We start from the raw sequence: 57,671 nt of genomic DNA on the forward strand, positions 1-57,671 counted from the left end.
TTTCGAAAACACCCGTTAGCCAATAATACGGGCGTTTGTAAGGATCTGTCCGCTCATCAAATTCTTCCATCCATTTGGCATTGGCCTGGCGGCAAATCTTAACACCTTTTAGGTTGTCGCCTTTCGGGAAATTCACATTTAAGAGCGTACCTTCAGGTAAACCATTCGCTAAAACCTGCTCACAGATATTTTTAATGTATTTTTTGGTATAACTGAAATCGGCATCGGCAGCAAAATCATCGAGAGAGAAACCTATAGATGGAATTCTTTCTATTGCACCCTCTACCGCGGCAGACATGGTACCCGAATAAAGTACATTAATCGAATTATTTAATCCATGGTTAATTCCTGACACACATAAATCAGGTTTTTTACCTTTAAAAATCTTATTTACGGCAATTTTAACGCAATCAACCGGGGTACCGCTGCATTTATACATTTCTACGCCTGCATAAAGATCAACCTTATCAAAACGGATCGGTTTACCTATCGTAATGGCATGGCCCATTCCACTTTGAGGGCTGTCTGGTGCCACCACCACCACATTGCCCAGCTCCTGCATTACTTCCATTAAATTTTTTATCCCTGTAGCTGTAATCCCATCATCATTTACAACTAAAATATTTGGTTTTGTGCCCTGCTTTGTCATGTCTGTAAAAATACAGATTATAAATTCAAGGCACAATAAACCACGGTTTATATACTAAAACCATTTATCCCTGGCTTTTTAGTTTAGAAATCAAAATTATTTCTTTCCCTGCCACAAAGCATTTATATTTGAACAAATAACTTATTAAAAATGAATACTGTATTTGAGATCATACTTAAACCACAGGCACATATTCATGATCATAAACCAAAAACAATTCAATGAAATTTAAACTATTTACTTTGGCTTGTTTTCTTATTACAGGTTCTTTAGCGAAGGCGCAAACAACCTACCAATGGAAAACAGGAACTTCTGGTGGCTTTACCTACAAGTACGTGACCAACGATCCAACCAAAACACGGTTTTATACGTTAAAAAACGGCTTAACTGTAATTTTATCTCAAAACAACAAGGAGCCAAATATTACTTACAAAATGGCGGTAAGAGCGGGCAGTAATACCGATCCGCGCACCAATACCGGTTTGGCACATTACTTAGAGCACCTTTTATTTAAAGGAACAGATAAATTCGGAACACTAAATTATGCCAAAGAGAAACCACTTTTAGATAAGATCGAAGCACTTTACGAAACATACATCAAAACTACCGATCCGGCCAAACGTAAGGAGATTTATAAAGAAATAGACAAAACATCGGGCGAAGCTTCTAATTATTCTATCGCAAACGAATACGATAAAATGATGAAGTCGATCGGAAGTAACTCTACCAACGCGCATACCGCTGTAGAAGAAACCGTTTACGAAGAAGACCTTCCATCAAATGCTATTGATAAATTCCTGGCTGTGCAGGCTGAGCGTTTCCGTGCTCCTGTTTTCCGCATCTTCCATACCGAATTAGAAGCTGTTTACGAAGAGAAAAACATCGGCATGGATAACGATGGTCGTAAAATGTATGAAAAAATGTTATATGCATTGTTTCCAACACATAACTACGGCCAACAGACCACCATTGGTACTGTTGAACATTTAAAAAACCCATCGTTAGTCGAAATCAGAAAATATTACAACAAATATTATGTGCCTAATAATATGGCCTTAATTATGAGTGGTGATATTAATTATGATGATTTAATTAAAAAAATCGATAAAGATTTTGCTTACATGGTTCCTAAACCATTTGCACTTTACAACCCTGCGCCAGAAAAACCATTAACCCAGGTGCAAACAGTTGATATTTACGGTCCGAGTGCCGAAAACTTATATATTGCTTACCGGGGCTTTGCCCAAAATACCCACCAAAGTTTACTTTTAGATTTAATCGGAAGCATTTTATCTAATGGCAAAGCGGGTTTAATGGATATCAACATCAACCAGCAACAAAAAATGTTGCGTGCAGGTGCTGGTTATAACTCCATGAAAGATTACGGAATCTTCATTTTATCTGGTTCTCCTAAAGCCGGACAAAGTTTACAAGATGCCCAGAAATTATTATTAGAGCAGGTAGAATTGCTTAAAAAAGGCGAGTTCGACGAAAGCCTGATCAAAGCAACCGTTGCCAACATTAAATTGGCCGAACTACAAAGTTTTGACAATAACGACGTTCGCGCAGATTTTGCAATGACTGCCTTTATCCAAAACCGTGGCACAGAATGGGATAAAACCTTAGCATCAACCGATGCCATGGCCAAAGTAACCAAAAAGGAAATTGTAGATTTTGCCAACAAGTTTTTCATTAATAACTATGCTGTTATCTTAAAACATAAAGGCGAAGACAAAGGCATCCTTAAAGTAGAAAAACCTACAATTACAGCAGTAAAAACCAATGCTAACGAAGTTTCGCCATTTACCAAAAACATTATTGATGCTCCGGTAAAACCGATCGCACCTAAGTTTTTAGATTATACCAAAGACCTTAATTTTGGTAAAGCAGGTATTGCCGATGTAATTGCCATACAAAATACCGAAAATGGTATTTTCCGTATGGGATACCGTTTTGACCTAGGTTCTTACAACTACAAATTGCTGCCTTATGCTGCGCAATACCTATCTTTTTTAAGTACTGATAAATATTCTGCAGAAGATATTAGCAAAGCATTCTATAATATTGCCTGTAGCTACAGCATTAATGTAGGTACTGATGTAACTATCGTTTCCATCACCGGTTTACAAGAGAATTTTGATAAAGCGGTGGCGTTACTTGAAGATGTTTTAGCACATTGCAAACCAAATGAAAAAGCTTTAGAAGATTTAAAAGGCCGTTTGTTAAAATCAAGAGATAACAACAAATTAAATAAATCGTCAATTCTAAGTGGTTTAATGAGTTATGCACAGTATGGTGCAGATAATCCTTTTAATTACGGATTAACCAATGATGAGATCAAAAACATGAAATCGGAAGATTTGATTTACATCTTACACAACCTTACCAATTACAAACACACCATTACCTATTACGGCCCTAAAACATTGCCTGCATTTTCTGCTGATATTGTAAAGGCACATCCTTTGGCAAAAGAATTTACTGATGCTGCACCGCTTAAGAAATTTGTGTATACCAAAACCGATTCGAACAAAGTATACTTTGCCGATTATGATATGGTACAGGCTGAAATCCGTTGGGTACGCAATGGCGGCTTGTACGATCCGGCCAACGCTGCAAAAATTGCTTTATTTAACAATTATTTCGGTGGGGGCATGGGTTCAGTAGTATTCCAAACCATCCGCGAATCTAAAGCCTTAGCTTATTCTACTTTTGCGGTATATTCTTCACCTAAGAGTAAGGATAAAGAAAATACAATTATTGCTTATGTAGGTACGCAAGCCGATAAAATGAATGAGGCGGTAGCAGGCATGAATGAGTTATTGACCACTTTACCAGAGTCTGACAAATCATTCGCACTTTCTAAGTCCAACTCATTAAATGGCTTAGAAACCAGTCGTATTACTAAAGACGATATCATTTACAGTTATCTTGCGGATAAAAAATTAGGTTTCGATCACGATTCAAGGATTGATGAATATGCAAACCTGAAACCGCTTACTTTTGCTGATATAAAATCATTCCATCAAAACAACCTTTCGGGCAAGCCATACAGCTATTGTGTTGTTGCGTCAGAGAAAAAAATCAACATGGCCGATTTAGCCAAATTTGGTCCGGTGACTAAATTGAGCTTAGAGCAGATTTTTGGATACTAACAAGATTGAAGGTTTGAAGGCGGAAGGTTTAAGGTAAAACCCCAGTTGCCATAAAACTAAAATTACAAGCGATTCCCGGAAACGGGGATCGCTTTTTTTATTTAGGTAAAATAGTTTGTTTAGAGGTTAATCGTTCAAATAAATTGAAATGTCAAATACCAATGCTAGCTCAAAGATGTTTCGCCATGAATTTAGAGATGAATATTTATTATCAATAAAGGTTGGGGAAAGCAGTGTTCCGTAGGTTTATTAGCATTTCTTCCAGCTTTCCGATCCGATCTTTTTTGCCCAATACCTAAACGGCCAGGCCGCAAAAAAGGATCTCCCCTTCAATCTGGTTTAAAAACGAGGTTTGTGTGACTATTTAGGGCTGTAAATCATACAAAAACCATCCCATTCGTAATTAACAGCTAAGCATATTTCAAGTTACTCAAAATCTCTTTCACCGAAAATTTAGCCCCGCAAACAAACTCATCAGCGGCTCCGTAGTAAATGATTAGTTCATCACCATTAACAATGTGGCCGTTGGTAAACACCACCTCGCCAAAAAAACCGTGTAGTTCATAATCTTCTTTTGGTACCATAATCGGCTCTTCGGTTCTGGCTAACACTTTTGATGGATCATTTAAATCCATTAAAAAAGCACCCAGGCAATATTGATGTTTATCGTTTGCACCGTGGTAGATTTCGAGCCATCCTTCTGCGGTTTTTATGGGTGCTGCACCGGCGCCCACACGGGCACTATCCCAGTGGTTAGGCCTGGTTTTAATAATACATTTGTGTTTGCCCCAATGGATTCCATCGGGAGATTCGGCCAGCCAGATATAATTACCGCCCAGCGCCACACTACTAGGGCGGTGTAAAGCATAAAATTTACCGTTAATACATTCTTCAAATATGGCGCAGTCTTTATTATGCGGTGGGATAATCATGCCGTGTTTCTCAAAACGCTTCCAATCTTTTGTGGTTCTTAACCCAACGCCTACCCCATGCGCAGATACTGAAGTAAAGGTTAAATAGTAGGTGTTATTGATTAAGGATACACGGCAATCTTCAATGCCAAACGTTTCGTCTTCTCCCTCACCCTGTAATAAAGGATAACCAGCTGGTTGGTAAAAATGCACACCATCATCACTGCAAACGAGCATTAAATGGGATAGTGTGGTTAAATAATCAGCTCCCTGATAATTGATCACCCGTGGATCTCCAGCATCCAGATCGGGATGATTTTCTGCTATGGCTATAATTTCAATTCCACTATCTTTTAATACAGGGAAAGAAATAATACCTGTGCTTTGCTCAGGTCTTTCGGCAACCCGTATGAGCAGCCATGTTTTATCCTCGAATGTAAAAACCCCCGGATTTAAAAGACAAACGATCTCCAGCCCTGCCCTACTGGAATTTAGATCTTTTGGACATAAAATTGGGTTTTCGGGAAATCTTCTTGCAATATCGGGCATATAAAATGTTTTTAAAGCAAAACAGGCGACCAAATTGACCGCCTGTTTATGATTAATAAAATTGATGTTATAATGAATTGATCCATTTTACAAGTTCATCTCTTCCCTTGCCGGTTTTTTGTTGCAACTTGCCTAACAATTCATCGTCTTGACCTTCTTCATGTTTTAAATCATCATCGGTTAAATCGCCATACGCTTGTTTAACCTTACCTTTTATTTCGTTCCACTTTCCTTTTAATTCTAACTTATCCATGCTCGTATTTTTTATGATAAAATATTCTAATTTCTAAATCTATAACAGTTATCGCCGCTTTTTTGTTTTGCTTTGAGCTGATAAAACCAAATAACGTCCAGATTTTGCTTTACTCTACAAGGTTTTAAAGATATTTTTAAGTACCTTAAAAAATCATTTCAACAAACTATACATATTATAAACTAAACTCCTTAATTTGATGAAAAAACTACTCTTTAGTATGCTTTTGTCTCTCGGTATAATTTCGTTTGCTTTCGCACAAGGCAAGGTAATTACCGGGAAAGTTACGTCAGCCTCTGGACCAATTCCGGGTGTTAGTGTATTTGTAAAAGGCTTACCAGCTAATGGCACGCAGAGTGATGCCTCAGGAGCCTTTAAGTTAATGGTTGCAGACGATGCAAAAACGCTCGTTTTCAGCTTTATCGGTTACAAAACCAAAGAGGTACCCATTACCGGGCAGACCGTTAATGTAAACCTCGATGAGGAAAACAATACGCTATCAGACGTGGTGGTGGTGGGATATGGCACGCAGAATAAGCGGGATGTGACGGGATCAATAGCAAGAGTTACCGCAGCCGATTTGAAAGACAAACCCCTAACAACTATAGAAAGTGCTTTACAAGGTAAAGCGCCAGGGGTATTTATCAACTCTGGTAGTGGTAAACTGGGCCAGGCGCTTCAAATCCGGGTAAGGGGTATCTCCTCTATTTCGGCAAGTAACCAACCTTTATTTGTTATTGATGGCGTGCCCATAGTAAGTGAAGCATTGGGAACCTATACTGAAGCGGATAACCCGCTTGCGGCCATTAGCCCTGATGATATAGAATCGATGGAAGTTTTAAAAGACGCAGCATCTGCAGCAATTTATGGGGCAAGAGGATCGAACGGGGTTGTGCTGATTACAACTAAAAAAGGCAAGGAAGGAAGAACCAATATCGATTTTGGCTATTATGCAGGGTTTAGCGATCCAACCAAAAAGGGCGAATTTTTAAATGCTGACCAATACCGTCAATTATTAGATGCTTCATTTAAGTACAACAACTATGACAATGGAGACTATGCCAATGCTGCAGAAATGTGGAAAGATTATACAGGCACAGATGACTGGACGAGCAACAATAATACCAGTTGGGTAAACGAAGCTTTTAGAAAAGGACATACGCAACAATACAACTTAAATATTAATGGCGGAGATGCAAAAACCAGGTTTATGCTCTCCGGGAACTATAATAATAATGATGGAATTATAGTGAGCAACCGTTATGTACGTACTGGTGGTCGCTTAAGTGTAGACCATACTGTTTCGAAAATTTTAGATGTTGGAGGATCAGTTAATATCTCTAAAGTAGATAACTACCGTATTCCTACTGATAATGCCTTCTCTAATCCATTACAATTAAATGCCTTGCCACCAATTCAGCCTGTACGTGATGCATCAGGTCAATTAAATGGTTCTACTGTTTATTATAACAGCTTAATTGATTATGATAATGGTAAAAATTTATCAACCACGTACAGAACTTTTGCCAATGCTTATGCAAGTTTAAAAATCACACCCGATTTAGTTTTTAGAAGTGAGTATGGTTTTGATTTTAACAATTTAGAAGAAGAACAGTTTTTAGGATCAAAAACACAGGACGGAGGTAGCACAGGAGGCTATTCTTCTGATTATATGGCCAAATCTATAAACTTCAATACAAACAACACCCTTAATTACACCAAAACATTTAACGAAAAACATAACCTGAATGTATTGGCTGGTTTCGCCTTTCAAGATACGAAGTTCAGGTACTCATCTGTAACGGGAACTACTCTACCGTCAGACAGTTTTACTAAGATTGCAAGTGCAGCAGTAATTTCTGCGGGTGAATCTTCAGAAACAAGGCACACTTTTGTTTCGTATCTGGCTAGGGTAAATTATAAATATGAAGAGAAATACCTGCTAAGTGCATCAATAAGAACGGATGGTTCATCAAGGTTTGGTGTAAACAACAGGTATGGAACTTTCCCGGCAGTTTCGGCTGGCTGGATTATTAACCAGGAAGAGTTTTTAAAATCGAGTAGCTGGTTAAGTGTATTAAAACTTAGGGGAAGTTATGGTTTAACGGGTAATGCAGAAATTGGCGATTTTGCTTCCAGAAATTTATATCGTGGGGTTAACTACGCTGGTGTAGGTGGTACACGTCCGAGCCAGTTAGGCGATCCGAATTTAAGCTGGGAAAATACAACCAATTATAATATAGGTTTAGATTTTGGTTTATTCTCAGACCGGATTTCGGGTACAGTTGAATATTACAAAAAGAAAACGACCGATTTACTGCTAAATGCACCAATTGCCGCAACAAATGGTTTTTCAACCATTACGAGGAACATTGGCGATATGCAAAACAAGGGTTTTGAATTCTCCTTAAATACCAGAAATTTTGTCGGGGAGTTTAAATGGTCTACCTCTTTTAATATCTCACTCAACAGAAATAAGGTTTTACGTTTGGTTGATGACCAACCTATTTATCCCGGAGGAAGATTTTTAGGTAGAATTGCTGTTGGAGAGCCACTGGGTTACTTTTATGGCAAAGCTTATGCAGGCGTAGATCCGGCCAATGGTGATGCCCTTTATTTTGTTGATGCATCAAGAACGGCAACAACCAATGACTATGCCCTTGCACAAAACCAAAAGTTGGGCGATCCAAACCCTAAATTCTATGGTGGCTTTGGCAATCATTTCTCTTTTAAAAATTTCGATCTGGATATTCAGTCGCAATTTGTTTCTGGTAATGATATTTATAATATGGCAGGTCCTTTCCAATCAGCAAACGGCGATTATTTTGATAACCAAACCATTGATCAGTTAAACTATTGGACACCTACCAACACCATCACCACCATCCCACAACCAAGGTTTGGTAAAGGAAATGGAACAGGCTCGTCATCCAGATGGATACAAGATGGGTCTTATATGAGGATAAAGAGTGTAACCTTGGGCTATAATATTCCCAAAGCCTTTATAAGTAAGTATAAATTACAAAATGTAAGGATATACGCATCTGCACTTAACCTATTTACCATAACTGGTTATAAAGGTTACGATCCGGAGGTAAATACCCCGAGTGGTGGCTCGCTCCAGTCTGATAACATTCAACTTGGTCACGATTTTTATACCCCACCACAAGCAAGGACCATTACTTTCGGTGTAAACATTGGCTTATAAAAACATTAGAATATGAAAAATTACAAAAATATATTAGCTGCATTTCTTATTGTTCTAAGCGCATCAGGCTGTAAAAAACAATTAGAAATAGATCCTAAACAAAATATAGATGCTGGTGTGGCACTAAACACAACAGCAGATGTTCAAAATGCCTTAACAGGTGCCTATACCTTTTTGGCTACTGGCGACCTATACGGAACAAATCTTGTCTTTTTACCAGACCTTTATGCAAGCGATGATTATCTAACCTGGCGGGGGACTTTTTCTACTTACGAAGACATTGCCGACAAAAAAATTGTATCAAATAATGCCGATGTCACCCGAACTTGGGTAACCGCTTACAGCGCAATTAACACCGCCAACATCGTGCTTTCGGCACTAAATGTGGTAAGTGATGCAGATACAAAAAGTGTAATAGAAGGGAAAGCTTTATTTATTAGGGGGATTATGCATTTTGAACTGGTAAGATTGTACGCTTTGCCTTATGATGCATCTGGTGCTAATACAAACTTAGGCGTTCCGATTATTACAAAGGCAGTTAAAACAATAGATGATGTAAATAATTTAGTTGCGAGGAATACGGTTGCCGAGGTCTATGTTGCAGTAGAAAATGATTTAAAATCAGCCATAACGAAATTGGCCTCAGTTGATGATCAATATGCAGCCAAAGCTTTTCTGGCCAGGGTTTACCTACAGGAAGGCAAGTATGCTTTAGCAAGGGATGTGGCCGATGATATTATTACCAATAGTCCATATCACTTAATTACCAATTCGCTTGAAGCACCTTTTAGAACAAAAAATTCAAGTGAAGGAATTTTCGAAATCAGACAAAATGAGCAAAGTAATGCCGGAACATCAAATGATGGATTAGCCACTTTTTATGCCAGTTATCAAAACAGTACAGGTGGGGATGTAGGAAGAGCTGAAGCCTTAGTTAATGAAGATTTTTATAACACCTTCGAAACAGGTGATAAAAGGCAAACTGAAATGATTTATGATGGTACTGGTGCCAAAAATGGGCTTTTTACTAAAAAATGGTACAGCTTTTATGATAATATACCTGTTTGCAGGGTTACAGAGCAATACCTCATCAGGGCAGAGTGTAATTTCAGGTTAGGTACTGATATTGGAGCTACACCAGCTGACGATATTAATACCTTAAGAACCAGGGCCGGATTAGGAGATGTTGTTCCAACTCTCGATATTATCTTAAATGAACGCGAAAAAGAACTTGATTATGAAGGTTTCAGGCTTCACGATTATAAACGTACCAAACGTTCAATCGGAACCTTTGCCTATGATAACCCTAAATTGGTATTCCCGATTCCAGACCGTGAAATAAATGTGAATAAAGCATTAAAGCAAAATCCAGGCTACTAGCCCCAACCCTTATAAATGAGAAAGCCTCCCGATTTACATCTGGAGGCTTTCTCGTTAAATATGATAAGTTATTAAAGCTTCTTAGCAGCTTCAATAATTTCTTCTACCACGCCTGGATCAAGCAGCGTAGAAGTATCGCCTAAATTAGCTGTATCTCCTTCAGCAATTTTACGCAGAATCCTGCGCATAATTTTGCCCGAACGTGTTTTGGGTAAACCAGAAACAAACAATATTTTATCAGGCTTGGCTATCGCACCAATTACGCGGGTAACCGTTTGTAATATATCTTTTTTCGATAATTCTGCTTCGCCATGCATTTCAGGGTAAATGACAAAAGCATAAATGCCCTGCCCTTTTACATCGTGCGGATAACCCACAACAGCGCTTTCTACCACACCCGCATGCATGTTAATGGCATTTTCTACCTCTGCAGTACCAATACGATGCCCCGAAACATTTAATACATCATCTACACGACCAGTAATCCGATAATAACCATCTTCATCACGTAAACAGCCATCGCCGGTAAAATATAAATTTTCGTAAGTAGAAAAATAAGTTTGTTTACAACGCTCATGGTCGCCATAAGTGGTACGCAACATGCCTGGCCAGGGGAATTTAATACAAAGATTTCCCATTACACCATTCCCTTCAATTTCATTTCCGTTTTCATCCACCAAAATTGGTTGGATACCTGGCAAAGGCAATGTGGCAAAGCTAGGTTTGGTTGGTGTTACGGTAGCAATAGGCGAAATCATAATGCCTCCGGTTTCCGTTTGCCACCAGGTATCAACAATAGGCGCTTTACCGTGCCCGATTTTCTCATCGAACCAATGCCATGCCTCTTCATTAATCGGCTCTCCTACCGAGCCTAAAACGCGGATTGAGCTTAAATCTTTACCATTTAATGGCTCCTCGCCAAAACTCATTAAAGAACGGATGGCTGTAGGTGCAGTGTATAAGGTATTTACTTTGTGTTTTTCTACAATATCCCAAAAACGGGAAGGGCTTGGGTAAGTCGGGATCCCTTCGAAAAGTACAGAGGTTGCACCTTGCGAAAGCGGCCCGTAAACAATATAAGAGTGACCGGTGATCCAACCAATATCGGCTGTACAAAAATAAACCTCACCAGGCTGGTAATTAAACACATTAGAGAAGGTATAACCCGCATAAACCATATAACCTCCACAGGTATGCACCACACCTTTAGGTTTGCCTGTAGAACCAGAAGTATACAGAATGAAGAGCATATCTTCTGCATCCATTTCTTCTGCTTCGCAGATATCATTTACGTGTTTAACTTCATCTTCCCACCATACATCTCTTCCTTTCAGCATGGAAACAGGTGTGCGAACATGGGTTAATACAATACATTTTTCTACCGTTGGACAGCCAATTAAGGCATCGTCAATTACATCTTTTAAGGGAATTTGCTTGTTGCCACGATAAGCACCATCAGCCGTAATCACTACTTTACACTGCGAATCGTTAATCCTGTCGGCGATTGATTTAGCAGAAAATCCACCAAAAATTACTGAGTGAACAGCACCAATCCGGGCACAGGCCAAAACAGCAATAGCGAGTTCAGGCACCATAGGCATGTAAATACAAATACGGTCGCCCTTTTTAGCACCATTACGTTTTAAAACGTTGGCAAAACGGCAAACACGCTCATGCAACATTTTATAAGTATAAGTAACACTTTCTTCTTCCGGGTTATTGGGTTCCCAAACAATGGCTGGTTTATCTCCATTGGTAGCCAGGTGCCGGTCTAAACAATTTTCGGTAATGTTAAGTTTAGCACCTTCAAACCACTTGATATTTGGTTCGTTAAAGTTCCAGGATAATACCTTAAACCAGGGCTTGCGCCACTGAAAGTTCTGCGCCACTTCGCCCCAAAACTGCTCAGGGTTTTCTACGCTTTTTTTATAATCTTCTTCGTATTGCTTGAAAGATGTAATTTGCATTGCTCGTTCTTATGTATTGGATTAGTGGGGCTAATTTAAATAAATAATAATAAGGAGAAATAGCCTAATCGTATCAAAATGAATATCAAACGTTTGATTTGGAATATTTATTTTTAATTCAGGTAAGATCTGAAGATTTTAATATCGGTCATTAACAACCATTACACAAACCTTCTCCACTTATTCAATAATAATTATAAAAATAATTAGCTAGGCTATTGCTGTTTACAATTATTATTCAGATATTTGCACACTCTTAAAAAAATTAAGCGGACGATATTAACAACTATATTTACAAGTCATGTCAAGAGTTTGTGATTTAACAGGAAAAAAAGCAATGGTAGGTAACAACGTTTCTCACTCAAACGTTAAAACCAAACGCAAATTTTACCCAAACCTACAACTTCAGAAATTTTATATTCCTGAAGAAAACCGTTGGATTACGTTGAAAGTTTCTACTTCAGCGATTAAAACCATCAATAAAGTGGGCATTAGCGAAGCAATTAACCGTTTCGTAAAAAAAGGATTTTTGTAAAAAACATTAACTGTTGAGATTAACAGTTTTCAATTTATATTAAAATGGCAAAAAAAGGTAACAGAGTTCAGGTTATTTTAGAATGTACTGAACATAAAGAAAGTGGCATGCCAGGTATGTCTAGATATATTTCTACCAAAAACCGTAAAAACACTACTGAGAGATTAGAATTGAAAAAATTCAATCCAGTATTGAGAAAAGTAACCGTACATAAAGAGATAAAATAATTGAATGATAGATTGATTGGATGATTGAGTTAAAAAATTCTCTCATTCTAACATTCTCTAATTCGATCATTAAAATTATAAGAACATGGCAAAGAAAGTAGTTGCAACCCTTAAAACAGGTACAGGTAAAGAATATTCGAAAGTAATTACAATGGTAAAATCACCAAAAACTGGTGCTTACTCATTCAAAGAACTTATCGTACACAACGACCACGTAAAAGATGCTATTGCATCTAAATAAGGTTAATATTTTTTAATATTAAAAATATTAAAGGCCGTTCCGTTTTAACCGGAAGGGCTTTTTTTGTTATATAAAAATTTAGATATGGGTTTATTCGATTTTTTCAAAAAGAAAGAAACTGCTCCTGAAGCTCAGGAAGCACTGGATAAAGGTTTAGAGAAAACTAAAGACGGTTTCTTTAACAAAATTACCAAAGCTGTAGCAGGAAAATCTTCTGTTGATGATGAAGTACTCGATAATCTGGAAGAGGTTTTGGTTACTTCTGATGTAGGCGTAAGCACCACCTTAAAAATTATCAAACGGATCGAAGAACGTGTTGCCAAAGATAAATACCTCAATACCTCGGAGCTAAATTTTATCCTGCGTGATGAGATCCAACTGCTGTTATCAGAAAACAACAGTAACGATTTCCGCCAGTTCGAATATGGCGACCATAAACCCTATGTAATTATGGTGGTTGGTGTAAATGGTGTTGGTAAAACCACTACCATTGGGAAGCTGTCGCATAAACTTAAAGAATCGGGGCTTAAGGTTGTTCTTGGTGCGGCCGATACCTTTAGGGCTGCAGCCGTTGACCAGATTAAACTTTGGGGCGAACGCGTTGGCGTAAGGGTGGTAGCGCAGCCTATGGGATCTGATCCTGCCTCAGTTGCTTTTGACACCTTACAATCTGCCGTAGCCAATGGCGAAGATGTAGTGATTATCGATACCGCTGGCCGTTTACACAACAAAATCGGCTTGATGAACGAGCTGGGCAAAATTAAACAGGTAATGCAGAAGGTAGTACCAGGCGCACCACATGAAATTTTACTGGTATTGGATGCCTCGACCGGACAAAATGCTTTCGAACAGTGTAAACAGTTTACTGAAGCTACAGATGTGAATGCATTGGCCATTACCAAATTAGATGGAACAGCAAAAGGTGGTGTGGTAATCGGAATTTCCGATCAATTCAGAATTCCTGTTAAATATATAGGTGTAGGAGAAAAAATAGGCGATTTACAGCTTTTTGACAAGAAAGAGTTTGTGAATAGTTTGTTTAAATAACACTTCGTGGTTGATTCCACTAAAGATTTAGCTGCAGGTTCACTTCGTGGGTGATTACACAGATTAGTGGATCACACAGATTTTTATTAATTTCAGTAATGAAAGAGTATGAAAATCATGAGCTTACAGGGATTATAATTGGTTGTTGCTATGATGTATATAATCAGTTAGGACCAGGCTTTCTGGAGAGGATATATGTCAATGCTCTCAAAATTAAACTTCGGCAGGCCAAGCTAAATTTTGAGACAGAAAAAGAGTTTATTATAATATTTGAAGACCAGATTATTGGCAAATTTAGATGTGACCTTGTAGTAGAACAACAAGTAATTGTTGAGTTAAAGTCTATAACTGGTTATCAGCCCAAATTATTCCAAAATCAGCTTATCTCTTATTTGAAAGCCAGCAAAATTAAAACAGGATTATTGATTAACTTTGGCAACACAAGTTGCGAGGTCAGGAGAATATCCGTTTGATCCATTAAAATTTCCACATTTAATCTGTGGAATCGCCAAATCTGTGGAATCAAACCGCAAGGAAGGCGTAAATCAATATAATATGAATACCAAAATAGTTAGAAGTAAAAGCGCAGTTAAACAGCCTAAAATCAATGTGATTACATTAGGATGTTCAAAAAACATATACGATTCGGAAGTGTTGATGGGGCAGTTGCGTGGCAACAATTTAAACGTTGTACACGAATCAGACAAGATGGGTAAAGATGATATCGTTGTAATTAATACCTGCGGTTTTATCGACAATGCTAAACAGGAATCAATTGATACCATCCTTCAGTTCAGCGAACTTAAAGAGGCTGGCAAAATTGGTAAGGTTGTAGTTACAGGCTGCCTTTCTGAGCGTTATAAACCAGAACTGGAATCGGAAATTACCAACGTGGATGCCTTTTTTGGCACCAATGATTTACAAAATATTCTGCACGAACTAGGTGCTAACTACAAACACGAGCTGATTGGCGAACGTTTATTAACCACTCCTTCTCATTTCGCTTATTTCAAAATTGCTGAAGGCTGTAACCGTCCCTGCTCTTTCTGCGCCATTCCTTTAATGCGTGGCAAGCACATGAGCAAGCCGATGGAAGAACTGGTTAACGAAGCTAAAATACTGGCCAAAAACGGCACCAAAGAACTGATTTTAATTGCTCAGGATCTTACTTATTACGGATTAGACCTTTACGGCGTACGTAAATTAGATGAGCTGATGCGTCGCCTGTCGGATGTTCCGGGAATCGAATGGATCCGTTTGCAATACGCCTACCCTTCTGGTTTCCCAATGGAAATTTTAGATGCCATGAATGAGCGCGACAACATCTGCAACTATCTGGATATGCCACTACAGCACATTACCGATAACATGCTAAAATCTATGCGTCGCGGTACCACTAAACAGAAAACCATCGATCTGGTTAACCAGATTAGAGATAAAGTTCCGAATATCGCTATGCGTACGACTTTAATCTGCGGTTATCCTGGGGAAACTGAACACGATTTCGAAGAAATGAAGGAATGGGTTGCCGAAACCAAATTCGATCGTTTGGGTTGCTTTACCTACTCGCACGAGGAAAAAACACATGCACATACATTGGTTGATGATATCCCCGATGAAGTTAAACAACAACGTGTTGATGATATCATGGAAATACAGCAAGGCATTTCATTTGATATTAACCAGGAAAAAGTAGGCAAAACCTTCAAAGTGCTGATTGATAAAAAAGAAGGTGCCTTCTTTGTAGGCAGAACCGAATTTGATTCACCAGAGGTAGATAATGAAGTGTTAATCGATGCTGCAACAGGTTATGCGGCTAATGGAAGTTTTGTTAATGTAAAGGTTGACAGAGCAGAAGATTTCGATTTATACGGAACTATAGTTTAAAAAAAACTACAAGAATACGAAACCCCAAAAGCGCTGCTTTTGGGGTTTTTGCATTTATACACATTTAAATATTTGCTTTCAGCTGTAGCGAATACCGCCACACCGTCGTTTAATGAATAGAACCAGATATGGAAGCAATAAACCTGATTGACTAAATCATTACCGTTAATTGCAAAAGATATGCCTTTAAATTTTAAAAGTATCACTCAATATTTAAGCTAAATGAAAAAAATTCTATTTGTTCTCCTGTTAATTTTCATCACCAATTTAGGTTGCAAAAAAATAACCAACGGCGGCGGACTATGTGCCTGCTCACCTATAACTTATGACACAAGCTTAGGCCTGGTAATTAAAAACAGTACCGATGCAGATCTTCTTAACCCTAAAACCACTGGTTTTTTAGATAAAACCCAGATACAGCTTTATGCTAAAGATGCCAACGATGTAATCAAAAAAATCAGTTTTGACATTCGCCAGCCCTTTACCTATACAAATAACTTGAAAATGGATTATTATCAGCTTGTTTCTTCTGAAATAAGCCGTGAAGCGAAAAGCATTGATAATACCTTTTATCTTAAGCTTGGCGAAAAGCTTTATGAACTTAACTTAAAGGTGAATAACCAAATGGTCGAAAAATTATTGATTAATAAAACAGATGCTCCTAAAGAACTCCCAAATGTTAACAATGAGTATATCAACAGTATCTATACCTTAAAATTTAAAGAGTGAGGTATCACTTGCAAAAAAAATCCCGGTGATTAAGTTCACCGGGATTTTTATGCTATTTTTTAGGTTCAGGCCTGTTTTTAATCTGACTAGGTTTTAACCAGATTTTGGCTCCTTTTGAGTTTACATAGTATTTCTCATTTTTTGCATTGATATAAACATCAGAACCGTCTGGTGCCATTTTGCCCTTCCAGGTTTTATCAGCAACTTTCGAACTGCCTTTTACCGCTACCTCAGCAGTTTTATTCCCTACCGATTTAGCACCTTTACCAATTGCTTTCCCGGTATGATCTATTGCTTTACCTACCTCAGTTTTTTTCTTTTCCTGTGCGCTCACGCTAAGGGTTACACCGCCAATTAAGGCCATTGATAATAAACCCATTACTAATTTCTTTTTCATGACAGCTATATTTTTATTTAACTGATAATGATAACAGTTCGCCACCTCTTTTGTTTGATAGCAAAGTATTTATTAATAAATGTTATTAGATTTTTTTTTGAGATTGAGAAACGTAATTTTCAGGATGCTTTTTTAGCGTGCAGGGTATCAGTTTTGTTCCTTATACTAGCTCTTGTTAATAAACCTTATTGTAGCGGCTATCCTTTTTGGTGCACAATCAAAAACATTTCCGCTAACGCTCGCAAAAAGATAATAGCGGAAAGAAGGACTGCCCAAACCGAAAAGCAATGAGCCTGCTTTTCAAACTGAGTTCGATTAATGTTTAAAAATTAATGTACTTTATTAGGACGAATTGGCTAGCCGTTTCGTCATGCTGAATTTATTTCAGCATCTTTCCTGTTAAACCGCCTTGCTATAAAGACCCTGAAACAAGTTCAGGGTGACGACCGTTCATACAAGGCACCAAACCCAAATTAAATCACATTATTAATCGAACTCAGGTTTACAATAAAAAATAAAGATTTGTTTTTGGAGCGCAAGGACAGTAATAATCCATTCAAGTCTGTTCCCGTGCTACGCTATATCCCTCCGCTGCGCTTCAGGGATGCCGCTGCGCCCGGGGCTATAAACGTTGTTCCTGCAAAGAACAAAACACAAAATGTCTATAATAGGCAAAGCGTTAATTGTTCCTTACACTGTCCTCTGTTAAATAAACCTTATTGCAGTGGTTATCCTTTTTGGCGCACAAACAAGAATGTTTCCACTAAGCTCTCACAAAAAGATAATAGCGGAAAGAAGGACTGTCCTAACCGAAAAGCTAAAAACCTGCTTTACAAAAAAACTTATTCCTTTTTTTTGAAGCACAGAGCCAGAGCTACTATTAAAGTTTGTTCCCGTACTACGCTATATCCCTCCGCTGCGCTTCAGGGATGCCGCTGCGCCCGGGGCTAAAAACACTTTTACTGCAAAGAAGAAATTAGAAAACGACTGATAATTTACAGAAAAGAAGGGACTGCCCTAACCGACGGGTACAAAACCTGCTTTATAAAAACAATTATTGGATCAAATCACTATAATTATTAACCTGCACCAGTTTTAGTTTAATTTCTCCGCCAATAGCTTCATTTCTATCTGTGGCGATCGTTTCTCATAAATGATGCTGTGAACAGCCTTACAGATGGGCATGTCGACATTATACTCCTGGTTTTTGATGTGCATGCATTTTGCGGCATAATAACCTTCGGCTACCATATTCATTTCTAACTGTGCCGATTTTACGGTATACCCCTTGCCTATCATATTACCAAAAGTACGATTGCGGCTGAACTGCGAATATGCAGTTACGAGCAAATCGCCCAGATAGGCAGATTCTTTAATGTCGCGATTAATGGGATGAACCAAATCCACAAAACGTTTGATTTCTCGTATGGCGTTGCTAATGAGCACGGCCTGAAAGTTATCGCCATAACCTATGCCATGGCAAATGCCACTTGCTACAGCGTAAATATTTTTTAAAACAGCAGCGTATTCTGTACCGAAAATATCGTCAGATACATTGGTTTTAATGTAGCGTGTATTTAAAATCGAGGCAAATGCGGATGCTTTCTCTACATCAGTACAGGCAATAGTCAGGTAAGAAAGTTTCTCAAAGGCTACTTCTTCGGCATGGCAGGGGCCGCTTACCACAAGAATATCGTGATAAGGGATGTTGTATTTTTCGTTCAAAAATTCGCCGATAATCAGGTTATCTTCAGGCACAATTCCCTTAATGGCAGATACTATTTTCTTACCTTTTAAATCTTCAGAAGTTATGGAAGAAAGTGTTTCCTTTAAAAAAGCTGCAGGAACATTTAAAATAACGAAATCAGCTGATTTTATAATTGAACTGATATCAGACGAGATATTGTCCTGATTGAGCTTTAACTCAACAGAACTGAGGTAATGAGGATTGTGTTTAAATTTTTTAATATGTTCAATGGCTGTTTCGTTACGCATCCACCAAAAAATCTCTTTCTCAGACAAATTATCTGCAAGCATTTTTACGATGGCAGTAGCCCAGCTCCCGCCCCCTATCATTGCTATTTTAGGTACCATGATTATATAAAAGGTTTAAGGTAAAAGGTGTAAAACTCTTTTTCAAAAGGTATAAGGCAAAAGGTGTAAGGCCTAAGGTTAGGCTTAACGCCCTATACCTTAAATCTTACACCCTAAACCTTAGGAATACACCTTAAACAACGCAAGTTACTATTTCTTGCTATTATTTATAAACTACTTCTTTCCGTCTTTGCTAAACAATTGGTCTTTAGCTGTTTTTTCTACAACCATACCATCTTTCAATTTGTTCTGAATGGCAGAATAAGGACCAGTTACAACTTCATCTCCGGCTTTAACACCCGATTTTACAATAATAAACTGATCGTTCTGGATACCTGTAGTCACCTCTGTTTTTTTAACTTTTTTGCTTTTAGCATCGTAAGTGTAAACATATTGCTTCACCTTTTTGTCGGTAAGTTTCGATTTCTGTTTATCGGTATTTTCCTGGTTGCCCTGGTTATTGTTGCCACCATCCGATTTTGCATTATCAGTAAACACCGCCTGGATTGGAATAGCCAATCCGGTTAACGATTCGCTTTCGATATCAACCGTTGCCGACATGCCCGGACGGAAAATAGATTGTTGTTTGCCTTCCATTTCTTCTGTAATCCTGATTTTTACAGAAAAGTTCGTCACCTGATCAACAGAAGTAGATGTGGTAGTTCCAACTGCCGTTGATGAACTTGCAATTTCGGTAACCACACCTCTGAATTTCTTATCAGAAAATGCGTCAACCTCAATCGAAGCTTTATCGCCAACCTTAACGCGGGTAATGTCGTTCTCGTTCACATCAACATTAACCTCCATAGAGGAAAGATTAGAAATACGCATAATCTCGGTACCTGCCATTTGCGAAGTTCCCAAAATACGGTCTCCAAGTTCAATTGATAATTTAGAAACCACACCATCAACCGGTGCGTAAATAGTGGTTTTAGCTAAGTTAGCACCGGCTTCTTTAACATTTGCACCAGTTTGCTCTAAAGTAAATTTGGCGCCGGTTACATTTTCTTTTGCGCTGGCTAAATTTGCTTTAGCGGTTAAAAATGCCGCTTTTGCTGCATCAAACTCTGAAGCTGAAATTACTTTTTTATTAAAAAGCTCAACATTACGTTTGTAGGTAGCTTCAGCATTCACAAAATTAGCCTGGTTTTGGGCAAGCTGTTGTTGTGCTGCAGCTACGCTTGCTTTTTGTGCATTAAAACTTGCCACGGTTCTTTCATAACCCGATTGTAACACATCCGGACGTACTTTACAAAGCAATTGGCCTGCTTTAACAATATCTCCTTCTTTTACTTTTAGCTCTACAACCTCTCCAGATACCTCAGAACTTAATTTAACCTCGGTTTCTGGCTGGATTTTTCCACTCGCAGTAACTGTTTCCACAACAGTTTTATCTGATGCTTTTTCTGTAGTTACTTTTTCGGTTTTATTTCCACCTATCACTCCGGCCAGTTTGAGCACAACCAGAAGGACTACGATAGCAACTACGGTAATAATAATATGCTTCAGTTTCATAATTTGTATTGTATTTCGTTTATTTTAAGTTGTAATGTTTTAAGGCTAAAAAGGTTGAAAGGTTTTGATGTTAAAATTCAATTTGCCCCCAGCTTTAGTTTTTAGTCTTAAAAAACAATCTGTTTGCCTAAATAATAATCAATTACCTTGGCACGGAACAGTAAGTCGTATTTTGCTAAGATAAAATCTATTTCGGCTTTATTTTTATTGGTTTGTGCAGTACTGTAATCCAAAGAGTTTACTAAACCAACAGCATAACGTTGCTCGATAACATAAAAGGCATCTTTTTGTGCCTGAAAAGCATTTTGGGTAGAAGAATACCTGCTTTGCGCGGCGTTTAAGTCGGCGACAGCCTGATTGATTACTTTAATCAGGTTGTTTTTAGAGATTTGCTCATCTGTTTTGCGCTGCTCGAATACTATTTTAGCCTTTCTTACGGTCGACCTGGTGGTAAAACCATTAAAAATAGGAATTGAAATACCCATATTAATTGATTTACCGAAGTTGTCAGACAGTTGACTAAAAAATGGACTATTTCCAGGTAAAGTAAACTGGTATTGATAGAAAGACCCTAAACCTCCTCCAAAAGTAACTTTAGGGTAATAACTACCTTTGGCTACATCAATTGCTTTTTCTGCTGCTTTTGTATTTAAACTTGCTAATTTGATATCGGGAAAGGTATTTAAAGCCTGGCTATAAATATCACTTGGCACATAATTGTTCTGAATGTTATTCAATTCGTTAACCAATGGCGGCTGCACCTTAAATGTCATTGGTGGCTGAATTTCCATTAATTGTCCTAAAGTTAAATAGGATATCGTTAACTGATTCTGCGCATTGGTTAGATTAAGCTCAGCGGTTGCAGCCTGCGATTTGGCCTGTGAAATATCGGCTAAAGTTTTATTACCAACATCCAAAAGGGCCTGTTCTCTTTTTAAAGTAGAATTAGCAACGTCTAATTGTTGCTGCGTAGCTTTAACCTGATCCTGGTTATTTAAAACCTGCAAATAAGCGGTTACAACCTGCAGAATAAGATCATTTTTTACTTTATCTACATTGGTTTGATCTACGGCCAGCAATAACTTATTCTGCCTGATCTGATTCAATTGAGCACCACCTCCAAATACCTGCACATTCGCAGATAGATTAGGGTTTAAGGTATAATTTTGTGTATTTAGAAACAACCCCGATGTTACCTGGCTCCTTCCCCATTGCATAGATTGGTTAACAGAACCATTTACTGTGGGCAATAAAGCATTTTTAGACTGGCGCACATTTTCTTCGCTAAGCGCGGCATTAAATGCGGCTTGTTTGATGTTTAGATTGTTTTTTAATGTGTTTTCGACCGCTTGTTGAATGCTGATCACTTCTTGAGCCTTAATTTGCTGATTAAAACTTAATGCCACTAATAACGCAGATCCGGTAATTAACTTATTCTTGGTAAACATCTTCATAATTTGTTTCAAATCTATATAAACAACTTTAATAATTTCAATCTGTTCAGGCATTTACTAACTTTGAACTTAAATGTACCTGATCAAATCACCGCTTCTGCTAAAATGGTATTATCCATCACTGTTATGGAATAAATCCCGCACCGAAAAAGTTATTTATCTGACCTTTGACGATGGACCTATACCCAATGTTACAGATTTTGTATTAAAAACTTTGAAAGCTTTCAATGCTAAAGCTACATTTTTTTGCATCGGTGATAATATTGTTAAACACCCCGAAGTTTTTGAACGCGTCAAAACCGACGGACATGCCATTGGCAACCATACTTTCAATCATTTAAAAGGCTGGAAAACCGATGATGAAACCTACCTTCAAAATACAATAAAATGCCAGGAACTTACGAAAACTGAGCTTTTCCGCCCACCTTACGGGAGAATCAAAAAGTCCCAAGTCCGAAGTCTGAAGTCTAAAGTCCCTAATCCAAAGTCTGACTCAGGACTAAAGACTACCGACTCAGGACTAAGCATCGTAATGTGGGATGTGCTTAGCGGCGATTTCGACACTAAACTCTCACCCGAAAAATGTTATCAAAACGTAATTAAACATACTGAAAATGGTTCCATAATTGTATTTCACGATAGTTTAAAAGCATTCGACCGTTTATCTTACGCACTTCCCAAAATATTGGCTTATTTTACTGAAAAAGGTTTTACATTTTCAACGCTTTAGCCTTAAGCTAATGTTATGCCAAGGCTCTAAATAGATTTCAAAATACTGTATATCAATTTATTAAAATAATACAAAACAAATAACTGTTCAAAATCGTACAAATATGTCCGATAACGAACGGTTAACCCCGCTATTGAGGTCGTATCATTTATAATTAATTTACCTAACTTACAGGAACCTTATTTTCCAGCACAAATTTTAGCCTGTTTATGGCGCGATTGCCATGTTGAACTTGATTCAGCATCTTTCTGCCAGATAGGAGTCTATATTATACACTGTGATTCCATTCGAACTTGTCACGTTGAGCTTGTCGAAACGCTTTGTGAAGTATTCAAATAGGCCCTTCGACAGGCTACCATTGACAGACTCCCAAAAAAGGTCGTCATTGCGAGGCACGAAGCAATCTTAAAGCGCACGCTGTTAGCGATCGTTGTAAGATTGCTTCGTCGGCTGAAAAGCCTTCTCGCAATGACGATTCCTCGCCGGAAAATAGCAATAGAACGCTCTGTCATTCATATTGATTTTTAATAATAAATTATCCCTCAGGATGACAATTCTTTATTTATTGTATAGCCCGAGGATTATAATCAACAGGTAAGGATGAACGATTTTAAGTTATATCAAGCACTCAAAAAACACTTATTAATCACATAAACCTGACCATAATTTATACGGTTTTTAGGACTGCGGATTTACACCATTTTCAGTTGTTTAGAATAATTCCAAATTACTGAATCGCCTACCTAAATTATATTTAAGGGTTGTTTTTTGCTATTTTTGTTTTAACCAAAAAATTGTGCCCCATTGGCTCAATAAACGCAAATTAATATAAAAAAGCAGTATTCTTTTTTTGTAAAAAGCGGGTGTACATTTCGTTGCACAATCTTATCACAAAAAGAATAAACTATCCAAGATGAGTATTTATAACGATTATATCCAGGAGATTGAAGACAGAAAAGCTCAAGGTCTTCATCCCAAACCTATTGATGGCGCTGAATTATTAAGTGAAATCATCGATCAAATCAAAAATGTAAATAATTTTAACAGGGCAGATGCTGTTAATTTTTTCATATACAACACCTTGCCGGGCACTACAGGAGCAGCTGGTGTAAAAGCAGAGTTTTTAAAAGAAATTATTTTAGGCGGAGCTATCGTTGCAGAAATCACACCTGATTTTGCTTTCGAATTGTTATCGCACATGAAGGGTGGATCTTCTATCAAAGTGTTATTAGACATTGCCTTAGCCGATAATGGTGATAAAGCCCATAAAGCTGCAGATGTTCTTAAAACACAGGTTTACTTGTACGATGCAGATACAGATCGTTTAAAAGAAGCTTATAACAATGGCAATGCCATCGCTAAAGAAATATTAGAAAGTTATGCTAAGGCTGAATTTTTCACCAAACTTCCTGAAGTAGCAGAAGAAATTAAAGTGGTAACCTTTATTGCCGGGATAGGCGATATTTCTACAGATTTATTATCTCCAGGTAACCAGGCACACTCCCGTTCTGATCGTGAACTGCATGGTAAATGTATGATTACGCCAGAGGCTCAGGAAGAAATCAAAGCATTGCAGACGCAACACCCAGATAAGAGTGTAATGCTGGTAGCTGAAAAAGGCACCATGGGTGTAGGTTCCTCGCGCATGTCAGGCGTAAATAATGTGGCACTTTGGACGGGCAAAAGATCTAGCCCTTTTATCCCATTTGTAAACATAGCGCCAATTGTAGGTGGTACCAATGGTATTTCTCCAATTTTTTTAACCACAGTTGATGTAACTGGTGGTATTGGTATCGACCTTAAAAACTGGGTAAAGAAAACCGATGAGAATGGCAATGTTATCCGTAACGAAAATGACGAGCCAATTTTAGAGCAAGTTTACTCCATTGAAACGGGTACGGTACTTACCATTAATACCAGAACCAAAAAATTATACAATGGAGACCAGGAGCTAATTGATATTTCAAAAGCATTGACTCCTCAAAAAATGGAATTTATCAAAGCAGGCGGTTCTTATGCCATCGTTTTCGGTAAAAAAATCCAAACTTTTGCAGCTAAAACATTAGGTATCGAAGCTTCTGCAGTATTTGCTCCTGCGAAAGAAGTATCTGTAGAAGGGCAAGGTTTAACCGCTGTTGAAAAAATCTTCAATAGAAATGCAGTAGGTTTAACACAAGGCAAAGTTTTACATGCCGGCTCTGATGTTCGTGTTGAAGTAAATATTGTAGGTTCGCAAGATACTACCGGTTTAATGACAGCTCAGGAATTAGAGGCAATGGCCGCTACAGTGATTTCTCCAATTGTTGATGGCGCTTACCAGTCAGGTTGCCATACGGCATCTGTTTGGGATAAAAAAGCACAGGCAAATATCCCTAAACTGATGAAGTTTATGAATGATTTTGGGGTAATTACTGCCCGCGACCCTAAAGGGGAATATCATTCGATGACTGATGTTATTCATAAAGTATTAAATGATATTACCATTGATGAGTGGGCCATTATCATCGGTGGCGACTCGCATACCCGTATGTCTAAAGGTGTGGCATTTGGTGCAGATTCTGGTACGGTGGCATTGGCATTGGCAACCGGCGAGGCTTCTATGCCAATTCCGGAGTCAGTAAAAGTAACCTTCAAAGGTGAAATGAAACAACACATGGATTTCCGTGATGTAGTTCATGCCACGCAATTACAAATGTTGCAACAATTTGATGGCGAAAACGTATTCCAGGGCCGTATCATTGAGGTACATATCGGCACTTTATTAGCTGATCAGGCCTTTACCTTTACCGATTGGACTGCTGAAATGAAAGCAAAAGCATCTATTTGTATTTCGCAGGACGATACTTTAATCCAATCATTGGAAATTGCTAAAAACCGTATTCAAATCATGATAGACAAAGGTATGGATAACCATAACCAGGTTCTACAAGGCTTGATCAATAAAGCAAACAAACGTATTGAGGAAATTAAAACAGGTATCAAACCAGCTTTAATGCCAGATGATAATGCTAAATATTATGCTGAAGTAGTAATTGATCTTGATCTAATTGAAGAACCAATGATTGCAGATCCGGATGTAAATAACGCTGATGTTTCTAAACGTTATACACACGATACCATCAGAGACTTAACTTATTACGGTGGCGATAAAAAAGTAGATCTTGGTTTCGTTGGCTCATGCATGGTACATAAAGATGACTTGAAAATCGTTTCTCAAATGTTAAAAAACATAGAGACGCAGACTGGTAAAGTAGAATTCAAAGCGCCATTGGTAGTTGCAGCCCCTACTTACAACATCATTGATGAATTGAAAGCAGAAGGTGATTGGGAATACTTGCAAAGATATTCTGGATTTGAGTTCAGCGATGCATTACCTAAAGCTGCAGCACGTACCGAGTATGAAAACATCATGTATTTAGAACGCCCAGGTTGTAACCTTTGCATGGGTAACCAGGAGAAAGCAGCTAAAGGTGATACGGTAATGGCTACTTCTACACGTTTATTCCAGGGGCGTGTGGTAGAAGATAAAGATGGTAAAAAAGGAGAGTCTTTACTGGCTTCAACCCCGGTAGTCGTTCTTTCAGCGATCTTGGGTCGTATTCCGAGCATTGAAGAATATAAAATGGCAGTAGAAGGCATTAACTTAACCAAGTTTACCCCTATTTCTACAAAACAATAAGAAACAAAAAAACATATTATTTGTTAAACCTTATAAAAGGCTATCCGAGAGATCTGATAGCCTTTTATTTTGCAGAATAGTTGCATAGAATGGTTTTAAATAAGATATTATGACAAATCTCAAAAATAAATCTGTTTAAAATTGTTTAATTTAGATAGTATCTTATTGACAATAATTATAAAAATTAAAGTATGGCTTTTGATATAGACATGATCAAAAAGGTTTATGCAAACTTTGGTAGCCGCGTAGAGGCTGCGCGTAAAGTTGTTGGCAGACCTTTAACATTATCTGAAAAAATATTGTATGCACACCTTTGGGATGGAGATCCTAAAAAGGCGTTTAAGCGTGGTTCTGATTACGTAGACTTTGCACCAGATCGGGTAGCGATGCAGGATGCTACTGCGCAAATGGCTTTATTGCAGTTTATGCAGGCGGGCCGTCCACAAGTTGCCGTTCCTTCGACAGTTCACTGCGATCACTTGATTACGGCTAAAGAAGGTGCTGCCATAGATTTACCCCATGCCAAAACCGAAAGTGCCGAAGTTTTTGATTTCTTATCTTCTGTATCCAATAAATACGGTATCGGCTTCTGGAAACCAGGTGCTGGTATTATCCACCAGGTAGTTTTAGAGAACTATGCTTTCCCGGGTGGAATGATGATCGGAACCGATTCGCACACTGTAAATGCAGGTGGTTTGGGTATGGTTGCGATTGGTGTTGGTGGTGCTGATGCCTGTGATGTAATGGCAGGTTTGCCTTGGGAGCTTAAATTCCCTAAGTTAATCGGTGTAAAACTAACCGGTAAATTAAATGGCTGGACCGCAGCCAAAGATGTCATCCTTAAAGTAGCTGGTATCCTGACTGTAAAAGGTGGTACCGGTGCTATTGTAGAATATTTTGGCGATGGTGCTACTTCAATGAGCTGTACCGGAAAAGGTACCATTTGTAACATGGGTGCTGAAATTGGTGCAACCACTTCTACTTTCGGTTACGATGAAAGCATGGAACGTTACTTACGTGCTACCGGCAGAAATGAAGTTGCAGATGAAGCAAACAAAATTGCGGCTTACTTAACTGGTGATGCTGAAGTATATGCTGATCCGGAAAATTATTTCGATCAGGTTATTGAGATCGATTTAGATACTTTAGAACCTTACTTAAACGGTCCTTTTACACCAGATTTAGCTACTCCGGTTTCTCAAATGAAAGTTGAGGCAGAGAAAAATGGATGGCCATTAAAAGTTGAGTGGGGCTTAATTGGTTCTTGTACCAACTCTTCATACGAAGATTTATCAAGGGCAGCGTCTATTGCCAACCAGGCTATCGAAAAAGGTTTGGTAACCAACTCTGCTTTCGGTATCAACCCGGGATCTGAGCAGGTACGTTACACGGCAGACCGCGATGGTTTCTTAAAAACTTTCGAAGATTTAGATGCAACAATCTTTACCAATGCCTGCGGACCGTGTATCGGTATGTGGGATCGTACAGGTGCAGAGAAAGCCGAAAAAAACACCATTGTACACTCGTTTAACAGAAACTTTGCTAAACGTGCTGATGGCAACCCTAATACTTTCGCTTTCGTAGCTTCGCCAGAAATGGTTGCTGCAATTGCTATTTCAGGGAACTTAGGATTTAACCCATTAACGGATACCTTAACTAACGATAAAGGCGAACAGGTTAAATTAGATCCACCTACTGGTTTTGAATTGCCTACAAAAGGTTTCGCTGTCGAAGATGCAGGTTACCAGGCACCAGCAGCTGATGGTTCATCCGTTCAGGTTCTGGTTTCTCCAACTTCACACCGTTTACAATTGTTAGATCCGTTTACCCCTTGGGAAGGCACCGACTTAAAAGGTTTAAAACTTTTAATCAAAGCAAAAGGTAAATGTACAACAGATCATATCTCAATGGCTGGTCCATGGTTAAAATTCCGTGGCCACCTGGATAACATCTCTAACAACATGTTGATTGGTGCAGTTAACTACTTTAATGATAAAACAGATAACGTTAAAAACGAATTAACTGGCGAATATGGCCCTGTTCCGGCTACACAACGCGATTATAAAGCTGCTGGTTTAGGTTCGATTGTAGTAGGCGACGAAAACTACGGCGAAGGTTCATCTCGTGAGCATGCAGCCATGGAACCACGCCACCTGGGCGTTCGCGCGGTATTGGTAAAATCTTTTGCCCGTATCCACGAAACCAACCTGAAGAAACAAGGTATGTTAGGTTTAACCTTTGCAGATAAAGATGATTATGACAAAATTTTAGAAGATGATACCATCGATATCTTAGGCTTAACAGAATTTGCGCCTGATAAACCATTAACATTGGTATTACACCATGCAGATGGCTCGACCGAACAGTTTGCGGTTAACCACAGTTATAACGCTCAACAAATTGAGTGGTTTAAAGCTGGTGGTGCACTAAATATCATCAGGGCTGAAGCAGCGGCTAAGGCAGCGCTTTAATAGTCCGAAGTCTAGAGTCGGAAGTCCGAGGTCTGGATGAAAACAATATCAATCCCGTTTTGTTAATTCAGAACGGGATTTTTTGTTCTTCTCCATTTTGTCACATTGAGCTTGTCGAAATGCCTTGAAATCATTACAAAAAGTCCTTCGACAGGCTACCATTGACGTTATTTTATAAATCATTACTAATCAGTATTTTAATTACTTTAGTATTTCTGCCCAGCTAGGCCATAGCACGATATCCCCGTTCTACTTAAATCCGGCCTAACAAATTTTTCGGGCTGCACTGTCCAAGCCAACCTAGTAGCTTCGAAAGAAAAATTTTCAGCCGGCAGTTTTTGTTTCTTTTTGCTGCCAAAAAGAAAGAGCCCTTCGGCGGCGACGAGCCGAGGCAAGACCGTGCCCTGGGACAAGAGAAGAAAATTATACGTCACCATATTGATTTTAAACAATTAATTAACCCTCAGGATGACAAATCTATCAATTAGGATTAACCTCATTATTTTTCTTAAAAGCAGTTGCAGTAGTTCTTAGGTTGTGCTTAGTCCCGCTAATGCTGCTGCTGGTTGAAGAAACCAGCATTCGCGTATATCGGGTTTAGATGGCAGAAACAGGGGTGCTTTTCACATAAATATTCCCTGGATCGCCATGAGGGGAAATTTTAACTTGCTTGCAGTAAAGAACCTTCTAGCCCCGGGCGGAGCGGCATCCCTGAAGCGCAGCGTAAGGATACAGCGAAGAACGGGAACAAACCTTAATAGCTGCCTCTGACCTTGCGCTTCAAATGAAATAATAAATAATTGCCATATTTTTTGGAAAGCATCCTTAGAACATTGTCCTGCAAACATTCATTTTAAATATGGTATAAAGCGATATTTTGTTGTATAAATATGCATTGGAAAACATTTATAATCAATCATAAGTGAGGTTAAAAAGAAATGATCTCCGGTTTTCAATCGAATCTTAACATAGTGGTAATTTGTCCAAAGAGTTGATCGGCGGTTTGCAAAATCAAGATTATTTTCATGGTAAATTCCGATATGTTGTTCAATAACTTCAATATCCTTTTGCTTAAATTCAAACCGGTTGTTTTTATATGAATAAAGATACAAATCAGAATTACCGAATATTATAAAGCTAGCTTTTCGATTTTTGATATAGTAAGTAATGTGTAAATAAAAAACGGGAAGCAAAAAGATGAATAAAACCGATAACATGTACCCAAAGAACCGGAAATCAACCAAAGGCCACCAACCCAGCATATAAATAGCTAGTGGGGTTATGATTAATAAAATCCCTAATAGCCTACAATATTTTAAGGATCTAAATTGATGTTTAAGATCAATTTTGAACGTTACATCCTCTTCAAAACTCATGACCACAATCGTAACAATGGTGGCAATTATTGGCTTTAACTGGAGTGGTAAGCGTTAAGAAAGCAAGTATAATTGCCCAGATACTATATTTTTTATTCGTAGCCATCCCATAGCCAACATTGGTAGATCCACATTTCTCACAAACTGTTTTACCTTCTTCTGATTCTTCTTCATCAGTAATTTCATCTGATGATCCAAAAGTCAAACTATTGTCTTCAGCCAGTAAAGCGTTGATGGCCTCTATATCTCTTTCAAAAACAATAAGTTTAACACCGCCAATAGCTTGATTGTAAAGTGGATTTAATGTTGCAAAATTTTCATCCGCCAGGTAACAGGCAAACCCGCTATCTTCCAATTTAGCTTTAATAATATTGGCCTCCATTGGATTATAATAGGTGCTGTACACTACTGTTTTATCATTCATATTCCAAACATAAGAATTTGTTTAATTATGAAAGTGAAAACAGTAAACGATTAACTAACTTTTCAGAAATTCTTGCCACCAATAGCCTGAATCTTTAATGGTACGTTCCTGAGTTTTAAAATCGTTATAGACCAGTCCAAACCTTGCTGTAAAACCCTCGGCCCATTCAAAATTATCCATGAGTGTCCAGGCCATATAACCGGTAACATTTATCCCTTCATTTTTGAGTTTTAGTAAAGCACTGAGGTAAAGTTTAAAATATTCGATCCGTTCCGGATCTTCTACCTTTTTATTTGTCAATTTATCATGATAGGCTGCACCATTTTCAGTAATCATGATATTTTTGATATCGGGATAAGCTGCAAACTGTTTTACAATATTATAAAAGCTATCGGCATTAATCTCCCAGCCCATCGCAGTGTGTGGCTTTTTCCGGCTTTTGGCCTTTACTTCCCAGGCCTGGATTACTGGGATAAAGGCGTTGTATTTTACAACCAGGGGAAAGTAATTTTGAAGTCCGATAAAATCAAAATCAAATTTCATCCTTTCCTGCAGTCGCCAGGTACCATATTCGATCTGAAATTTCTCCAACACATCCCAATCTGCTGTAGGAAAGCCCATGCCTAGTGTAGGTTCTACAAACAAACGGTTCATCAGGCAGTCTACGCGTTTAGCGGTAAGGATATCGCTATCACTTTGTGTATTAGGGATAATTTCTGAACAGGAAAAAGTAGTGCCAATACTGGCTCTGTTAATTTCTGCACGTAAAATTTTACCTCCTTCTGCCTGTGCCAAAGCCGTATGTAATACTGCAGGGAAAAAATTGCTCAAACCTGTTTTACCAGGAGCATGAATACCAAGCATATACCCTAATGATGTATAACCAAAAGGCTCGTTCAACACAATCCAATTTTTTACTTTATCTCCGTATTCTAATGCACAGATGCTCACAAAGGCATTAAAGGCAGCATTGATGCTAAAGCTTGTCCAGCCGCCCTCATCTTCCAGTGCCTGCGGTAAATCCCAGTGATAAAGCGTAACGTATGGGGTAATTCCATGTGTTAAACATTCGTCAATAAGATTGTGGTAAAAACGGATACCTTCCTGATTTATTTCTCCCCTTCCGCCGGGCAAAATCCTAGACCAGGCAATAGAAAACCTAAAAACCTTAAAGCCAAGTAATTTTACTAAAGCTACATCTTCGGTATATCGGTGATAAAAATCGCAGGCGGGATCTAATTTGTGGCTCTTCTTTATTTTGCCGTTTTTCGCCGTAAAAGTATCCCAAATGGAAGGGCCTTTACCGTACTGGGTTGCTGTGCCTTCTATCTGCGCAGCAGCAGTAGCTACCCCCCACAAAAAATCCTGACCAAAATCGCTTGCCTTAACCATTGTTATCCATTATTTGCCATAAGTTGCGAGTTTAATATTAACAAATCATTAACAATTAAAATGATTCGAAATAAAAACAATTTTTGATATTTTTACCTATGCGCTACTTATTAATTCTTTTTCTATTGGCAACACTAAATCTCTCTGCCTTTGGAAAATTTACCCCACCCATTAATGACGAACTCATAAATGCCATAAATATTACCAATACCAGCGCATATTGTAGTGGCGATGCCGAATTTAATAATTTAGAAGCTACCACAAGCAATTATAATAAAGCTTTAAACTGGCCGGCTGTTGGAAAAGATGTTTGGTATAAGTTTACTGCATCTAAGTTTGACGTAAACATTTCTGTTAGCGGAAAAATTGATGCCAATAGTACAAATACTTTAATCAATCCATTGATTGCCTTATATTCATTTGATCCGGCTACTAATTCTATTGCCGAGCATCCTGGCTCGCAAGCCACATCAAATAATGTTATTTCTTTATACAAAGGCGCTTTAACAGTAGGCCAGGTTTACTATGTTAGGGTAAGCGCAGCAAATGATGCTACCGGTACCTTTAAACTTTGTATCGATAATTATTTCCCACCAATACAACCAGGACAAGATTGTGGGACATTTTCAGTATTGTGCACAAAAGAAACATTTACACAGTTAAATGTAACTGGCTCGGGAGCAAACAATCACGAATCGGCTGGAACCTGCCTGGGTACAGAATCTAACTCTGCCTGGTATATGTTTAAGGCTTCCAAGCCCGGCGATTTTACTTTTGTAATCACGCCTACGGTAACCACAAACGACATTGACTGGGTTTTTTACGATTTAGGCCTGAACGGGGATTGTAGTAAAATAAGTGCGGCAAATGCTATCCGGTGTGCATCAGGAAGTGGCGTAACCTGTAGCCCTTCCTATTATAAAACCGGCCTAAGTATGACGGAAACTGATTTGAATGAAGCGCTCGGTTGCCCTGCCGGCCAAAATGGGTTTGTAAAATATGTAGAACTGCAACAGGACCATGTTTATGCTATATTAATTGATAATTTTTCGGGAGGGAATAATGGTTTTACATTAGAATTCGGTGGGACGGCAGATTTTGCGGGTCCAACTGCCGAAATTGATGTTAAGAAACTAAATGCATGTACCGATAACCAGGCCTATACTTTCGAAAGCAAGGCATCGAACTTCGCCTCCTTAAAATGGTCTTTTGGTGAAGGGGCAAGTTTGGCTTCGGCCACAACAGCCGGGCCATTTACCATAACATATAACACTCCAGGTGAGAAAATTGTGGTTTTAGAAGCCAAAGGCACAAACGGTTGCAATGTAGTTACTACGCAAACTTTTATTGTAGCAAACACACCCGAAAAACCTATCATAAGCGCTTCGAAGGTTAATTTGTGCCAGGGAGACGTATTAAAATTAAGCACTCCTTTTTTAAATTTAGCCAGCTACCACTGGTCAGGGCCAAATGGTTTTGTCTCAACAAACCAGAGCCCTGAAATCCAGGCAAGCGGACCAGAAATCGTTGGAACATATAAGCTTTATGTCCAGGTAGGAGATTGTGTGAGTGAGCTAAATTCGGTAGACATTTTATCGGTCGATTTAAAGCCTGAAGCACTGTTTTCGATTGAGGTTAATCATAAATGCGAATCAGACCAATCTTTTTCGTTTATCAATGCTTCTAAAAACTATACGAAACTCAGCTGGGATTTTGGCCCGGGAGTAGAAAGCGAGGTTGCCATTAATAACGACAGTAAAATATTAACCTTTACTAAGGCAGGGCTTAAAACAATTACCTTGAAAGTTGAAAGCGATAATGGCTGTGTTTCTACCTTTACAAAAGATGTTTTGGTAGAACTGAAGCCGGAAAAACCAGAAATAAGTATTAATCAACCCTTCTTTTGTTTAAAAGACATCATAAAATTAGCTGTACCGGCACAGGAAGGGATCACTTATGCATGGAGCGGGCCAAACAATTATTCGGCCACCACAAACGCCATTGAAATTCCGGTAACAGATTTTAATCTGGCTGGACAATATCAGGTTGTATTAACATCAGGCTCTTGTAACTCAGAACCCGCAACGATCATTGTTCCCGCAATTGCAAGAATTCCAGTAGCTAAATTTTATACCGAACCTACCTTTGACGTTAAGTTTTCTGCTCCGGTACCTATAACATTTACGAATACGTCGCTTTATGGGGATTTTTATGAATGGGGTTTCGGCGATGGTCTTACCTCTTCAGAACAAAACCCCACCCATATTTATCAAACCGATGGATTATTCCGAATTACTTTAACCGCATTTTCTAAAAACGGCTGCTCAAATTCAATCACTCAAGGCGACCTCATTATCAAAAAAAATGCATCTACATTTGTTCCAAATGCATTCTCCCCAAATGGCGATGGGATTAATGATGAACTGGTTGTTAGTGTAACTAACCTCAAAAAATATAACATTCATATTTACAATCGCCTTGGTACCCAAATTTTCTTTACCAATAATATATTTGAAAATTGGAATGGCACTTTTAAGGGTAACGAACTCCCGGTTGGCGTGTATTATTACATCATTTCTGGCACTAACTTATCTAATAACAATGTTAAATATTCGGGCTCTATAACCTTAATCAGGTAACTTATTAATATTCGTTGATAAACATTTAAGGTGTTTTAATCAGAGTAGTATCTTGTGCCAGTGGCACTTTATAATTTAAGGTATCTAAACTTACTTTGGCATTTTTTTATGATTACTAATCTGCTTTAGTTAACAACCAAATATTAATTCACCAATTACGGATTAATGAAATTGAATGAAAAATCGACTTTTCTTTTTATAGTGTCAGATGGTAACATCTGACACCACTTATATATCACTAAGTATTAATCCAAAGTCAAACCAATCTCTTTCAGCAAAATAGCTGCATTAAAAGTCTTGCACGGCCCGTATTTTAGCAAATAATCAAATTTCATTTCTCCCTCCGTAATCTGGATATCGAAATGGAAATTACGGACGGTTTCGGGGTAATCAACAATCAGATCCGCTAATTGTAAATCGTGAGTAGCAAAAAGTGCAGGAGTTTTTTCAGCAACCAGCTTTTGTATAAAAACTTTTGATCCTAAATATTTATCCCGGCTGTTGGTACCCCGCAGCATTTCGTCAATCAATACAAAAGTGTCTTTGTCCTTTACAACATTATCCAGAATCATCTTCAAACGGTTGAGTTCTGCCTTAAAGGTAGAGGTACTTTCGTTCAGCGAATCTTTAATCCGCATATAAGTATTGATTGAAAAAACAGATAATTGCATCGTTTTGGCACAAACCGGTGCACCGGCATAAGCCAATACCATATTGATACCCAAAGTACGTAAAAAAGTGCTTTTACCCGCCATGTTAGAGCCCGTTACAATATCAACGGTTGGTTTTGCCTCTACACAAAAATCATTGCTTACCCTTACCTCCCTGTTAATAAGCGGATGGCCAACATGAGTGGTGCCTAATGCAAACTGGTCGTTAATTATTGGAAAAACCCAATCAGGTTGGTTATAGGCAGTAGTGGCCAGCGAAATCAGCTCTTCAAAATCACCCAGGTGGTCAAGGGCCGAAATCACATCCTTTGATGAAGATTTATACCAACGATCTAAACTGATGCAGCATTTTAGATCCCAAAGTAAAAGGGCATTTAATATACCTCCAACAAGGATATTCAGCCTGGCATCAAAGTTCTGGATAATTTTAGATAACCCTTTAATTTCTTTGCTTACCGGGATTTTTGAGTCTAGTAAACTCAAAATATACGAACTTTTCCAGTTTTGATTCTCCGTCCATAAAATAGCACTGGCGTAACCATTTAACAGGTTCGAACTTCCGCCAAACGTATAAAAAACCTTATTGATTTTTGAGCCTAATAAAACGTTCCATCCTGTATGGATTACAAATAAAAGCGCTAATACTTTCCAAAAAGCACTGCTAATAAGAATCACCGCTAAAATTAACCCAACCGAAATATATGGTACCAGCTTGACGTACAACCTTAAAAAACTGCCCTTAACAAATCCCAGTTGAGCACCCAATTGGTGTTTAAGCTGTATTTTAATCTGCTCTATTTTATCCGGGTCGTAACCATGCAGATTCGCCCTAAAGCTATACGTTTCGGTTATCTTATCTTTTATTTCTTTTATAGCTTCCTGGCGGTATAATATCTTATCTCTCGTCGATTTCTCTGCGAAATTTTTAGCCAGAATGTTATTCCCGCTTTTGGTACTACAGCGGTTAATCAGGGCAAACAGTGATGCGGCACCAAAAATATCAAGATCGGAAGTGTAAGGATGTAGCTCCGATTCGAATGCCTTACCATGGTCGTATCCGTTAGTAGCACCATTTAGTATGTTCCATTCATTCTGGTAAACCCATAAAAGTTGTTTTTTATAATCAATATCGCGGTCGAGCTGGCTTTGTCTGCGAACAATAAAGACGAAGGCAATTACCGGCAGTAACAAACAAATTTGGATTAATGTACGCAGGCTATCGTCTGCCGAGCGAACCAGCAAAATGAAAAATAAAATTTCGGCCAAAAACAAACCTATACGGAGGAAAGAAAGTTGATCGATCAGTTTTTTTGTTTGATCTATGTCTGCAGTAACCTCTTTTATTTTGTCCTGGTAACCGGCAATTATTTCTTGTTGTTGTTTTAGCATAATTTTTATTCAGTATATGTTTTTGAAGTTATCAGATGGATAGATTGTATTTTTTGTTACAATTTTCTCTAAGTTTGAATCTCGAAATTCTAAAGATAGGCAAAATATTAAATGAAGATTACCCTGATCGCCATTGGCAAAACAGAAGACAAATACCTAATTGAAGGAATTGATAAATACATCAACCGCCTGAAACATTATATTAATTTTAGTTTTTTGGCCATACCTGATGTAAAAAACGTTAAAAACCTGAGTGAGGCGCAACAAAAAGCAAAGGAGGCAGAACTCCTGCACAAACAAATTAATAATGGGGATGTTGTTATTTTGTTGGATGAGAAAGGGAAAAAATATTCATCTGTAGAATTTTCAAACTACCTGAATAAACAGATGGTGGGCAGTATACAACATTTAATTTTTATCATCGGTGGTCCATACGGATTTGATGAAACCATTTATAAAAGAGCAAATGGTTTAATTTCCTTATCTGATATGACTTTTTCTCATCAGATGATCAGATTGTTTTTTGTAGAACAGCTTTACCGGGGATTTAGTATTTTAAAAGGAGAACCCTATCATCACGCTTAGCGTAAAAATTGTTTGACGTAAGGTGGACTAAATAAATGAGATATGGAAAAGATGAATAAAAATCATCATTAAACAAAAAAGATTATGCTATTAGATAAATATAAACGGGAATACAGATATAAAAGTGATCAAAACCGCAACAATAAATACTTATGGATCAGTATTATTGCCTCTTTAGTAATTGTAGCTTTGCTTTGGTATTTCTTAGATTAAACCCATAAAAAAACACCAGACACATAGCCTGGTGTTCTCTATAATAATTAAATAAAGCTTAAACGCCTTTTTTACTGGTCATGCTTGCTTTTTTAGCTGGAGCTGAAGTTTTAGTAGTCGCTTTAGCACTTGCCGAAGCTTTAGATCCTGTAGCTTTTAGTTTTTTATCTGAAGCTGCTTTTTCTTCTGATAATTTAACTTCTGCTGGTGTACCCGGAGTTTCCGGAGTTTCTTCAGTAAACAAAGGCAAATCTTTTAATAAGTTATACCAGGTAATGATTTTCTTCATATCTGAAGCATAAACTTTCTCCTGATCATGACCTGGAGCTACTTCAAGAAAATATGCGCGTAAATCGCCTTTTAAATCAGGAGTAGATCCTTTAGCAGAGATTTTAGCAAAAATATCAGCCAGTTTAATTTCTTCGTCTTCACCATACACGGTAATATCTTCTAATGAAGCTAATTTTGTGTTGGTGATGTTGGCTACAACTTTAGTTTTTTGGGCATCTAAGCCCTCTAAAATGTAACCTACTTTATTTTGTCCAACCAGTTTAAATAAACCTGGTCTGCCGGATACGGCAACAATTCCTCTTAAATTCATATTTTCTTTTTGAGATATGAGATTTGAGATATCAGATATGAGAGATCACTCAAATCAAATAACTAAAACTCTTGTTCAATTATTAAATGAGATAGGAGCACCAATCAGAGAAAATCAAGTCTCAAATCTAATGTCTCAAATCTAGTATCTATTTTTAATCTTCTAAAACTTCAATATTTACAATCTTATCGCCCTGACGGATATCATCAACAAGATCTAGATTTTCGATAACTTTACCAAAACAGGTATGGTTACGGTCTAAATGAGCGGTATTTGTTCTGCTATGGCAGATAAAAAATTGTGAACCACCAGTATTGCGACCAGCATGGGCCATAGATAAAACGCCACGATCGTGGTATTGATTTTCTCCGTCCAATTCGCAATCAATTTTATAACCTGGGCCACCAGTACCTGCCAAATGTGCTTTAGCCGGATCTTTTGAATTTGGACATCCGCCCTGAACCATAAAGTTAGGAATTACACGGTGAAAAGTTACACCATCATAAAAGCCTTCTTTAGCTAGTTTTTTAAAGTTTGCAACGGCTTTTGGCGCATCATTTTCGTAGAATTCTACGGTCATATCGCCTTTGTCTGTTTTTATTATTGCTTTACTCATATCAATATCGGTACTAATTTTAAATTTTCTTCCCCTAAAAAACTTTCATATTTTTTTAGTAGAGGGCAAAAATAACAAAATTGTATAACTTATAACACCATTAAATTTTTCTATACAGTTTAAATGCGGTATTTTAGTGTTTTAAGCATACTGATTTGATAAAGAAATATTATATCCTGCTCATCTGCCTGCTTTGCTCCCTGGGACTAAGGGCTTCCTCTCTGTTAATTTATATGGATGAAGACCAAAAAAACCATCTTAAAGCATACGGGATAGCCTATTGGACCATCAGCAAACAATTAGAGGTTGACTGGCTCTTAAACTATCGTGGCGGAAGCTTTTTAATTAAATACAATAAAACAGTTGAAGATGAGCTTAAAATCCGCGGGGTATCATACGAAGTTATGGCCGATGGAAAAGTAATCAGCCTTTTAAACGAAATCAGCGATCCTGCTGTGAATATGGAAATGGTTAAACTGGAAAAAACACCAAAAATTGCAGTTTACTCTCCAAAAAGCAAATTACCATGGGATGATGCGGTTACACTCGTTTTAACCTACGCCGAAATTCCATATGATGTAATTTATGATGACGATATCCTTCAGGACAAATTGAGCAAATACGATTGGCTGCACTTACACCACGAAGATTTTACCGGGCAGTACGGGCGTTTCTGGGCCAATTTCAGGTATGCAACCTGGTACCAGGAAGATGTGAAAAACCAGGAAACTTTAGCTAAACGTATGGGTTATAAAAAGGTTTCCGAAATGAAATTGGCGGTAGCCAAACACATTAAAGAATATTGTGCCGGTGGAGGTTTTTTGTTTGCCATGTGCTCTGGTACTGATAGTTTCGACATAGCCCTTGCCGCCGACGGGGTAGATATTTGTGCCCAGATGTTTGACGGCGATGCCGCAGACCCGAATGCACAAAGTAAACTGGATTTTAACAAAACACTGGCCTTTCAGAATTTTAAGTTAGACAACAACCCGATGAACTATGAGTTTTCGGATATAGATGTTACTCAAACCCGTACACTGAACCAGACCAACGATTATTTTACATTATTCGATTTTTCTGCCAAGTGGGATCTTGTTCCAACCATGCTTACCCAGGATCATGATAAGGTAATTAAAGGTTTTATGGGACAAACCACAGCATTTAAAAAAAGTTTAGTAAAAACGAGTGTAACTGTTTTAGGTGAAAATAAAGGCGCGGCAGAGGTAAGATATCTACATGGCGAAATTGGCAAAGGCCAGTTTACTTTTTATGGCGGGCACGATCCGGAAGATTATCAGCACGCTGTGGGCGATCCACCAACAGATTTAAATCTTCATCCTAATTCTCCAGGTTACCGTTTAATTTTAAACAATGTACTTTTCCCGGCGGCAAAAAAGAAACCTCAAAAAACATAAACAATCAGAATTTAATTCCTTGCATTATTCCTTTTGAGTTTAAAAAATTGTTAATTCTCCGCTATATTCCTGTTATGTATACACTAAATGGCTCCTTATACCATTTTTGAGCCAGATCATAACCACACTTAATCTTTACGAGAATCATACTGGTAACCAATATTTTAGCTAACAAACTGTAACACGTTTGATACTTTGGCACAGCTTTTGGATTAGCAGGAACAATTAACAAGCAGGATAAAACCTGAAAATTTTAAACAAGATTTTTATAAAAGAAAAATATCATGAAAAAGTTACTATTAAGCGCATCGATTATTTTATTGGCAACAGGTGCTTTTGCACAAAACACCATGACGGGTAGTGATGCGAGATTTGGAATTAAAGCCGGAGTAAACTTGGCAAGATTTCACTCAAGCGGTACTGATGGCAGTACGTCATTCAACGACAATGCAAAGGACAATGTTGGTTTTAATGTTACCGCATTTGCTGATTTCGGTGTAGGAAACAATTTCTTCATTCAACCTGGTGTATCTTTGCAGAATAAAGGTAGCAAATTTGAGCAAACAACAACAGTTGGTGGCATTACCAATACAACCACTAACAAAGTAAATTTGATGGCTATTGAAGTACCTATAAATGCAGTTTTCAGAATTCCTACAGGTGATGCCGGTGCTGTACAAATTTCAGCAGGCCCTTATGTTGGATTTAACATATCAGGAAAAAACAAATTCGAAACAGTTACAACTGGTGGCGCTGCTACAGGAACAATATCTGATGAAAATGATTTAAAATTTGGTTCAACTACCGATAAAAACTATTCGTCTACAGAGTTTGGTGCCAACTTCGGTTTAGCATATCGTACCAACTCTGGATTTTTAGTGGGTGCTAATTATGGTTTAGGTTTATCAAACCTGGTACCTAAAGATTCTAGATCTGGAGATGGTAAATTAACTAACCGCGTATTAGGTTTCTCAGTTGGTTATTCGTTCTAAGCGAAAGGCCTTAAAAACAAAAGCCTCCCAGATTTTTTAAATCGGGAGGCTTTTTTTATGCTTTATTATCTAGTCGTAAAAATTCCAGCTTACCCCAAATTTTAATAAGGCATCTTGCATAGGATACCTGTTTACGGTGTAATAACCTGGTTGAAATAAACCCTGATTTATAAAATCATATTTCACAAAAATATTAGCTCTTTTTAAATTTGCCTTAAAAAAGATATCAATTACTGGTCTTGAGACCAGATTCACTGGATTTTGCTCATCAATATAAAATTGAGCCGTTGCCGGTGAATATAAGTAATTTGCATATTCTGAATTATACCTCACATCAATTCCCACATTGGCTTTTAATACTTTGAAAAAAGTATTATTAAAATAAATACTGTTATAGGTATAAAGTTCCGGTGTTCTTAATACTGCATTTTTATCTGTTTTTTGATAAGCAATATAGTTTTCCATCACAAACTTACCAAACCTGGTTTTCTTTGATAGATCCAGCCTGATTAAGCTAATATCAGCCGTAGCTTGTTTTGGTAAAATAGCAGTTGTATTATTGGTTTGATCAGCAGCAAAATAAACATAGTTACTGGTTAAGTAATAATTGGCTCCTGCAGCAAAACCATACTTATCATTAATATAGTTGAATGATAAATTGGCAATTTTAGTATTCTTAAAATCGTTGTTTGTCCATTGGTAATGATTGCCATGATAGTAATTAAAAATAGCCGCCGGTGTTCGGTTTTGCGCGTATGCCCCCAATTCAATTCTTCCGATGGTTTTACCTAAAAGGATTTTACTTTTTGCCTCATATAAATAATCGCCGGCATTTTCACCTTGCAAAATTTGTTGCACATCTAAATTGAAATCGATATTGTTAGAGAACCGATAGCCTGCTGCACCTAAAATGGTAATGTTCTGATAAGCAAATCTACTTTGTTCGTAACTGGTTCCATCCTGTTTTATGCCAAGATATTCATGTTTGTAATAATCGTGCCTTATACCTGCATCAACCTTTAATTCATTTTTAATCACCGAACTATTTTTGGGTCTTAAGAAGAAACTATAGATAAATTCATTTTTAATATGTTTTACATGGGTCGAATCATTGGTAAATACTGTGCTCGCAATACCGGGAGGCAGCACATTATTAACATCAGTTCCATTTTTGTAAAAATCAAAACTGTCGTTATTATACTCAAATATATACGAAACCTTATTGGTTGGTAACACCGCATTGTTCACATTTGCAGAGGTATCTATCCTGCCTACGTAATAGGTTTGCTTTAAGAAAATAGTGTTCTTACGGTATAAATTTCTTGAGTCTGATAAATTTATGGGCTCTGCCTCCCTGTCAATTTTAGAATAGCCTGGATCGAATAAACCTGTAGCTACTGTAGAACCATTCTCGTAGGCGCGCATGGTATTAAAAATTGCCGATGCCCACATATTATAACGTTTGCTTGGCGATTGGTACCACGAAAATACGGCAACATTCAGATTATCACCACGCTGCCTCGCATAAAAACCCTTAGAATCGCCACGGTTAAAATTAACACCGACGTTCCAGTTTTTTTTAATATTCTGCGTGTGGATAGCCCTAAAAAGCTGTTCTTTTTGACCTGCACTTACAAAATACAAGCTGGTAAAGGGAGTTCTGGCCTGATAGTAAATGATATCTTCAGGCGTTAAGGCATAATAATCAAGAGCGTGAAATCCTGCATCAAATCCAATCCTCTTACTCGGCTCGTACAATAAAGGCCTCGCGGCCAAACCCATGTTACCATTGCTAATGGTTGGGTGCATGGGTTGTAAAAGCGGACTATAATTCTGAATATTTGTCGTGGAGGTATCTAAGGGCAGCAGTACAATGCTATCTTTGCTTAGCGATAACTTTGTAAACCGGATATATTTTGCGGTAAAAACAACGGAGTCCTTTCCTGAATCTAATTTTTTCCGAACAGAGTCGAGTTCCTTATTGGTACCGACACTCGTCTTTAAATCTTGTGCAAATGCTTTGTTGATGCCTAGCAGCAGGAACAGAAAAAAACAGATTTTAACAGCTTTATGCATCTTATAGTTCAGAAATTAAGCGGGTTAAAATCTCAGTCATTTTAGGCTCGGCCTTAGCCGCTGCTTCTAAAATTTCATCTAAATTAAAAGGTTGCAGGTCTTCCGGAAAACCTTCATCCGTTAATACGGAGATGGCAAAAACAGGTAAACCAGCATGGTTGGCCACAATAACCTCGGGCACGGTACTCATGCCCACTGCATCAGCGCCAATTAAACGCAGGTATTTGTACTCGGCTTTGGTTTCTAAATTCGGACCAGAAACCGCAACGTATACCCCTTTATGGCACTTAATATCAACATCTTTAGCTATCTCCAACGCTTTGGTTATGATATCGCGTTTATAAGGCTGACTCATATCCGGGAAACGTGGCCCTAATTCGCTCTCAATTAAACCCCGCAATGGGTTATCTGGCTGCAAATTAATATGATCGTCGATAATCATTAAATCGCCCTTTTTAAACTCAGGATTTAATGAACCCGCAGCATTAGATACAATTAAGTTTTCGATCCCCAAACCTTTCATCACCCTAACCGGAAATGTGATTTGCTGCATGCTATAACCTTCGTAATAGTGTAAGCGCCCCTGCATGGCAATAATCTTCTTCCCGTTCAATGTTCCAAAAATCAGTTTCCCACTATGGAACTCTAAAGTAGAAATTGGAAAATTTGGGATATTAGAATACATCAGTTGATGCGTTATTTCGATTTCTTTTACCAGGCCACCCAAACCTGTACCTAAAATAATGCCTATCTCAGGTTTAAAGTTCTCTGTTTTACGTTTTATATATTCAACGGTTTCTTCTATTGCTCTTAACATAGTTTAAAATGAGTTCGTCAAAGGTAATCTTATCTTCTTCAAATAATTCAACCTCAATGGGTAAATAATATACAGGTAAATCTAGCAGTAAATCTTCAAATCCGGTAGCTCTTAAACGCTTGCTATCCTTTTCTGTTGTGATAATGATTTTATCTTTTTTAGTACTGGCCATAAAAACCGATTTAAACTTCTTAATATCATCATTTTTAAAAGCATAATGATCAGGAAATTCTTCGTGTTTAATGGTTTCAGCATATTTTTCAAGCTCTTCTATTAAAGGATCTGGATTTGCAATTCCCGTGAGCAAGAAAATTTCAAAATCTTTAACCGACTCAAGCGCGCGACTTTCGTTACGATATAAATGGATAAGATCGCCATACTTGAGATAAGAATGTAATACAGGTTGATTGCTATTTGGTTGCAGTTCATTTATTGAGGCCTGCTGCGCAACATGTAACAACGGAACCGGCGATTTTGTGACCAACAATGCATCGGCCCTTTTGCGTGAGGAGAAAACATCCCTTAAATTTCCTGCAGGCAATAAAAACTGTAAAGTACCCAACTTTCTAAACTCGAAAAGCAAAATATTAAATCCTGCATTTACCGCGCGATGCTGAAAGGCATCATCAAGGATAATTAAATCATGATTTTCTTTCAATAGCTTAATCCCGTTCACACGGTCTTCGCAAACGGCAACGGTAACAGCTGCAAATTTTTGATGGTACTGTAAAGGTTCATCGCCTATCGTTTCGGCAGTTGCAGCACCATCGGCAATTATAAAACCTTTCGTTTTACGACCATAACCCCTACTTAGGATGGCTATTTTATACCCGGCCAGCAACCTGACCAAATATTCTGTTGTTGGTGTTTTGCCCGATCCGCCAACAGCCAAATTGCCTACACAGATTACTGGTAAATCAAACTTTACAGATCGCATCAATCCCCAGTCGTAAAGTTTTTTACGGAGCATAATGGCCATTCCATAAATGATTGAAAAAGGAAGCAGTAAAAGGCGCAGATAGTTAAGTAGCATATCGTGGTTTCAAAAATACTGATTATTTAAAAAAGAAAGGCATAACTTGGTCTGATGCCCAATAAAGCAACCACAGTGCGAGGTAAATGGTTTGCAGGAAGATGATTTAGTCCGGAGTCTGAAGTCAATTAACCGATTTAAACGATGAACCGATGAATTTAAAATTGTTCCAAAATATCCTTATCCGATTTATAGGTTTCTACAATTACCTTCGGAATCGTTAAGTTATGCTTTTGATAGAGTATTGCCCAAAACCCGGCATCATTCTTTTTAGGATATTGATAAAAATCCTGTCTAAGTTTTAGGGTAGAATAGTTGTTGCTGTTTTTTGGTTCAGGATCAATATTTTCCAGAAAAATCAGTTCCATTTCTGCCGAAGGTTCTCCTTCCGAAAATAATCCGGCCACTACATTACACTTTAAATACGTAGAAGATAACTTCGACAAACCATTATCAATGGTATAGTTTTGCCTGTTTATCCAGATCATACTTTTGTTTATCGTAGCGATATTGCTCTCCATTCCTTTGATCAGGTGTTTATCTACCGTGATATAAACCCATCCATTCTTGCTTTTGTACAATGCATTTCTTGACCTTGTGAAAGAGATTTTATAACATTTTGTCCCTTCATATTCAACCTGTCCTTCAATTTCATAATCATTATCCTCGCTGAGCATATTATCGTTGAGATTATTTACAAAATAAGATTTGAGTTCAATTCTTAAATCAACAGCGTAATTAATCTTCACTCCTCCTGTTTTTTTGAGCTCCTTAAGCCTTCTTAGTCCCTCAAGCTGTAACCTGATATCGTTTTTATATTCATCGGTATGGAGGTTGAATAATCCCTCGGCATAACTATAATATTTGCCATCTTTTACCATATACTGCCTGCACAACATTTTTTCGCTCACCACACCAGTATCTGCAAGGTGCGCAACCGCATTTTTAATTAAGGCAGAAGCAAAATTGGCAGCATAAATTTGCACATCGTCTAATTTAATGTATTTGTCTTTTAGCTTAACCATGAGATCACTTGTACTGCTGCGCTCATCAACTTTAACTGAATGACTTTCGTAACCCACCGAACTGAAGGAAAGCGATTGACCTTTATTTAAGGAATCTATTTTAAAGCTGAAGTTTCCTTCAGGATCGCTCAGGGCAATTAATTTCTGCTTATTATAAATCGACACAGATGCGATACCTTTATTGGCTTCGTTAAGCACTTGTCCTTTAATAAGCTGTTGTGCCCAGGCGCACGGGAAAATGAAAAAGCAGCCTATTATGATTGATAATAAGATTTTTGAGCGATATGACATAGACAGGTTTGCGGCTTTATTTGGCTAAAATTTGGTTATTTAAGGTGTAAAATAATCAATCTCTTTAAATAACAAAAATATACTGGATTAAGTTGGGCATTTGGAGTGAGTTAATTATTAAACAATGAATCATTGACCAACTAACAAATTTATTCGACCATATTTTATTTTTTATTATTATCATTGTTATCTACCAAAACATATTTTAATGTCACCGAACAAAAGATTAGTAGTGGGCCAAGGTCAGATTAGTGGATATATCTCTATTTTTTTAGCTGTATTGGCCTTGTTGGGCATTCTCTGTTTTCATTATCCCGAGAAATTAACCACACCAGAATTCCGTGAAATTTATACGAAAAACAGCATGGAAGTTTTAATGCTTGGTGGTGTTATAGCCTGTTTCTTCTTTTCATTGCTAAGCTTAATCCTCAGCAAAAAGCTAAAATGGGCCTGGCCTGGCTTTGTGCTTGGCGCTTTAGCCGTAATATTCGGCGCTTTAAGTGTAGAAGGCAGGGATGTAGCCAGATCAAGCTGGCATTTTGGCTTGGATTGGATGATTTTAGATCTTCTTTTAATGGTAGCCATTTTTGTGCCTTTAGAATTATTCTTTCCAAAAAACAATGGGCAAACCAAATTCCACGAAGAATGGCGTACCGATTTAACCTATTTTGTCATCAGCCATTTGTTCATCCAGTTTTTCGGTATCATTACGCAAAAGCCTGCAGTATTATTTTTTGGCTGGATGGGATTAGATAAATTGCATAGCTGGGTGCAGGACCTCCCTTTCATAGTAGCTTTATTTTTGGCTTTTTTCAGTACCGATTTGTTTCAGTATTGGGCACATCGTTTCTTCCATACAAGGGTAGCTTTATGGCGTTTCCATTCCATCCACCACTCTACACAAAATATGGATTGGCTTGCCGGAAGCCGTACCCATTTTATCGACATCTTTTTTACCAGGGCAATGACTTTCATCCCGCTTTATGTTTTGGGCTTTTCGTCAACGGTATTTAATGTTTACATTATATTTATTGCTATCCACGCGGTACTCATTCATGCCAATACAAGAATCAACTTTGGCCCATTAAAATACATATTCACTACACCCCAATATCACCATTGGCACCATTGCGAAGACCCTAAATATTATGGACATAATTTCGCTTCAATATTCCCCTTTATTGATATGATGTTTGGCACCTATCATTTACCAGGCAAAGAATGGCCAGCCGGAACAGGTGTACATGAAGCCTCGTATCCGAAAGGTTTTGTTAAACAATCCATTTATCCCTTCACAAAAAGCCCTTTTGATACCGATTTGAATATGGAAGAAAGAAGCGATAGATAAATAGATTGTGCTAACGCTCGTTTCTAACGAGTGTTGAATATTTCATAGTTTTAAACGATTGAATCGTATAACTATTTCTGCGCTCGTTTGGAAACGAGCGCAAACGAAACTGTCAGATGGTAACATCTGACAGCACCTAGCACCCCCAACTCGGCGCCTCTGTGTTTTTCTCTCCGTGGCCTCTGTGGTTAAAGACGCTTAAATGGAACAAACGCCTTATTAAAACGTTATATTAGCGTTCCATCTCATTTTATGCAGGCCGAAACAGAAATTTTAATTATTGGTGGTGGATTGGCAGGTTTAACTGCCGCACTTCACCTGAATAAGGTGGGGTTAAAAGTTACATTGATCGAGAAAGATACTTATCCTCGTCATAAAGTTTGCGGCGAATATATTTCGAACGAGGTACTACCCTACTTTGAATGGCTCAGCCTGGATATTAAAAACCTTGCTCCTGCACTCATTAGCGACCTGCTTTTCACCTCAAAACTTGGTAAAAGCATACAAACAAAATTACCGCTCGGCGGTTTTGGCCTAAGCAGATATACAATCGATCATTATTTGTATACAGAACTCATCAGGAGAAAGGTAAACATCGTTCATGATCGCGTTGTAGAAATAAATTTCACCAATAATCAATTTACAGTAGAAACTGCTAACAACACTTTTGTTGCTGCTTATGTTATTGGGGCTTATGGAAAACGATCGTCCATTGACATTAAGCTAAACAGGAGTTTTATTAATAAACAATCACCCTATCTGGCAGTTAAAGCACATTATAAAGCCGATTTCCCGAATAACGTGGTTAGCCTACATAATTTCGAAGGTGGTTATTGCGGCGTTTCAAAGGTTGAAAATGACCGGTTAAATATCTGTTATCTGACCAACTATGAAAGTTTTAAAAAGCATAAAAACCTGCTTGCTTTCCAGGAAAACGTCCTCTATAAAAATAGCTATCTGAAGGCTATTTTCGAAAATGCTTCAGATTTATTCGATGTTCCGTTAACCATCAGTCAGATTTCTTTTGAAGCTAAAGAACCCGTAAATAACCATATTTTAATGATTGGTGATACTGCAGGTTTGATTCATCCACTTTGTGGAAACGGTATGGCCATGGCCATTCACAGTGCCAAAATTGTTTCAGAACTTTTGCATCAAAGAATCAAGGGTCAAATCAATTCCCGCACAGCATTGGAAGAAAGTTATACCGCCGGCTGGAACAGGGAATTTAAAAGCCGCTTAAAAATGGGAAGAATGTTATCTTCCTTGCTGAGGAACAATAAATTCGAAAGTTTAGCCATGAATGCATTGACTAAAATACCCTTTCTGCTCCATAAAATAATTAAAAAAACACATGGCAAACCCATTACAATTTAATCATAAATGCCAGTAGATACCACATTTAGAAGCACAGCACCAGAGATTATGGATGATTTCGCCATGGAAGGTGAAATATTGCGCGATGCATTAGACAAAATAGCCAGCATTAACCAACTCCTTGGTGGTAATAAAGTTACGCTCGATGGAGTTAAAACTTTAATCAAGGGCAAACCATTTGATCAGATTATACGTATTACCGATATCGGTTGTGGAAATGGAGATATGTTACGCACCCTGGCCGATTATGCAAAAAAACAAGGTTTACATTTTATTTTAAAAGGGATAGATGCCAATAAATTCACCATAAATCATGCAGAAAGTTTATCTGCAAACTACCCGAATATCACCTATGCCTGCAGCGATATTTTTGAGGATTTAAACAAAGATGAACCCTGCGACATTATGCTCTGCACATTAACGCTACATCATTTTAAAGATGACGAAATTATTGACCTGCTTGAGAATTTTAAAAAATCGGCGACAATGGGTATTGTGATAAACGACCTGCAAAGAAGTGCAGTAGCCTATTACCTGTTTAAAGCTTTGTGTTATGTTTTCCGTTTAAATGATATGTCGAGAGAAGATGGTTTAGTGTCCATTCTGCGTGGGTTTAAAAGGGCAGATTTACTTAAATACAGCAAACAATTAAAGCTAAAATCGAGTTCAATAAAATGGAAATGGGCTTTCCGCTACCAATGGATAATTAAAACAATATGAGCGTAACCGTAAAAGCAGTAAGTAAAGCCTTGCCCGAATTTTGGAGGTCAACCGATGAAATTTTGCCGTTTCTGGATATTTGGCTAAAAGATCAGGATGATCGCTTTATCAGAAAAGTAAAAAAGATTTTTGAAAGCGCTGCCGTAGATAAAAGATACTCGATCATGTCGCCCGAAGAGGTTTTTAGTGATTTAAGTTTTGAAGAGCGAAATAACATTTATGTAAGAGAAGGGATAAAGCTGGGTGCTAAATGTTTGGAAACTGCACTCGAAAAAGCCAATTGGAAAGCTCAGGATTTAGACTACATTATCACGGTAAGCTGTACCGGAATTATGATTCCTTCTTTAGATGCTTATTTAATCAACTTACTTAAGCTCCGCCAAGATATCGTGCGCCTGCCAGTTACAGAAATGGGTTGTGCAGCAGGTGTATCAGGCATGATTTACGCCAAGAATTTCCTGAAAGCTAATCCAGGCAAACGGGCAGCAGTTGTTGCAGTAGAATCGCCAACGGCAACCTTTCAATTAAACGATTTTTCGATGGCCAACATTGTAAGTGCCGCAATATTTGGCGATGGTGCTGCATGTGTACTGTTAAGTTCGAATGAAGATGATAGCGGACCAGAGCTTTTGGCTGAAGAAATGTACCATTTTTATGAGGCTGAAGAAATGATGGGATTTAAGCTCACCAATACCGGACTGCAGATGATACTGGATGTGGCCGTTCCTGAAACCATCGCCAATCATTTCCCTGACATCATCCATCCGTTTTTGGCGAAAAACGGGTTCAAAATTAATGATATAGACCATTTGATCTTCCATCCGGGAGGAAAAAAGATTATCCAGATTGTTGAAGAATTATTTGGACAACTTGGTAAAAACATAGATGAAACAAAAGAAGTTTTAAGGCTTTATGGAAATATGAGCAGCGCAACAGTGCTGTATGTTTTGGAACGGATTATGGATAAAAAGCCAATGCCCGGAGAAAAAGGGCTGATGTTAAGCTTCGGCCCGGGCTTTTCGGCACAACGAATCCTTTTACAATGGTAACCATTCAATAATTCACTCAATTAATTATTCAATAATTCAACTTATGAATCCACAAGAAATATTAGATAAACTGCCTTACGGTAAATCTTTTCTTTTTGTTGATGAGTTATTGCATATTGATGAAAATGGAGCAAAAGGCACTTATACTTATGCTAAAGATCTACCTTTTTATGAAGGTCATTTTAAAAACCGTCCCCTTACCCCCGCAGTAATCCTTACCGAAACCATGGCACAGATTGGTTTGGTTTGTTTGGGTATTTACCTGTTAAAAAACATGGAAACTGATCAAAATATATCTGTTGCCATGACCTCAAACGCAATCGATTTTTTAAAACCGGTTGCACCGGGAGAAAAAGTAACGGTAACGAGCGAGAAAGTATATTTCAGATTTAATAAACTAAGTTGCAAGGTAAAAATGGAAAACGCAACTGGCGAAATGGTTTGCAAAGGAAATATTTCCGGAATGTTAATTTCGAAAGAAAATGGATAACAGAGTTGTAATTACCGGCTTAGGAGTATGCGCACCTAATGGCACTACCCTGGCTGAATTTTCAGATGCCATAAAGAAAGGACTTTCCGGAATCCGCCATCAGCCAGATCTGGAAGCCTTAAACTTCTCTTGCCAGATAGCAGGCAAACCAGTACTTAGCGAAGAGCGCATCAGTCAATATTTTACACCACTTGAATTACGAAACTTAAATAGTACCGGAATTATATATGGTGTTATTGCTGGCCTGGATGCCTGGAAAGATGCGGGTTTGGCCATCGAAAATAATGACGAACCCGACTGGGATAGTGGTACCATTTTCGGAACCGGCACTTCTGGTATAGATAAATTTAGATGGGCAATTAATAAAATAGATGCGCTTGAGATTAAAAAACTGGGCAGTTCAGTTGTAATACAAACCATGGCCAGCGGCGTAAGCGCTTTTATCAGTGGAAAACTTGGCTTAGGAAACCAGGTAAGCACCAATTCATCTGCCTGCGCAACAGGAGTCGAAAGTATCTTGCTGGCTTATGAAAGAATTAAAACCGGTCAGGCTACAAGAATGTTAGCAGGGAGTACCAGTGATAGTGGCCCTTACATTTGGGGTGGTTTTGATGCCATGAAGGTTTGCACTTTTAAACATAACCACGAACCGGAAAAAGGTAGCCGCCCAATGAGTGCAACAGCAAGTGGCTTTGTACCGGGAAGCGGCGCTGGTGCTTTGGTATTAGAATCGCTCGAAAGTGCGGTGGCAAGAAAAGCCAAAATTTATGGCGAGGTAATTGGCGGCCATATCAATTCTGGTGGTCAGCGGGGCTTAGGCACCATGACAGCCCCTAACCCCATTGCAGTTCAGCGTTGCATAAAGGCTGCTTTACAAAATGCAGGTGTAGAAGCACACGAAATAGATGTAATTAATGGTCACCTTACCGCGACTACTAAAGATGCACTCGAAATAGAAAACTGGAAAGCGGCTCTGCAATTACCCACTGATGATTTTCCATACATTAATTCTTTGAAAAGTATGATTGGTCATTGTATTGCAGCTTCCGGCAGTATAGAATGTGTCGCTTCGGTACTTGAACTTAAAGAGGATTTTATATTCCCCAATATTAATTGCGAAGACTTAAGCCCTGAGATTACGGCTTTAATTGATGCGAAATGCATTCCGCAAACCTTAATTCATCAACCAATTAATATCTTAGCAAAAGCCAGTTTTGGTTTTGGCGATATTAATGCCTGCATTATTTTTAAAAAATACACCCATGAATAAAGAAGAGATCATTGAAGCCTTAAAAATAATTGTTGAACCTTACACTGAAGAGGCATCAGCATTGGCACATATTGACGAAAACACCGATTTTATTAATGATTTGAAAATAAATTCGGCCAACCTGGTTGATATCGTCCTGGATATTGAAGAGAAATTTAACATCGAAATAGACAATGATTCGATGGCTAAAATGCTCAACGTAAAAGCCACAACCGAAATTATAGCTCAAAAGCTTGAAGCAAATGCTGGGTAACGACATCGTTGATCTGGATTTGGCTAAAATCCAAAGTAACTGGAGGCGTAAAAACTACCTCAATAAAATTTTCACAGCGGAAGAACAGTTATTGATTACTTCAGCAGAAAGGCCTGATGAAATGGTATGGCTGTTATGGAGCATGAAAGAATCGGCTTACAAAATTCATAACCGTAAAACAGGCATCCGGAATTTCGCTCCTAAAAGCTTAAACTGTACTATTTATGCCAGTATTAGTGAGATAAAAGGTACAGTAAACATCGATAACGACACTTACTTCACTAAAAGTAACATTCAGTTACAATATATTCATACCATAGCTGCTCCTGTTTATAACAGACTGGAAGAAATTAAAGTAGCCATCTACGAATTACCAAATCATCCACGTGATTATAAACGCACTAAACCAGGCAGTGTGAGTCACCATGGACAATACTTGGCTTTGGTGTATTAATTTCAGCGTTGACAACTTTACTAGCAAGTTGATAAGAAAAGTTGTCAACTCTTATAGCAAAGCCTAAACTACCCGGATTTTAACTGGAATTTCTTTAAAATTATTTACTCATCGGCTTAGGCCTTCAGACTTCTATCTACGACTTATTGCAGTCAAACCTCTCCCCCCATTTCTTTACAGAATAATAGAATTGCCTACCCCAAAAAGCATTATCTTTGCACAAATCATAAAAAATAAAATATGCTTAAAGGATTTTTTAACGTACCTACCCCGGTTAACGAGCCCATTAACAGCTATGCGCCAGGTACAAAAGAACGTTCTCTTTTAAAGGAGGCTATTGCCGAAGCGCGTGCTAAACAATTGGATATTCCGATGTTTATTGGCGGACAAGAGGTACATACTCAAAATAAAAAGAAAGTAGTAGCTCCGCACGATCATCAACATGTACTGGCTACCTTCAGTTATGGAGATAAAAGCCACGTAAAACAAGCCATAGATGCTGCTTTGGCTGCCAAGGCAGATTGGGAAGCTTTAGCCTGGGAACATAGAGCTGCTATTTTTATGAAAGCTGCTGATTTGTTTGCTACAAAATACCGCTACCAAATTAATGCGGCAACCATGCTTGGACAAAGTAAAAATGCCTATCAGGCTGAAATTGATGCTGCTTGCGAACTGGTAGATTTCTTGCGTTTTAACGTAAGTTATATGCAGGATATTTATGGCCAACAGCCACCAGTATCGCCAAATGGCATGTGGAACAGAACAGAACAACGACCTTTAGAGGGTTTTATATTTGCTTTAACACCTTTCAACTTCACCGCAATTGCTGGTAATTTACCTTCTTGTGTAGCCATGATGGGTAATGTGGTGGTGTGGAAACCTGCAGATACCCAGGTTTATGCGGCTAATGTAATTATGAATGTTTTCCGCGAAGCAGGCTTACCTGACGGCGTAATTAATCTTATTTTTGCAGATGGCCCTGAAGTTGGCGATGTGGTTTTTAATCATCCTGATTTTGCAGGCATTCACTTTACAGGCTCAACAAAAGTTTTTCAGGAAATTTGGAAAACAATTGGAACAAACATCCATAAATACAAATCATATCCACGCATAGTTGGAGAAACCGGTGGTAAAGATTTTATCCTGGTTCACCCAAGTGCAGATGTTGCTGCTTCGGTTACTGCAATTGTTAGGGGTGCATTCGAATATCAGGGACAAAAATGTTCTGCAGCCAGCCGTACATACATCCCAAAAAGCCTGTGGCCTGAGATTAAAAAATTAATGGTCAGGGATTTAGCTTCATTTAAAATGGGCGGAACAGAAGATTTCGGTAACTTTATTAATGCCGTTATTGATGAGCGTTCTTTCGATAAACTGGCTAAATATATCGATCAGGCTAAAAAAGATAAAGATGTAGAAGTTATTGCAGGTGGCAACTATGATAAGAGCAAAGGTTATTTCATCGAACCTACTGTTTTAGTGGTTGACGATCCAAAATATACCACCATGTGTGAGGAACTTTTTGGCCCGGTATTATCTGTTTACGTATACGAAGATCAGGAATTTGACCAGATTTTAGAAATAATCGACACCACTTCACCGTATGCATTAACGGGAGCTATTTTATCACAAGATAGATATGCAATAGAAAAAGCGAGTTACGCCCTACGCAACTCGGCTGGTAATTTCTACATTAACGATAAATGTACAGGTGCCGTAGTTGGGCAACAACCATTTGGTGGGGCAAGAGGATCAGGTACGAATGATAAAGCTGGTGCAATGATTAATTTATTGCGTTGGGTTTCTCCACGTACCATTAAAGAAACCTTTAATCCCCCAACTGATTACCGTTATCCATTCTTAGCAGAAGATTAATATTAAATACAAGGCCAGGCATAATTGTCTGGCCTTTTTTATGTGTATTATCCCTGTTTGCAATGAAGATGTAGAGAAAAGCGATTGCATCCAAACATAGTAGAAACCGATGCCGAAAATTTGACCGTGATTTTGGTAGGGGCGATTTAGGATCCGAAGATGCCGAACAGTACAGAAAAATGAAAGCTCCCGATGTAAAACCGGAAGCTTTCCCTAACAACTAAAAAATAACACCTATGGGGTGTTTTTATCCTACCTTAAACGCAGGGGCAACATCATCAAGACAGTTACAAGTTACTTTCAGGTCTTTGATGATTCCTGTTTTCAGGCTATAAACCCAGGCATGTACAGCTAACTCCTGACCATTTGCCCAGGCACTTTGTACAATCGAAGTATTGGTCACATTTGCAGCGCCCTCAATAGCATTTAACTCCACTAAACGGTCAAATCTCTGATCAGGATCCTTGATTGTAGCCATTTCACGTTCGTGGGTACGGTACACATCGCGAATATTTCTCAACCAGTTATCAATAATGCCCACTTGTTTATTGCCCAAAGCAGCTTTAACACCGCCGCAACCATAATGGCCACAAACAATAACGTGTTTAACCTTTAATACATTAATAGAATAATCCAATACTGAAAGCAGATTCATATCCGTATGTACAACCACATTGGCTATGTTTCTATGCACAAAAATGTCACCTGGTCTGGTATTCGTAATCTGATTGGCCGGTACACGGCTATCTGAACAGCCGATCCATAAAACCGGTGGGCTCTGACCTTCTGATAATTTATCAAAAAAAGCAGGATCGTTGTCTATTGTATCTTTAACCCAGTCTTTATTACCCTGTAATAAGTTCTCGTAAGTTATATCTTTTGTATCTAATGTTTTTGCGCACATAACTATAATTTATTAATGTCTTCTTCTACTGTTATATTTAATTTTGGTACTGTATAATGTTTTTGGATATTCTCCAGGGTTACGATAATACCTTTTGTATAAGCATTATGTTTATAATTGTAAATGGTTTCCAACACATCAGGATCGATATACCTGGCGTTCGAACCATCAATAATTACATTTGTTTCTTTAGGGATATTCGTTAAAACTACCTGTATCGCTGCTTTATTTAAAAAAGAAACCTCTTCTGCTAGTTTAATCCTGATATTCTTTTTGTCGCCTTCGTTTGTAATCCTGTAAAAAAAGGGGTTGCGCATATTGGTACGTAATAAATAAAAAATCGAAACCAACATACCCACAGCCACACCTTTTAACAGATCGGTAAATAATACTGCCAATACTGTAACCACAAATGGCACAAACTGATCCCAGCCTTTGTGGTACATGTGTTTAAATAAACTGATCCGGGTTAACTTGTATCCCGTTACCAAAAGAATTGCGGCTAAACACGATAATGGAATCATGTTAATGAGCCCTGGAATAAACAACAGCGACAATAACAACCAAATACCATGAAAAATAGCCGACATCTTAGTTCTGCCACCAGCATTTACATTTGCCGAACTCCGTACAATTACCGATGTCATAGGTAAACCACCCACCATACCGCTGGTAATGTTACCTAAACCCTGGGCAATTAACTCTCTGTTTGTTGGCGATACACGTTTAATCGGATCGATTTTATCCACAGCCTCAATACTGAGTAAAGTTTCTAAGCTCGCTACAACAGCAATGGTGATAGCCACTATATACACATTTTTATTGGCCAGCTGAGAAAAATCAGGTGTTGTAAATAGTCCCAAAAATTCGCCAAAACCATTTACTACAGGGATTTTCACCATTTGATCAGCACGTAAAGGATGATCTGTCCCGGCAAAAAGTATAGTTCCAATAACTCCTAAGGTTACCACCAATAATGGAGCAGGCACAACTGCCAATTTTGGAAACTTAGGCCAAAAAATCAGAATAGCTATTGATAACAGACTGATAACTACTGCAGCCAAACTAAAATGGCTTATTGCTGCACTAATCGCAGAAAAAGTGTTTTCGTGATCTTGTTGAAAGAAACCTTCGTCGCCCGTAAAATCGGTATCAACGCCCAATGCATGCGGTAATTGTTTTAAGATTAAAATTAGTCCGATGGCAGCAAGCATTCCCTCAATTACGCTCGAAGGGAAGTAATTACCAATGGTTCCGGCTTTAACCAGGCCTAAAATCATCTGGAATACCCCTGCCAA

The 57,671-nt window shown here is 38.1% G+C and carries 46 protein-coding genes (1 of these 46 running past the window's edge); 27 read left to right on the forward strand and 19 right to left on the reverse strand.

Features of this window, described 5'->3' with window-relative positions:
* Positions 1-649 (reverse strand): 5'/3'-nucleotidase SurE (gene surE, locus ACUN24_RS00005; RefSeq protein ID WP_445560712.1); only part of this gene is annotated, 649 nt, incomplete at its 3' end.
* A gap of 221 nt (positions 650-870) precedes the next feature.
* On the opposite strand from surE, the gene ACUN24_RS00010 reads away from it, so the two are divergent.
* On the forward strand, positions 871-3,804 hold the full coding sequence (locus ACUN24_RS00010; RefSeq protein WP_445560713.1) for a M16 family metallopeptidase: 2,934 nt from the start codon (positions 871-873) through the stop codon (positions 3,802-3,804).
* Between the two features lie 410 nt (positions 3,805-4,214).
* On the opposite strand, the gene ACUN24_RS00015 is transcribed toward ACUN24_RS00010, so the two are convergent.
* Together ACUN24_RS00015 and ACUN24_RS00020 are read right to left on the reverse strand one after the other, a co-directional pair.
* Positions 4,215-5,264: a glycoside hydrolase family 130 protein gene (locus tag ACUN24_RS00015; protein ID WP_445560714.1), complete on the reverse strand. Its 1,050-nt coding sequence runs from the start codon at positions 5,262-5,264 to the stop codon at positions 4,215-4,217.
* Between the two features lie 67 nt (positions 5,265-5,331).
* The gene (locus tag ACUN24_RS00020; RefSeq protein WP_121283788.1) at positions 5,332-5,517 is read right to left on the reverse strand and encodes a CsbD family protein; all 186 of its coding nucleotides are present in this window, start codon (positions 5,515-5,517) and stop codon (positions 5,332-5,334) included.
* 199 nt (positions 5,518-5,716) lie between these two features.
* On the opposite strand from ACUN24_RS00020, the gene ACUN24_RS00025 reads away from it, so the two are divergent.
* On the forward strand, positions 5,717-8,725 hold the full coding sequence (locus ACUN24_RS00025) for a SusC/RagA family TonB-linked outer membrane protein (RefSeq protein WP_445560715.1): 3,009 nt from the start codon (positions 5,717-5,719) through the stop codon (positions 8,723-8,725).
* A gap of 12 nt (positions 8,726-8,737) precedes the next feature.
* The gene (locus ACUN24_RS00030) at positions 8,738-10,105 is read left to right on the forward strand and encodes a RagB/SusD family nutrient uptake outer membrane protein (RefSeq protein WP_445560716.1); all 1,368 of its coding nucleotides are present in this window, start codon (positions 8,738-8,740) and stop codon (positions 10,103-10,105) included.
* A gap of 71 nt (positions 10,106-10,176) precedes the next feature.
* Here ACUN24_RS00030 and acs read toward each other — a convergent pair whose 3' ends face one another.
* Positions 10,177-12,072, reverse strand: coding sequence for an acetate--CoA ligase (gene acs / locus ACUN24_RS00035; RefSeq protein ID WP_445560717.1), 1,896 nt, complete (start codon positions 12,070-12,072; stop codon positions 10,177-10,179).
* Between the two features lie 301 nt (positions 12,073-12,373).
* Between acs and rpmB the strand changes: the two genes are divergently transcribed.
* The 7 genes from rpmB (at position 12,374) to ACUN24_RS00070 (ending at position 16,738) form a co-directional block, all read left to right on the forward strand.
* The gene (rpmB, locus tag ACUN24_RS00040) at positions 12,374-12,607 is read left to right on the forward strand and encodes a 50S ribosomal protein L28 (RefSeq protein ID WP_025145121.1); all 234 of its coding nucleotides are present in this window, start codon (positions 12,374-12,376) and stop codon (positions 12,605-12,607) included.
* Between the two features lie 44 nt (positions 12,608-12,651).
* Positions 12,652-12,834, forward strand: coding sequence for a 50S ribosomal protein L33 (gene rpmG / locus ACUN24_RS00045; RefSeq protein ID WP_010599807.1), 183 nt, complete (start codon positions 12,652-12,654; stop codon positions 12,832-12,834).
* Between the two features lie 85 nt (positions 12,835-12,919).
* Positions 12,920-13,075, forward strand: a complete 156-nt coding sequence (locus tag ACUN24_RS00050; RefSeq protein ID WP_010599808.1) for a DUF4295 domain-containing protein — start codon at positions 12,920-12,922, stop codon at positions 13,073-13,075.
* Between the two features lie 84 nt (positions 13,076-13,159).
* Positions 13,160-14,122 carry a signal recognition particle-docking protein FtsY gene (gene ftsY, locus ACUN24_RS00055; RefSeq protein WP_315420303.1) on the forward strand — a complete coding sequence of 321 codons (963 nt, stop codon included), beginning with the start codon at positions 13,160-13,162 and terminating at the stop codon, positions 14,120-14,122.
* Positions 14,123-14,220: 98 nt separating this feature from the next.
* The gene (locus ACUN24_RS00060) at positions 14,221-14,595 is read left to right on the forward strand and encodes a GxxExxY protein (RefSeq protein WP_445560718.1); all 375 of its coding nucleotides are present in this window, start codon (positions 14,221-14,223) and stop codon (positions 14,593-14,595) included.
* 82 nt (positions 14,596-14,677) lie between these two features.
* Positions 14,678-16,009: a 30S ribosomal protein S12 methylthiotransferase RimO gene (rimO, locus tag ACUN24_RS00065; RefSeq protein ID WP_445560719.1), complete on the forward strand. Its 1,332-nt coding sequence runs from the start codon at positions 14,678-14,680 to the stop codon at positions 16,007-16,009.
* Positions 16,010-16,231: 222 nt separating this feature from the next.
* Positions 16,232-16,738, forward strand: coding sequence for a hypothetical protein (locus ACUN24_RS00070; RefSeq protein WP_445560720.1), 507 nt, complete (start codon positions 16,232-16,234; stop codon positions 16,736-16,738).
* Positions 16,739-16,790: 52 nt separating this feature from the next.
* Here the strand turns inward: ACUN24_RS00070 and ACUN24_RS00075 are convergent, their stop codons facing one another.
* The 4 genes from ACUN24_RS00075 to ACUN24_RS00090 all read right to left on the reverse strand — a co-directional run bounded on the left by ACUN24_RS00075 (position 16,791) and on the right by ACUN24_RS00090 (position 22,252).
* Positions 16,791-17,135, reverse strand: a complete 345-nt coding sequence (locus ACUN24_RS00075) for a hypothetical protein (RefSeq protein WP_445560721.1) — start codon at positions 17,133-17,135, stop codon at positions 16,791-16,793.
* 1,095 nt (positions 17,136-18,230) lie between these two features.
* Positions 18,231-19,229, reverse strand: a complete 999-nt coding sequence (locus ACUN24_RS00080; RefSeq protein ID WP_445560722.1) for an NAD(P)H-dependent glycerol-3-phosphate dehydrogenase — start codon at positions 19,227-19,229, stop codon at positions 18,231-18,233.
* Between the two features lie 174 nt (positions 19,230-19,403).
* Positions 19,404-20,744: an efflux RND transporter periplasmic adaptor subunit gene (locus ACUN24_RS00085; RefSeq protein ID WP_445560723.1), complete on the reverse strand. Its 1,341-nt coding sequence runs from the start codon at positions 20,742-20,744 to the stop codon at positions 19,404-19,406.
* A 107-nt stretch (positions 20,745-20,851) separates the two neighbouring features.
* Positions 20,852-22,252, reverse strand: coding sequence for a TolC family protein (locus tag ACUN24_RS00090; protein WP_445560724.1), 1,401 nt, complete (start codon positions 22,250-22,252; stop codon positions 20,852-20,854).
* A 19-nt stretch (positions 22,253-22,271) separates the two neighbouring features.
* Between ACUN24_RS00090 and ACUN24_RS00095 the strand changes: the two genes are divergently transcribed.
* The 3 genes from ACUN24_RS00095 to ACUN24_RS00105 all read left to right on the forward strand — a co-directional run bounded on the left by ACUN24_RS00095 (position 22,272) and on the right by ACUN24_RS00105 (position 29,078).
* Positions 22,272-22,928, forward strand: coding sequence for a polysaccharide deacetylase family protein (locus tag ACUN24_RS00095; RefSeq protein ID WP_445560725.1), 657 nt, complete (start codon positions 22,272-22,274; stop codon positions 22,926-22,928).
* 913 nt (positions 22,929-23,841) lie between these two features.
* Positions 23,842-26,607, forward strand: a complete 2,766-nt coding sequence (locus tag ACUN24_RS00100) for a bifunctional aconitate hydratase 2/2-methylisocitrate dehydratase (RefSeq protein ID WP_445560726.1) — start codon at positions 23,842-23,844, stop codon at positions 26,605-26,607.
* Between the two features lie 191 nt (positions 26,608-26,798).
* Positions 26,799-29,078, forward strand: a complete 2,280-nt coding sequence (locus ACUN24_RS00105; protein ID WP_445560727.1) for an aconitate hydratase — start codon at positions 26,799-26,801, stop codon at positions 29,076-29,078.
* Between the two features lie 1,365 nt (positions 29,079-30,443).
* Here ACUN24_RS00105 and ACUN24_RS00110 read toward each other — a convergent pair.
* Positions 30,444-30,878 carry a DUF2007 domain-containing protein gene (locus ACUN24_RS00110; RefSeq protein ID WP_445560728.1) on the reverse strand — a complete coding sequence of 145 codons (435 nt, stop codon included), beginning with the start codon at positions 30,876-30,878 and terminating at the stop codon, positions 30,444-30,446.
* A 54-nt stretch (positions 30,879-30,932) separates the two neighbouring features.
* Positions 30,933-32,270, reverse strand: coding sequence for a GH1 family beta-glucosidase (locus ACUN24_RS00115; RefSeq protein WP_445560729.1), 1,338 nt, complete (start codon positions 32,268-32,270; stop codon positions 30,933-30,935).
* A gap of 98 nt (positions 32,271-32,368) precedes the next feature.
* Here ACUN24_RS00115 and ACUN24_RS00120 point away from each other — a divergent pair, with 98 nt between their 5' ends.
* Positions 32,369-34,909 carry a PKD domain-containing protein gene (locus tag ACUN24_RS00120; protein ID WP_445560730.1) on the forward strand — a complete coding sequence of 847 codons (2,541 nt, stop codon included), beginning with the start codon at positions 32,369-32,371 and terminating at the stop codon, positions 34,907-34,909.
* Between the two features lie 245 nt (positions 34,910-35,154).
* Here ACUN24_RS00120 and ACUN24_RS00125 read toward each other — a convergent pair whose 3' ends face one another.
* Positions 35,155-36,969: a MutS-related protein gene (locus ACUN24_RS00125; RefSeq protein ID WP_445560731.1), complete on the reverse strand. Its 1,815-nt coding sequence runs from the start codon at positions 36,967-36,969 to the stop codon at positions 35,155-35,157.
* Positions 36,970-37,080: 111 nt separating this feature from the next.
* On the opposite strand from ACUN24_RS00125, the gene rlmH reads away from it, so the two are divergent.
* Both rlmH and ACUN24_RS00135 read left to right on the forward strand, forming a co-directional pair.
* Positions 37,081-37,554 (forward strand): 23S rRNA (pseudouridine(1915)-N(3))-methyltransferase RlmH, encoded by a 474-nt coding sequence (gene rlmH, locus ACUN24_RS00130; protein WP_445560732.1) that lies wholly within the window; start codon positions 37,081-37,083, stop codon positions 37,552-37,554.
* 84 nt (positions 37,555-37,638) lie between these two features.
* A complete protein-coding gene (locus ACUN24_RS00135; protein WP_255562443.1) occupies positions 37,639-37,767 on the forward strand; it encodes a hypothetical protein in 129 nt (42 codons plus the stop codon).
* Between the two features lie 58 nt (positions 37,768-37,825).
* Here ACUN24_RS00135 and ACUN24_RS00140 read toward each other — a convergent pair whose 3' ends face one another.
* Together ACUN24_RS00140 and ACUN24_RS00145 are read right to left on the reverse strand one after the other, a co-directional pair.
* Entirely contained in the window at positions 37,826-38,368 is a 543-nt protein-coding gene (locus tag ACUN24_RS00140; RefSeq protein ID WP_121284583.1) for a DUF5606 family protein, read from the reverse strand.
* Positions 38,369-38,522: 154 nt separating this feature from the next.
* On the reverse strand, positions 38,523-38,984 hold the full coding sequence (locus ACUN24_RS00145; RefSeq protein ID WP_445560733.1) for a peptidylprolyl isomerase: 462 nt from the start codon (positions 38,982-38,984) through the stop codon (positions 38,523-38,525).
* Between the two features lie 233 nt (positions 38,985-39,217).
* Between ACUN24_RS00145 and ACUN24_RS00150 the strand changes: the two genes are divergently transcribed.
* Together ACUN24_RS00150 and ACUN24_RS00155 are read left to right on the forward strand one after the other, a co-directional pair.
* A complete protein-coding gene (locus ACUN24_RS00150) occupies positions 39,218-40,399 on the forward strand; it encodes an asparagine synthetase B (RefSeq protein ID WP_445560734.1) in 1,182 nt (393 codons plus the stop codon).
* Between the two features lie 284 nt (positions 40,400-40,683).
* Positions 40,684-41,391, forward strand: a complete 708-nt coding sequence (locus ACUN24_RS00155) for a porin family protein (protein WP_445560735.1) — start codon at positions 40,684-40,686, stop codon at positions 41,389-41,391.
* 69 nt (positions 41,392-41,460) lie between these two features.
* Here the strand turns inward: ACUN24_RS00155 and ACUN24_RS00160 are convergent, their stop codons facing one another.
* From ACUN24_RS00160 to ACUN24_RS00175, 4 genes are all read right to left on the reverse strand, one after another.
* Positions 41,461-43,467, reverse strand: a complete 2,007-nt coding sequence (locus ACUN24_RS00160; protein WP_445560736.1) for a putative porin — start codon at positions 43,465-43,467, stop codon at positions 41,461-41,463.
* A gap of 1 nt (position 43,468) precedes the next feature.
* Entirely contained in the window at positions 43,469-44,284 is an 816-nt protein-coding gene (locus tag ACUN24_RS00165) for a purine-nucleoside phosphorylase (RefSeq protein ID WP_445560737.1), read from the reverse strand.
* A complete protein-coding gene (gene lpxK, locus ACUN24_RS00170) occupies positions 44,256-45,317 on the reverse strand; it encodes a tetraacyldisaccharide 4'-kinase (protein WP_445560738.1) in 1,062 nt (353 codons plus the stop codon). Before lpxK ends, ACUN24_RS00165 begins: the two co-directional genes overlap by 29 nt.
* A 158-nt stretch (positions 45,318-45,475) precedes the next feature.
* On the reverse strand, positions 45,476-46,633 hold the full coding sequence (locus tag ACUN24_RS00175) for a carboxypeptidase-like regulatory domain-containing protein (RefSeq protein WP_445560739.1): 1,158 nt from the start codon (positions 46,631-46,633) through the stop codon (positions 45,476-45,478).
* 208 nt (positions 46,634-46,841) lie between these two features.
* On the opposite strand from ACUN24_RS00175, the gene ACUN24_RS00180 reads away from it, so the two are divergent.
* From ACUN24_RS00180 to pruA, 9 genes are all read left to right on the forward strand, one after another.
* The gene (locus ACUN24_RS00180; protein ID WP_445560740.1) at positions 46,842-47,981 is read left to right on the forward strand and encodes a sterol desaturase family protein; all 1,140 of its coding nucleotides are present in this window, start codon (positions 46,842-46,844) and stop codon (positions 47,979-47,981) included.
* Between the two features lie 252 nt (positions 47,982-48,233).
* Complete coding sequence (locus ACUN24_RS00185) at positions 48,234-49,358, forward strand: NAD(P)/FAD-dependent oxidoreductase (protein WP_445560741.1); 1,125 nt, start codon at positions 48,234-48,236, stop codon at positions 49,356-49,358.
* A 6-nt stretch (positions 49,359-49,364) separates the two neighbouring features.
* Positions 49,365-50,078, forward strand: a complete 714-nt coding sequence (locus ACUN24_RS00190; RefSeq protein WP_445560742.1) for a methyltransferase domain-containing protein — start codon at positions 49,365-49,367, stop codon at positions 50,076-50,078.
* The gene (locus ACUN24_RS00195) at positions 50,075-51,127 is read left to right on the forward strand and encodes a type III polyketide synthase (protein WP_445560743.1); all 1,053 of its coding nucleotides are present in this window, start codon (positions 50,075-50,077) and stop codon (positions 51,125-51,127) included. Before ACUN24_RS00190 ends, ACUN24_RS00195 begins: the two co-directional genes overlap by 4 nt.
* Before the next feature lie 43 nt (positions 51,128-51,170).
* Complete coding sequence (locus tag ACUN24_RS00200) at positions 51,171-51,617, forward strand: 3-hydroxyacyl-ACP dehydratase FabZ family protein (protein WP_445560744.1); 447 nt, start codon at positions 51,171-51,173, stop codon at positions 51,615-51,617.
* Complete coding sequence (locus ACUN24_RS00205; protein ID WP_445560745.1) at positions 51,610-52,887, forward strand: beta-ketoacyl-[acyl-carrier-protein] synthase family protein; 1,278 nt, start codon at positions 51,610-51,612, stop codon at positions 52,885-52,887. Before ACUN24_RS00200 ends, ACUN24_RS00205 begins: the two co-directional genes overlap by 8 nt.
* Entirely contained in the window at positions 52,880-53,140 is a 261-nt protein-coding gene (locus ACUN24_RS00210; RefSeq protein WP_445560746.1) for an acyl carrier protein, read from the forward strand. Before ACUN24_RS00205 ends, ACUN24_RS00210 begins: the two co-directional genes overlap by 8 nt.
* Positions 53,130-53,594 (forward strand): 4'-phosphopantetheinyl transferase family protein, encoded by a 465-nt coding sequence (locus ACUN24_RS00215; RefSeq protein ID WP_445560747.1) that lies wholly within the window; start codon positions 53,130-53,132, stop codon positions 53,592-53,594. The genes ACUN24_RS00210 and ACUN24_RS00215 overlap by 11 nt, the downstream gene beginning before the upstream one ends.
* 240 nt (positions 53,595-53,834) lie before the next feature.
* On the forward strand, positions 53,835-55,469 hold the full coding sequence (gene pruA, locus ACUN24_RS00220; RefSeq protein ID WP_445560748.1) for an L-glutamate gamma-semialdehyde dehydrogenase: 1,635 nt from the start codon (positions 53,835-53,837) through the stop codon (positions 55,467-55,469).
* A 247-nt stretch (positions 55,470-55,716) separates the two neighbouring features.
* Here pruA and ACUN24_RS00225 read toward each other — a convergent pair whose 3' ends face one another.
* Positions 55,717-56,373, reverse strand: coding sequence for a carbonic anhydrase (locus ACUN24_RS00225; RefSeq protein ID WP_193420403.1), 657 nt, complete (start codon positions 56,371-56,373; stop codon positions 55,717-55,719).
* A gap of 2 nt (positions 56,374-56,375) precedes the next feature.
* Positions 56,376-57,671: the 3' portion of a SulP family inorganic anion transporter gene (locus ACUN24_RS00230; RefSeq protein ID WP_445560749.1), read on the reverse strand. The gene runs 312 nt beyond the window's last position; 1,296 of the gene's 1,608 nt are visible here — the last part of the coding sequence; the start codon falls outside the window, past its right edge — the gene reads right to left on this strand; the stop codon is at positions 56,376-56,378.

It is taken from the genome of Pedobacter sp. WC2501 (genome assembly GCF_052682415.1).

Excerpts from the sequence above, each read along its gene's own strand:
- ACUN24_RS00010 (WP_445560713.1), top strand. The coding sequence starts at position 871 with ATGAAATTTAAACTATTTACTTTGGCTTGTTTTCTTATTACAGGTTCT.
- ACUN24_RS00015 (WP_445560714.1), bottom strand. The coding sequence starts at position 5,264 with ATGCCCGATATTGCAAGAAGATTTCCCGAAAACCCAATTTTATGTCCA.
- ACUN24_RS00020 (WP_121283788.1), bottom strand. The coding sequence starts at position 5,517 with ATGGATAAGTTAGAATTAAAAGGAAAGTGGAACGAAATAAAAGGTAAG.
- ACUN24_RS00025 (WP_445560715.1), top strand. The coding sequence starts at position 5,717 with ATGAAAAAACTACTCTTTAGTATGCTTTTGTCTCTCGGTATAATTTCG.
- ACUN24_RS00030 (WP_445560716.1), top strand. The coding sequence starts at position 8,738 with ATGAAAAATTACAAAAATATATTAGCTGCATTTCTTATTGTTCTAAGC.
- acs (WP_445560717.1), bottom strand. The coding sequence starts at position 12,072 with ATGCAAATTACATCTTTCAAGCAATACGAAGAAGATTATAAAAAAAGC.
- rpmB (WP_025145121.1), top strand. The coding sequence starts at position 12,374 with ATGTCAAGAGTTTGTGATTTAACAGGAAAAAAAGCAATGGTAGGTAAC.
- rpmG (WP_010599807.1), top strand. The coding sequence starts at position 12,652 with ATGGCAAAAAAAGGTAACAGAGTTCAGGTTATTTTAGAATGTACTGAA.
- ACUN24_RS00050 (WP_010599808.1), top strand. The coding sequence starts at position 12,920 with ATGGCAAAGAAAGTAGTTGCAACCCTTAAAACAGGTACAGGTAAAGAA.
- ftsY (WP_315420303.1), top strand. The coding sequence starts at position 13,160 with ATGGGTTTATTCGATTTTTTCAAAAAGAAAGAAACTGCTCCTGAAGCT.
- ACUN24_RS00060 (WP_445560718.1), top strand. The coding sequence starts at position 14,221 with ATGAAAGAGTATGAAAATCATGAGCTTACAGGGATTATAATTGGTTGT.
- rimO (WP_445560719.1), top strand. The coding sequence starts at position 14,678 with ATGAATACCAAAATAGTTAGAAGTAAAAGCGCAGTTAAACAGCCTAAA.
- ACUN24_RS00070 (WP_445560720.1), top strand. The coding sequence starts at position 16,232 with ATGAAAAAAATTCTATTTGTTCTCCTGTTAATTTTCATCACCAATTTA.
- ACUN24_RS00075 (WP_445560721.1), bottom strand. The coding sequence starts at position 17,135 with ATGAAAAAGAAATTAGTAATGGGTTTATTATCAATGGCCTTAATTGGC.
- ACUN24_RS00080 (WP_445560722.1), bottom strand. The coding sequence starts at position 19,229 with ATGGTACCTAAAATAGCAATGATAGGGGGCGGGAGCTGGGCTACTGCC.
- ACUN24_RS00085 (WP_445560723.1), bottom strand. The coding sequence starts at position 20,744 with ATGAAACTGAAGCATATTATTATTACCGTAGTTGCTATCGTAGTCCTT.
- ACUN24_RS00090 (WP_445560724.1), bottom strand. The coding sequence starts at position 22,252 with ATGCCTGAACAGATTGAAATTATTAAAGTTGTTTATATAGATTTGAAA.
- ACUN24_RS00095 (WP_445560725.1), top strand. The coding sequence starts at position 22,272 with ATGTACCTGATCAAATCACCGCTTCTGCTAAAATGGTATTATCCATCA.
- ACUN24_RS00100 (WP_445560726.1), top strand. The coding sequence starts at position 23,842 with ATGAGTATTTATAACGATTATATCCAGGAGATTGAAGACAGAAAAGCT.
- ACUN24_RS00105 (WP_445560727.1), top strand. The coding sequence starts at position 26,799 with ATGGCTTTTGATATAGACATGATCAAAAAGGTTTATGCAAACTTTGGT.
- ACUN24_RS00110 (WP_445560728.1), bottom strand. The coding sequence starts at position 30,878 with ATGAATGATAAAACAGTAGTGTACAGCACCTATTATAATCCAATGGAG.
- ACUN24_RS00115 (WP_445560729.1), bottom strand. The coding sequence starts at position 32,270 with ATGGTTAAGGCAAGCGATTTTGGTCAGGATTTTTTGTGGGGGGTAGCT.
- ACUN24_RS00120 (WP_445560730.1), top strand. The coding sequence starts at position 32,369 with ATGCGCTACTTATTAATTCTTTTTCTATTGGCAACACTAAATCTCTCT.
- ACUN24_RS00125 (WP_445560731.1), bottom strand. The coding sequence starts at position 36,969 with ATGCTAAAACAACAACAAGAAATAATTGCCGGTTACCAGGACAAAATA.
- rlmH (WP_445560732.1), top strand. The coding sequence starts at position 37,081 with ATGAAGATTACCCTGATCGCCATTGGCAAAACAGAAGACAAATACCTA.
- ACUN24_RS00135 (WP_255562443.1), top strand. The coding sequence starts at position 37,639 with ATGCTATTAGATAAATATAAACGGGAATACAGATATAAAAGTGATCAA.
- ACUN24_RS00140 (WP_121284583.1), bottom strand. The coding sequence starts at position 38,368 with ATGAATTTAAGAGGAATTGTTGCCGTATCCGGCAGACCAGGTTTATTT.
- ACUN24_RS00145 (WP_445560733.1), bottom strand. The coding sequence starts at position 38,984 with ATGAGTAAAGCAATAATAAAAACAGACAAAGGCGATATGACCGTAGAA.
- ACUN24_RS00150 (WP_445560734.1), top strand. The coding sequence starts at position 39,218 with ATGGATGAAGACCAAAAAAACCATCTTAAAGCATACGGGATAGCCTAT.
- ACUN24_RS00155 (WP_445560735.1), top strand. The coding sequence starts at position 40,684 with ATGAAAAAGTTACTATTAAGCGCATCGATTATTTTATTGGCAACAGGT.
- ACUN24_RS00160 (WP_445560736.1), bottom strand. The coding sequence starts at position 43,467 with ATGCATAAAGCTGTTAAAATCTGTTTTTTTCTGTTCCTGCTGCTAGGC.
- ACUN24_RS00165 (WP_445560737.1), bottom strand. The coding sequence starts at position 44,284 with ATGTTAAGAGCAATAGAAGAAACCGTTGAATATATAAAACGTAAAACA.
- lpxK (WP_445560738.1), bottom strand. The coding sequence starts at position 45,317 with ATGCTACTTAACTATCTGCGCCTTTTACTGCTTCCTTTTTCAATCATT.
- ACUN24_RS00175 (WP_445560739.1), bottom strand. The coding sequence starts at position 46,633 with ATGTCATATCGCTCAAAAATCTTATTATCAATCATAATAGGCTGCTTT.
- ACUN24_RS00180 (WP_445560740.1), top strand. The coding sequence starts at position 46,842 with ATGTCACCGAACAAAAGATTAGTAGTGGGCCAAGGTCAGATTAGTGGA.
- ACUN24_RS00185 (WP_445560741.1), top strand. The coding sequence starts at position 48,234 with ATGCAGGCCGAAACAGAAATTTTAATTATTGGTGGTGGATTGGCAGGT.
- ACUN24_RS00190 (WP_445560742.1), top strand. The coding sequence starts at position 49,365 with ATGCCAGTAGATACCACATTTAGAAGCACAGCACCAGAGATTATGGAT.
- ACUN24_RS00195 (WP_445560743.1), top strand. The coding sequence starts at position 50,075 with ATGAGCGTAACCGTAAAAGCAGTAAGTAAAGCCTTGCCCGAATTTTGG.
- ACUN24_RS00200 (WP_445560744.1), top strand. The coding sequence starts at position 51,171 with ATGAATCCACAAGAAATATTAGATAAACTGCCTTACGGTAAATCTTTT.
- ACUN24_RS00205 (WP_445560745.1), top strand. The coding sequence starts at position 51,610 with ATGGATAACAGAGTTGTAATTACCGGCTTAGGAGTATGCGCACCTAAT.
- ACUN24_RS00210 (WP_445560746.1), top strand. The coding sequence starts at position 52,880 with ATGAATAAAGAAGAGATCATTGAAGCCTTAAAAATAATTGTTGAACCT.
- ACUN24_RS00215 (WP_445560747.1), top strand. The coding sequence starts at position 53,130 with ATGCTGGGTAACGACATCGTTGATCTGGATTTGGCTAAAATCCAAAGT.
- pruA (WP_445560748.1), top strand. The coding sequence starts at position 53,835 with ATGCTTAAAGGATTTTTTAACGTACCTACCCCGGTTAACGAGCCCATT.
- ACUN24_RS00225 (WP_193420403.1), bottom strand. The coding sequence starts at position 56,373 with ATGTGCGCAAAAACATTAGATACAAAAGATATAACTTACGAGAACTTA.